Annotated in this window: 34 protein-coding genes (2 of these 34 only partly in view); 20 read left to right on the top strand and 14 right to left on the bottom strand. The window is 58.1% G+C overall.

Translation table 11 applies throughout. From position 1 onward, the window contains the following. The 5 genes from G8764_RS05800 to G8764_RS05780 all read left to right on the top strand — a co-directional run. Positions 1-1,276: the 3' portion of a TonB-dependent receptor gene (locus G8764_RS05800; protein WP_166162750.1), read on the top strand. Its footprint begins 1,478 nt before the window's first position; only the last 1,276 of its 2,754 coding nucleotides appear in the window; its start codon lies beyond the left edge, outside the window; the stop codon is at positions 1,274-1,276. Positions 1,277-1,395: 119 nt separating this feature from the next. Continuing rightward, a complete protein-coding gene (locus G8764_RS05795) occupies positions 1,396-3,873 on the top strand; it encodes a glycoside hydrolase family 88 protein (protein ID WP_207951678.1) in 2,478 nt (825 codons plus the stop codon). Positions 3,874-3,910: 37 nt separating this feature from the next. After that, on the top strand, positions 3,911-4,753 hold the full coding sequence (gene kduI, locus G8764_RS05790; protein WP_166162748.1) for a 5-dehydro-4-deoxy-D-glucuronate isomerase: 843 nt from the start codon (positions 3,911-3,913) through the stop codon (positions 4,751-4,753). Positions 4,754-4,755: 2 nt separating this feature from the next. Further along, positions 4,756-5,547, top strand: a complete 792-nt coding sequence (locus G8764_RS05785; protein WP_166163113.1) for a gluconate 5-dehydrogenase — start codon at positions 4,756-4,758, stop codon at positions 5,545-5,547. 20 nt (positions 5,548-5,567) lie between these two features. Then, positions 5,568-7,091, top strand: a complete 1,524-nt coding sequence (locus G8764_RS05780; RefSeq protein ID WP_166162746.1) for a tagaturonate reductase — start codon at positions 5,568-5,570, stop codon at positions 7,089-7,091. Positions 7,092-7,993: 902 nt separating this feature from the next. Here G8764_RS05780 and G8764_RS05775 read toward each other — a convergent pair. Both G8764_RS05775 and G8764_RS05770 read right to left on the bottom strand, forming a co-directional pair. Then, positions 7,994-8,752: a rhamnogalacturonan acetylesterase gene (locus G8764_RS05775; RefSeq protein WP_166162744.1), complete on the bottom strand. Its 759-nt coding sequence runs from the start codon at positions 8,750-8,752 to the stop codon at positions 7,994-7,996. Beyond that, on the bottom strand, positions 8,749-9,549 hold the full coding sequence (locus tag G8764_RS05770; protein WP_166162742.1) for a rhamnogalacturonan acetylesterase: 801 nt from the start codon (positions 9,547-9,549) through the stop codon (positions 8,749-8,751). Before G8764_RS05770 ends, G8764_RS05775 begins: the two co-directional genes overlap by 4 nt. Before the next feature lie 269 nt (positions 9,550-9,818). On the opposite strand from G8764_RS05770, the gene G8764_RS05765 reads away from it, so the two are divergent. Beyond that, entirely contained in the window at positions 9,819-10,334 is a 516-nt protein-coding gene (locus G8764_RS05765; RefSeq protein ID WP_166162740.1) for a cupin domain-containing protein, read from the top strand. A gap of 54 nt (positions 10,335-10,388) precedes the next feature. Here the strand turns inward: G8764_RS05765 and G8764_RS05760 are convergent, their stop codons facing one another. The 3 genes from G8764_RS05760 to G8764_RS05750 form a co-directional block, all read right to left on the bottom strand. Beyond that, entirely contained in the window at positions 10,389-11,891 is a 1,503-nt protein-coding gene (locus tag G8764_RS05760; protein ID WP_166162738.1) for an aldehyde dehydrogenase (NADP(+)), read from the bottom strand. 91 nt (positions 11,892-11,982) lie between these two features. Beyond that, positions 11,983-13,359, bottom strand: a complete 1,377-nt coding sequence (locus G8764_RS05755; RefSeq protein WP_166162736.1) for a glycoside hydrolase family 28 protein — start codon at positions 13,357-13,359, stop codon at positions 11,983-11,985. Positions 13,360-13,524: 165 nt separating this feature from the next. After that, entirely contained in the window at positions 13,525-16,329 is a 2,805-nt protein-coding gene (locus tag G8764_RS05750) for a TonB-dependent receptor (protein ID WP_166162734.1), read from the bottom strand. Between the two features lie 549 nt (positions 16,330-16,878). On the opposite strand from G8764_RS05750, the gene G8764_RS05745 reads away from it, so the two are divergent. The 6 genes from G8764_RS05745 to G8764_RS05720 all read left to right on the top strand — a co-directional run bounded on the left by G8764_RS05745 (position 16,879) and on the right by G8764_RS05720 (position 24,580). Then, positions 16,879-17,625 carry a FadR/GntR family transcriptional regulator gene (locus G8764_RS05745; protein WP_166162732.1) on the top strand — a complete coding sequence of 249 codons (747 nt, stop codon included), beginning with the start codon at positions 16,879-16,881 and terminating at the stop codon, positions 17,623-17,625. Between the two features lie 359 nt (positions 17,626-17,984). After that, the gene (gene kdgD / locus G8764_RS05740) at positions 17,985-18,896 is read left to right on the top strand and encodes a 5-dehydro-4-deoxyglucarate dehydratase (protein WP_166162730.1); all 912 of its coding nucleotides are present in this window, start codon (positions 17,985-17,987) and stop codon (positions 18,894-18,896) included. Positions 18,897-18,923: 27 nt separating this feature from the next. Next, a complete protein-coding gene (locus tag G8764_RS05735) occupies positions 18,924-20,309 on the top strand; it encodes an MFS transporter (protein WP_166162728.1) in 1,386 nt (461 codons plus the stop codon). Next, positions 20,300-21,853: a galactarate dehydratase gene (garD, locus tag G8764_RS05730; RefSeq protein ID WP_166162726.1), complete on the top strand. Its 1,554-nt coding sequence runs from the start codon at positions 20,300-20,302 to the stop codon at positions 21,851-21,853. The genes G8764_RS05735 and garD overlap by 10 nt, the downstream gene beginning before the upstream one ends. A gap of 50 nt (positions 21,854-21,903) precedes the next feature. Continuing rightward, positions 21,904-23,148, top strand: coding sequence for a glycoside hydrolase family 88/105 protein (locus G8764_RS05725; RefSeq protein ID WP_243748552.1), 1,245 nt, complete (start codon positions 21,904-21,906; stop codon positions 23,146-23,148). Positions 23,149-23,677: 529 nt separating this feature from the next. Next, positions 23,678-24,580 carry a pectinesterase family protein gene (locus G8764_RS05720; RefSeq protein WP_207951676.1) on the top strand — a complete coding sequence of 301 codons (903 nt, stop codon included), beginning with the start codon at positions 23,678-23,680 and terminating at the stop codon, positions 24,578-24,580. A 200-nt stretch (positions 24,581-24,780) separates the two neighbouring features. Here G8764_RS05720 and G8764_RS05715 read toward each other — a convergent pair whose 3' ends face one another. The 3 genes from G8764_RS05715 to G8764_RS05705 form a co-directional block, all read right to left on the bottom strand. Beyond that, on the bottom strand, positions 24,781-27,480 hold the full coding sequence (locus G8764_RS05715) for a TonB-dependent receptor (protein WP_166162722.1): 2,700 nt from the start codon (positions 27,478-27,480) through the stop codon (positions 24,781-24,783). A 265-nt stretch (positions 27,481-27,745) separates the two neighbouring features. Further along, on the bottom strand, positions 27,746-28,795 hold the full coding sequence (locus G8764_RS05710; protein WP_166162720.1) for a DUF4382 domain-containing protein: 1,050 nt from the start codon (positions 28,793-28,795) through the stop codon (positions 27,746-27,748). A gap of 222 nt (positions 28,796-29,017) precedes the next feature. Continuing rightward, positions 29,018-30,265, bottom strand: coding sequence for an ROK family transcriptional regulator (locus G8764_RS05705; protein ID WP_207951675.1), 1,248 nt, complete (start codon positions 30,263-30,265; stop codon positions 29,018-29,020). A 404-nt stretch (positions 30,266-30,669) separates the two neighbouring features. Between G8764_RS05705 and fucP the strand changes: the two genes are divergently transcribed. The 5 genes from fucP (at position 30,670) to G8764_RS05680 (ending at position 39,491) form a co-directional block, all read left to right on the top strand. Next, on the top strand, positions 30,670-31,965 hold the full coding sequence (gene fucP / locus G8764_RS05700; RefSeq protein WP_166162718.1) for an L-fucose:H+ symporter permease: 1,296 nt from the start codon (positions 30,670-30,672) through the stop codon (positions 31,963-31,965). 72 nt (positions 31,966-32,037) lie between these two features. Beyond that, a complete protein-coding gene (gene aroE, locus G8764_RS05695) occupies positions 32,038-32,880 on the top strand; it encodes a shikimate dehydrogenase (RefSeq protein ID WP_166162716.1) in 843 nt (280 codons plus the stop codon). A gap of 345 nt (positions 32,881-33,225) precedes the next feature. Beyond that, positions 33,226-35,826, top strand: a complete 2,601-nt coding sequence (locus G8764_RS05690) for a TonB-dependent receptor (RefSeq protein ID WP_166162714.1) — start codon at positions 33,226-33,228, stop codon at positions 35,824-35,826. A gap of 244 nt (positions 35,827-36,070) precedes the next feature. After that, entirely contained in the window at positions 36,071-36,664 is a 594-nt protein-coding gene (locus tag G8764_RS05685; protein WP_166162712.1) for a cupin domain-containing protein, read from the top strand. Positions 36,665-37,166: 502 nt separating this feature from the next. Beyond that, a complete protein-coding gene (locus G8764_RS05680) occupies positions 37,167-39,491 on the top strand; it encodes an SPOR domain-containing protein (protein WP_166162710.1) in 2,325 nt (774 codons plus the stop codon). A gap of 8 nt (positions 39,492-39,499) precedes the next feature. On the opposite strand, the gene pelA is transcribed toward G8764_RS05680, so the two are convergent. The 6 genes from pelA to G8764_RS05650 all read right to left on the bottom strand — a co-directional run bounded on the left by pelA (position 39,500) and on the right by G8764_RS05650 (position 52,499). Continuing rightward, positions 39,500-41,767, bottom strand: coding sequence for a pectate lyase (gene pelA, locus G8764_RS05675; protein ID WP_166162708.1), 2,268 nt, complete (start codon positions 41,765-41,767; stop codon positions 39,500-39,502). A gap of 371 nt (positions 41,768-42,138) precedes the next feature. Further along, positions 42,139-43,554, bottom strand: a complete 1,416-nt coding sequence (gene uxaC, locus G8764_RS05670) for a glucuronate isomerase (RefSeq protein ID WP_166162706.1) — start codon at positions 43,552-43,554, stop codon at positions 42,139-42,141. 505 nt (positions 43,555-44,059) lie between these two features. Further along, the gene (locus tag G8764_RS05665) at positions 44,060-45,418 is read right to left on the bottom strand and encodes a serine hydrolase (RefSeq protein WP_166162704.1); all 1,359 of its coding nucleotides are present in this window, start codon (positions 45,416-45,418) and stop codon (positions 44,060-44,062) included. An 84-nt stretch (positions 45,419-45,502) separates the two neighbouring features. Continuing rightward, entirely contained in the window at positions 45,503-48,367 is a 2,865-nt protein-coding gene (locus G8764_RS22905; protein WP_166162702.1) for a PEP/pyruvate-binding domain-containing protein, read from the bottom strand. A gap of 1,589 nt (positions 48,368-49,956) precedes the next feature. Continuing rightward, positions 49,957-50,868 carry a serine hydrolase gene (locus tag G8764_RS05655; RefSeq protein ID WP_166162700.1) on the bottom strand — a complete coding sequence of 304 codons (912 nt, stop codon included), beginning with the start codon at positions 50,866-50,868 and terminating at the stop codon, positions 49,957-49,959. 230 nt (positions 50,869-51,098) lie between these two features. Further along, a complete protein-coding gene (locus tag G8764_RS05650) occupies positions 51,099-52,499 on the bottom strand; it encodes an NTP/NDP exchange transporter (protein WP_166162698.1) in 1,401 nt (466 codons plus the stop codon). 779 nt (positions 52,500-53,278) lie between these two features. On the opposite strand from G8764_RS05650, the gene G8764_RS05645 reads away from it, so the two are divergent. The 3 genes in view from G8764_RS05645 to hrpA are tightly spaced (at most 38 nt apart) and all read left to right on the top strand, a layout consistent with a single transcriptional unit that may run on beyond the window. Continuing rightward, complete coding sequence (locus G8764_RS05645) at positions 53,279-53,968, top strand: tRNA-uridine aminocarboxypropyltransferase (protein ID WP_166162696.1); 690 nt, start codon at positions 53,279-53,281, stop codon at positions 53,966-53,968. Continuing rightward, positions 53,956-54,414: a GNAT family N-acetyltransferase gene (locus G8764_RS05640; RefSeq protein ID WP_166162694.1), complete on the top strand. Its 459-nt coding sequence runs from the start codon at positions 53,956-53,958 to the stop codon at positions 54,412-54,414. The genes G8764_RS05645 and G8764_RS05640 overlap by 13 nt, the downstream gene beginning before the upstream one ends. Positions 54,415-54,452: 38 nt before the next feature. Further along, positions 54,453-57,671 carry the 5' portion of an ATP-dependent RNA helicase HrpA gene (gene hrpA / locus G8764_RS05635; RefSeq protein WP_279538401.1) on the top strand. The gene runs 717 nt beyond the window's last position, so the window shows 3,219 of its 3,936 coding nt (coding positions 1-3,219); it begins with the start codon at positions 54,453-54,455; its stop codon lies off the right edge, out of view.

The raw sequence follows: 57,671 nt of genomic DNA, 5'->3' as shown, positions 1-57,671 counted from the left end.
GGTGTTAAAGGCCGGCATTTCCGAGCGAGAGTACAGCTACGATATCAAGGGTACTCGTGCCGACCGTTCCTTCAGCAGTGCCGATGGTCGCGATGGCGCAGTGGATAACGTCGCCTGTGGTATTACTGCCGCAGTTACCAGCGATATGGGCTCGGTCAAGAATTTCGGCAAGCAGTCATTTTTTATCGCCGATGAATCCCTGTTCGCCAACTTTGCCAATTCCGATTGCTGGCCGGCAAGCATTCGCGCTGGCGATACTCGCAACGTCGTAGAAGAAGCCACCGGCTACTATGTGCAGCTGGATTTTGATACCGACGTGGCCGGCTACCAGTTGCGCGGTAATGTGGGGGTGCGCGAGGTAGAGACCCGTTTGTCCGCTACCGGTATTAACAGTGGCCAGACGGTCACCGTGGATCACGAGTACAGCGATACCCTGCCGTCACTGAACCTGGCGCTGAACCTCAGCGAAGACGTTGTGGTGCGGGCCAGCTGGGCCGAAGTTATGTCCCGACCTAACCTTACCGATCTCAACCCCGGTGGCAGCGTAACTATTTTTGGGGTGCCCGCAGTCAGCTACGGCAACCCCTTCCTGGAGCCGTTCCGCGCCACCACCACGGACCTTTCGGTAGAATGGTATTTCGACGATGGTGCACTGCTGTCGCTGGCGTATTTCATCAAGGATATTGAATCCTTCCCGTCCAGCGAAACCACAGTGATCAACTGGCAAAATACCGGCCTGCCGGACTCGCTGCTCGGTTCGCAAATCAATGACCTGATCAATGCCGACTTCGAAGTTACCCGCAAGATAAATGGCGGCGGCGGTAAGCTGGATGGCTGGGAGCTGCAATACCAGCAGAATATGACTTTCCTGCCAGAAGGCTGGCTGCAAAACCTGGGTGTGATTGGCAACGTCACCCTGGTGGATTCAAAAGTGGATGCCACCGGTCTGGCGCTGGAGGGACAATCGGATCTGTCCTACAACTTCACCGTGTTTTATGAAGACGACAAGTTCAGTACTCGCCTGGCGTACAGCTATCGCGATGAGTACACCACGGACAACGATTCGAATCCCGACCGGATTCGCTATCGCGATGAAACCGGCAACCTGGATTTCTCCGCCAGCTACCAGATCAACGACAACTTCCGTGTGACCCTGGAAGGCCTCAACCTGACCGACGAACCGGCACGGGCCTACATGTCACCGTCGGTGGGGCGCCTGATCAACGAGGAGAACACCGGTACCCAGTGGCTGGTGGGAATGTCCTACAAGTACTAAGACCGTTTCCACGGCCTTGCCTTCACCCCCTCCCACAAGGAGACGGCGTGAAGGCAAGGGGTGGATTCCTCTTTTGATCTGCCCCAAACCTAATGCTCAACAGTCGGGACTCTAAGCCAATGAAGAAAACTACCAACAGGAATTCGATGCTGTTGCTCGCCGCCATGAGTGTGCTGGTGGCCGCGTGCGGCGAGCAGCAGGCCGACGCATCCAAGAGCGGGCAACCGGCAGCGCAGCTCGGCAATACGGCCCCGATCCGGGCGACGGTCGATATCGCCAACCCGGTTGATCACCTGCGCCGCGACCAGGCCATCTACCTGGATATGGCGCAATTGGGCTTGCGGGCTGACGCCGATACGGCGCAGTTGGGTTTTTATCGCGGCGACCAGGTCGTTGCCCATCAGTTTATTGACAGCGATGCCGATGGCCAGCGGGACCAGGCGCTGGTCATGCTGGATCTGCAGGCCGGTGAAAAACTGCAACTGGCCCTGCGCGACAAGTCGGCGGCCGATATGGCGCCCCAAGTGCAACGCAGCCACGCCGAGATCGGCGTTAAGGCCGGTGGCAATTGGCAGGGCAGCAAGTACGAGGGCGGGGTATTCCAGGATGTGGAAGCCGTCACCCTGCCACCGCAGTATACGGATCACTCCCAATTCCTGCGTTACGAAGGTCCCGGCATCGAGTCGGATGTGATTGGCTATCGAGTCTATCTCGACTGGCGCAATGGCTTCGATATTTTTGGCAAGCAGCAAGCCGGACTGCAGCTTGCGCAAGTGGGTTTGGATGGCTACCAGAGTTACCACGAGCCCGCCGACTGGGGCATGGACATTCTCAAGGTGGGTAAATCCGTCGGCATCGGTGGCTTTGGCTATTGGGAAAATGGCGCCCTGACTCGCGTCTCGGAGGTCAAGGGTTGGAGCGCGCGGATAGTGGAAGACGGCAGCCTCTACTCGGCCTTTGCCATCAATTACGACGACTGGACCGTGGCCGGTAAAACGGTTGATGTACGGGCCCAGTTGGCCATGGTGGCTGGCAGTCGGCTGGCCAGGGTCAACCTGAAAACCGACCCCGGCCTGGAGCAATTGGCGGTGGGCCTGGTCAAACACGCCGACACCGAAGTGCTCAAGGGCAGCCTCGATATTACCGGTGAAGCCTGGTCCTACCTGGCTACCCTCGGGCCGCAAGCACTGGACGGCCAGCCCCTGCTGATGTTCGTGTTGTTCAAGCGCGAGACCCTGGTGGAATTGACCGAAGATGAGCACAACCAGGTGGCGCTGTTGAAAGTCCGGGGCGGCGAACTGGAGTATTACTTTGGCGCCCAGTGGGCCGGTGAACCCGGTGCCGACCTGTCACCGGCAGCGGTGAACGCCACCCTGGCAGCGGAGGTCGAACGCCTCACCTACCCACCGCGGCTGGCGCTTGGCAATCGCGCCAGCGACAGCCTGAAGCAGGAACTGGGTGGTGCAGCCAATGCCTTGCAGTGGTCGAAACTGGCGGCCGTGTCGGAAATCGAGCGCCACGGTATGGAGTTGGCGCACGGGCAGTACGACACCATGCGCGAGCGCGAAGCCAATTGGGAATACACCATGGGCCTGCTGACCCAGGGTGTCTACCAGGTGGGCCAGGCTACCGGTGAAGCCCGCCTGACCCAGTGGGCACAGAGTATTGTCGACAGCTATGTGACCGATACCGGCGAGCTGCGCGGTTACGATCAATCCCAATACAACATCGACAGCATCAACTCCGGCAAGATGTTGCTGCAACTGTATCGTGATACCGGCGCCGAAAAGTATCGCATTGCCGCCGGTCATTTGCGCGAGCAGTTGCACCATCACCCGCGCCTCGACGCCGGCGCCTTCTGGCACAAGCAGCGCTACCCCTACCAACTGTGGCTGGACGGCGTCTATATGGGCATGCCATTTCTGGCGGAGTACTCGGTGCTGTTTGAAAACGGCGCCAGCCTCGACGAGGTGATGGAGGAATTTCGCGTTACCCGGGAACACCTGCGCGATCCGGCGACCGGATTGTACTGGCACGCCTGGGATGAAAAGCGACAGCAGGGTTGGGCTGACTCTGACACCGGTTTGTCCCATTACTTTTGGGCCCGGGGCATGGGCTGGCTGGCCATGGCCATTGTCGACACCTATGCCATTATTCCCGCCGAGCGAGCCGGGATGCGAGCGGAATTGGCGGCCATGGCCCAGGACCTTGCCGATAGCCTGTTGAAGTTCCAGGACGACAACGGCGTCTGGCACCAGATCGTGGATATGCCCGGCAAAACCGGCAATTACCCCGAGTCATCCGCCAGCGCCATGTTCACCTATATGCTGGTGAAAGGGGTACAGGTCGGTGCACTGCCCGACAGCTATCGCGGCGCCGCTCTCCGCGCCTACGACGCCCTGATCGAGCAGTTTGTGCTGGCCGACGCCAATGGCAGCGTGCACCTGACCCAGGCTTGCCAGGTGGGTGGCTTGGGGTTTGGGCGCGATGGCAGTTACGCTTACTATATGAGTGAGCCAGTGATCGATAACGACCCCAAGGGATTGGGCCCGTTCCTGATGCTGGGACCACTGGCGCAGCAGGTGTTGAATCCCTGATGGCTCGCCGTACCGACAAAATTTCCAGGAGAATGACATGAGCACGAACTATACCACCCGCTACGCGGTGCACGAAGATCACTACCGGGGCATGGACACGGCGCAATTGCGCCAGCACTTTCTGGTGGACAACCTGTTTGCCGATGACCAGGTGAATCTCACCTACACCCATTACGAGCGTTTCGTGGTGGGGGGAGCCAGGCCGGTGAGTGGCCCCTTGCAACTGGACACCATCGACGCGGTCAAGGCCGATTACTTTTTGGCGCGGCGCGAACTGGGGGTGATCAATGTTGGCGGCGCCGGCACCGTCAGCGTCGACGGTGAAGTGTTTGAGCTGGCCTGCAAGGAGGCCCTGTATGTGGGTGCCGGTGCCCGGGAGGTGATTTTTCACAGTGCCGATAGCGCGCAGCCGGCCCAGTACTATCTCAACTCTGCACCCGCGCACAAGTCGTTTCCGCACAAGAAAATCGGCCAGGCCGATGCCGATGTGGTGGAGTTGGGTTCGACCGAGACCAGCAACAAGCGGGTGATTCGCAAGCTGATGGTCAACTCGGTGGTAGAGACCTGCCAGTTGCAGATGGGCATGACCGAACTGCTGGAGGGCAGCGTCTGGAATACCATGCCGGCGCACGTGCACGACCGCCGCATGGAAGCCTATTTCTATTTCAACCTGCCGCAAGACCAGGCCGTGTGCCACTTTATGGGACCGCAGCAGGAAACCCGCCATATCTGGGTCAAGAATGAGCAGGCGGTAGTGTCGCCACCCTGGTCCATGCACTGCGGTGCCGGTACCGCCAGCTACATTTTTATTTGGGGTATGGCCGGGGAAAACCTGGACTACGACGATATGGACAAATTTCAAGCGAGCGAACTGAAATGACGATGCACCCCCTGTTTGACCTGACCGGCAAGGTGGCCCTGGTGACCGGTGCCACCCACGGCCTGGGCCTGGCCATGGCCGAAGGGCTGGCCAGTGCCGGCGCGACCCTGGTCATAAACGGCCATTCATCCCGGGAAAAAATCGATACCGCGGTGAGTTACCTGCGCGACAAGGGTTACAGTGCCCATGGCTATCGCTTCAATGTCTGCAATGAAGATGAAGTTGAACAGGCCATTGCCGGCATTGAAAGCGAAGTCGGCCCCATCGATGTGCTGGTCAATAACGCCGGTATCATCAAGCGCATTCCGATCCTGGAAATGGAATTGAGCGACTGGATGGATGTCATCGACACCGACCTGACCGGTGTGTTCGTGATGACCAAGCCGGTGGCCAAACGCATGGTGGCTCGCCGCCAGGGCAAAATCATCAACATCTGTTCCATGATGAGTGAACTGGGCCGCGACAGTGTCAGCGCCTACGCCGCTGCCAAGGGTGGCTTGAAAATGCTGACCCGCAACATGGCCACTGAATGGGCGCGGCACAATATCCAGGTCAACGGTATTGGCCCCGGGTATTTTGCCACCGAGCAAACCAAACCCATTCGCGTTGACGGCCACCCCTTCAATGACTTTATCGTCAGCCGCACTCCCGCTGGCAAATGGGGGGATCCCTCTGACTTGCAAGGTGCGGCCATTTATCTGGCGGCGCCGGCCAGTGACTTTGTCAGCGGCCAGATCATTTACGTCGACGGCGGTATTCTCGCCACCATCGGCAAGCCGTCGAACGAAGCCTGAGTGGCGCGAGGTAAGGGATTGTGAGCAACGAATTGGCACCGCTGACGCGGGCATTGGTCGCAGCGCCGCTGCGACCGGAAAAGATTGTCCAGTTTGGTACCGGCAATTTTCTCAAGGGCTTTATCGACTGGATCGTCCAGCGCCTGAACGATACTACGGACCTCGACGCCGGTATCGTCGCGGTCAAACTGCGCCGCGGCAACGAAGCCCAGATTGACGAGATCAACCAGCAGGATGGACTCTTCACGCTTAATATTCGCGGCCTGGACAAGGACCAGCTGGTCGACGACTTCGAGTTGGTCAGCAGCCAAAACCGCGCCCTGAGCCCGTACCAGGATTTTGCCGAATTTATGCGGCTGGCAGAATTACCCGAGCTGCAATGGGTCATCTCCAACACCACCGAAGCGGGCATTCAGTTTGCGCCGAATGATCGCTACAGCGATTCTCCACCGGACAGCTTTCCGGCCAAGCTGACCCTGCTGCTGCACCGTCGCTACACCCATTTCAACGCTGACAGCAGCAAAGGGCTGAGTGTTTTCTGCTGTGAATTGATCGACAATAACGCGGCAGTGTTACGCGGCATGGTATTGCGCTACGCAGAGCTGTGGCAATTGGAGCCGGGTTTCAACGAGTGGCTGCAGCAGAGCTGCCATTTCTACAACACCCTGGTAGACCGCATCGTCACCGGCAAACCCTCGGCCCAACGCAGTGATGAAATCCAGCAGCAACTGGGTTACCGCGACAGCGAGTTGATCGAAACCGAGCGCTACTACCAGTGGGTAATCGAGGCCAGTAGCGAGCAACAGGCGACATTGCAGTCCTTGTTTCCCACCAGCGCCGGTCTCAATATTGTACTTACAGACAACCTCAATCTGTTCCGGCAACGCAAGGTGCGCATCCTCAACGGTGCCCACACCGGTTGCGTCTCCCCGGCGCGCTTGCTGGGTGTGGAGACGGTCTACCAGGGTACCCGGGACGAGGATCTCAGTGCCTATATGCAGCACCTGGTGTTCGAGGAGATCTGCCCCACCATTAACCTCCCCGCGGACGACGTTATTGCCTACGCCGACGCCATCCTCGAACGCTTCCGCAACCCGTTCCTGCACCACGAGTGGACCAGCATCGGCCTCAACAGCCTGAGCAAATGGCGCGCGCGCTTGCTGCCCGTACTGCTGGATCTGCGCGCCAGCAGCGACCGCATGCCCCAGGCACTGGTCACGTCGCTCGCCTCCCTGTTGTTGCTTTACCGCGGTCAATACGAAGCGCAGTTATTCTCCCTGCAAGACGACCCCCGCGGCCTGGAGCTGCTGCAGCAAGCCTGGCAGCAAGCGCCAGATATACAGGCTGTCGCCCGCGCCGCCTTATCCGCCACCGAACTGTGGGGCGCGAACCTGGCCGATGACGCGCAGCTGTTGGCCGCAGTCGCGGATACCATGCAATCGATCCGCAAGCTGGGCCTGCGCAAGCACTTAAGACAGTTGCTGGCCGGGGCAGTTGCAGTGAGTGATAAAGTTACCCGCCTTTGTGTCCCTGGACGAACATAGGACAAGTGTCATTTGGGGAGATTTGGACCTGGTCGCCGTCAGCGGTGGGGGGGCCCATTGCGGATCGGCCATATCCCCCCGACCACATTTGGCGGCTGCGGAACTCAACCATTTTTTGCGCAAAAAGACGCGCAAAAAATTGGGATTCAGACAGTCCTTGCCGACTACCCCAAATGTGGTCGGGGGGATAAGCATGGCCTGATTGATCCGCAACGGGCTCCCCCCACCGCTGACTACATTGTGCTATCTAACAGCAGTGTAATTTTAGTTCCAGCTTAAAGAATCGAGGTCTGCTCAAGGCTTGATCGGTACGCCACGGCAGGCCTACAAGAAATCACAGAGAATCCCGGAGTTTTTTTCTCGCGAGGACTCCATCATTCTTTTTCAAAATCTCGCTCGATGCCTGGTCAAGGCTCGGTGGGTGTGCCCTGCCAGACCAATCAGGTCGCGTTTAGGCTCTCCGCGCTTTTCGGGTTTTCGCGGACGGATGTTTGAGCGCCAGCGAGTTTCCGGGAGCGCGAAAAGTGCGGAGAGCCTGCGGCCGGTCTGGCAGGGCACACCCACCGGGCCGCCGCGCTAAACCATGTTTTGCTACAAACAAAAATCCAAGCGGAACACAGAGAAACGACAATTAAGAAGTTCACAAGACGCCGGGAGCAGGAAAAGCACAGAGAGCAAGCGACCAGTCTGGCAGGGCACACCCACCGGGCCGCCGCGCCAAACCAAGTTTTTTACTAACCGGATACTTGCGCGAAACTTCTTTTCAGCAGTTATCAAGAGCCGGGCGCGCGAAAAGCGCGGAGAGCCTGCCGCCGGCCTGGCAGGGCACCACCTTCTGTCCTCCACGTCAGATGGTTACTTTCACCTAACATCGTGCCGGGAAAGGGAAAATACGGATACTCTCAGTCGCAACTTGAAAAATAGACTCGCAAAGCATGCCGCCTTTGACATAACTCTTTCGCCACCAGCCCGGCGATGGCGTCGGCGCCGGCGGGGTTCAGGTGGGTGTTATCCGCCACGCCCTCGGGGTAATTGGGGTGGGTGGCAGCGGGCAGGTGCAAAAACAAATCCCGAGAGCGCTCGACCCCCGATTTGCTCACCAATTGTTCACTCAGGGTGTGCAGATCGATAAACTCCACTTCCAGGTCGCGCGCCAGTTGGCGCATAACCGCGGGGTAGGGGCCGTGGGTGTCCACCAACGTGCCCGCGGCGTTGAAATTACGGCGCACGATCGAGGACAACAGCAGCGGCGTGGCTTTGGCCGCGCGCACCTCTTCTACGTAGCGGCGCAAGTTGGCGCGGTAGCTGCTGTAGGGATTGGTAAAGCGGGTTGGGTCATTCACCTTCTGGTCGTTGTGACCGAACTGGATAAAGACAAAATCACCGGGTTGCAACGCGTCCAGTACCACTTGCCAGAGGCCTTCTTCGCGAAAGCTCTTGCTGCTGCGACCATTGCGGGCGTGGTTGTGGATTTGCAGCGGCGGTCGCACATACTCCACCAGCTTTTCGCCCCAGCCGGTTTCCGGTCGCTTGTCGGCGCTCTTGATCGAGAGCGTTGAGTCGCCCACCAAAAACAGGCGCGGTGTTGCCGCCGCGGCCACTAACTGGGGGTGGCTAAGGCAGGTGAGCGTGAGGGTGATCAGTGCGGCAAAGCCCTTCATTCCGTGTCCTTCCCGGTGGCCATTGTGTGGTTGGTACTGCTACTTTTAGCAGCCTTATTGTCAAGCCTGGCACCGGTGCTGGTATCTGTGCGCAGGCAAGCGGCCAGCGCTAGCGGGCCATTGCGCTGAATATCATCCACTACCAGTGCGGCCATGGCGCGCGCACCGGAGCGGGTAAAGTGGGTATTATCCATGCGACCCTCGGGGCAACAGGGGTGCTCCCCGGGGCCAATGTGCACGTACAATTTGATGGATTCCAATTGACCCAATTGCAACAACAGCTTACTGCTGCTGGCAAACAGGTCAATGAGCGGCACTTGCATCTCGCGGCTGACCCTGTGCACCAGCGAAGGGTAGATGCCGTGCATATCGCGCAGCTTGCCTTCGCTATCGAAATGACGTCGTGCCACCGGCGTAATCAGCACCGGGTTGGCCTGGCGGGCCCGCACATCGCGCACAAAGCGGCGCAGGTTGGCTTCGTAATCCACCGGTGCGGTGTAGCGCTCGGGCTTGTTGTAGGAGGCATCGTTGTGGCCAAACTGGATCAGTACCCAGTCGCCGGCAGCGGTATCGTCGAGCAGGTTTTGCCAGCGCTGTTCGGCTAAAAATGTCTTGCTGCTGCGTCCGCCCTTGGCGTAGTTAACGACGCGAGTCTGTGGCTGCGCCAGTTCGGGTAACAGCTGGCCCCAGCCGAAATCCGGATTTTTTTGCGGATCCACATCCTGCATGGTGGAGTCGCCAGCCAGGCGCAACACACACTGCTCGGTGCCATGAGCGGGCAGAGATCCAAGAGGCATTAGCAAGAGCAGCACATAAATTAGCGCTGCGTATCGCTGCGCGGTTGACAGTCGCGTGGTGGATGGCAAAGCGCTGTATGGCGTCTCTGAAAAAAGCCGGGTTCTGCCAAGCTTTGTCATGAAAGGCCGGGTTGCGGGATGAACCATTGTTATTTTCTCTGTGTTGCGTCGGCAATTGGCTTTACTGTACTATGTGTTGCCACCGGTGGCAACACAGTGGGCCGTATAATAACCCTTATAAACTGATTACCCCAGGAGATCGCCCACAGATGAATAACCAGCGCCTCACTACCAACCCCGGTCGATGTGTTTTCACCGTCTTGCTTGCCCTGGCCGCAGTATTCCAGGTCATCGGATCGGCACCAGCGTTCTCTGCCTCCGTCGCAGAACCTCATGCACATCCACATTCATCCACGCAGTCAGGTTTCGAGTTTAAAATCTGGAACCTCGATAACACGGTGAAGCCCTTCAATCGGGAGCAAGTGGAAGCCACCAACGCCGGCGGCCAGTTCTGGTTTGTGAACAAACAGGAGTTGGATGGTCGCACATTGAAAATGAGCATTGTGCGGCCGGGTAACGCGACCCACCCGCCCCATACCCACGCCGAAGACGAATTCTTTTTCGTCCTCGAAGGCACGGCGGAATTTCACCTCAACGGCGAGGTTCGTCGAGTGGGCCCCTACACCAGTCTCTACTGTCCACCCCACGCATTGCACGGCATTCGCAATGTAGGTGAGGTGGATTTGAAGTATCTGGTGATCAAAAAATATCAGGACGTTCAATAGTAGGTGCCAGTTTGGCAGCAACCGCTAATATCAAACATCACCGGTCTACAGGCATCAACAGTCCGCAGGCAGTAGTTCCTGCGGTATGTCCTGGTAACACACCGGCCGCAAGAATCGTCTAATGGCCATGGTGCCCACCGAGGTCGCACCAAAATTGGTAGAGGCCGGATAGGGACCGCCGTGGACCATGCTGTCGCACACTTCAACTCCGGTGGGGAAGCCATTGGCGAGCAGGCGACCGGCCTTGCGCTCCAATATGGGTAATAATTGCCGGGCCTGCTCGGCATCCGCCGGTTCGAGCTGCAGGGTACAGGTCAACTGCCCGTGCAGTGCCTTGGCGATGGCCAGCATCTCGCTAAAGTCGGCCGCCTTCACTATCAATCCAAATGGACCAAATACTTCTTCGCTCAATTCAGGGTTGGCCAGCCACTGCCTGGCAGTGGTGATATGGATGGCGGGGGATACGGCGCGGCGGGAACAGTTAGCCGCCAACAGTTGTTGCACACCGGCAGCCTGGGCAAATTTCTCCACCCCCTGGCGATAGGCGCTGGCGATAGCCTCGGTGAGCATGGCCTGCTCCGCTGCTGTCTGGAGTGATGCAAGGGCCGCGGCGGTAAAGATATCGGTGTCCGGCCCCTCCATGACCACCGCAACGCCCGGGTTGGTGCAGAACTGGCCCACACCCATGGTCAGCGACGCGGCCCAGCCTTTACCGATATTTGCGGCGCGGGCACTCATAGCGGCCGGCAGCAGGAACATGGGGTTGACGGAGCCCAGTTCACCGAAGAAGGGGATTGGCTCCGGACGCTGGGCACAGAGGTCAAACAGGGCCCGACCACCGCTGAGGCTGCCGGTAAAGCCAACGGCCTTGATCAAGGGGTGTTGTACCAGGGCAGCGCCTACCTCGCGATTGCCACCCTGGACAAAGGAGAACACCCCCGGGTGCAGATTACAGGCCCGGCGTGCGGCGTCGATGGCCTGGGCGACCAGCTCACCCGTGCCCGGGTGGGCGCTGTGACCTTTGACTACAACCGGGCAGCCTGCAGCCAGGGCCGCGGCAGTATCGCCGCCGGCAACGGAGAATGCCAGGGGAAAATTGGAGGCGCCAAATACGGCCACTGGTCCGAGCGGCCGTTGCAGCAGGCGCAGGTCGGAGCGGGGTAGAGGCTGGCGGTCGGGCAGGGCGGGGTCATGGCGGCGGTCCAGGTAGTCACCGGCCTCAATGTGGCGGGCAAACAGTTCTAGCTGCCCCACGGTACGGCCCCGCTCATTGATCAGCCGGGCCTCAGGCAGGCCGGTTTCGCGACTGCCAATGGCGGTAATGGCGTCGCCGCGGGCATCGATTTCAGCGGCGATGCGATTGAGAAAAGCAGCTCGCTGGGTGCGGCTGCTGTCGCTGTAACTGGGGAAGGCGGCCTCAGCGCCGGCGGCGGCGTCAGCCACGTGGTCATTGGTGCCCACGGCGAATGTGTCGGGGGAGCCACTTACAGGTGATGATTGAAAGATGGCTGGCCCTGCAACCCACTGGCCAGCGATCAGGTGTTTGCCGGTTAACATGATAAAGCTCCTTGCAAGATTGCTACTGGTGTATTTTTCGGGGCGTAACTGTGCGGTGAAAATGCACCCTGGCGGTTGCGCCGCCGGGGGCTTAGCGCCAGTCCAGTCGGCCGTCGATGCGCTCGCCGTTGATTTTCAAATTCTCAAACACCAGGTTTTCGGCATTTTCCAATACGAATGTGGTGTCCGCATGTTTGATATCGATATTCCTGAAGGTCACATTTTGTAATGGAAAGCCTTCCGGTGCGTGAACCTCCAGCGCGGTACTGGCTTTTTCAACGCCAATGTTTTCAAACAGAATATCGCGATAGAGCGGTGGAAAATTGCCCCCGAGTTCTCCGGGGTAATTCAATTGAAACCAGAACAAATGCTGAAACGACTCCACCTGCATATTGCACACTCGGATTTGCTCCACAACGCCGCCGCGATCGAGATTGGATTTGAATCGAATGGCGGCGCTGCCTGTCCTGAGTATGTTGTCGGTAAAGTAGACGTGGCGTATGTCGCCGGACATCTCACTGCCCAGTGCCACACCATCCTCGCCGCCCATGTCATTGTGCCGGATAACCACGTACTCACTGGGGCGGGCCCTTTTGCGGCCATCCAAATCACGCCCGGACTTCACCACCACAGCGTCGTCACCGGTACGGAAATGATTGTGCTCTACCAGGACATAGCGACTGGAGTCTACATCGACACCGTCATTGTTGGCATGATGGCTGTCTACCCGCACGCCGCGGATAATGGCGTGCTCGGTAAAGACCAGGTGGTTAACCCAAAACGGTGAGTTTCTGGCGGTATAGTCTGTGAGCAAAACGCGTTCAGCGGAAAAAAACTGGATCAAACTGGGGCGCAGCAAATGACCTTCACCAAATTGTCGCTGCGCGACCGGCACATCGCTAAAACCCATTTTGCGCAGCGCCAATTGATCGGGCTTCTCCCGCGGGTGCCAGCCGAAAAACTCGCTGTCCTGATTGCCATCAATGATGCCCTTGCCCGTGATGGCGACATCGTGCACATCCCTGGCGTAGATCAAGGGCGAGTGGCTATAGACTTCGGTGCCCTCCCAGCGATTGAGCACGGCGGGTAAATAATCCGCCGGGTTGGGGCTGAATAACAGGCGGGCACCGTCGGCAATATGCAGTTCTATATTGCTTTGCAGCACAATAGGGCCGTTGCTCAGCCACAATCCCGGTGGCAATATGACTTTGCCCCCGCCTTGGGTGGCGGCATGCTTTATGGTGTTGAGTATGGCTGGGCGGGCGTCCTCGCTGCCGCCGCTGAGTGCTCCAAAGTCGACAATGTTGAATTGTTGGTCGGGTATACGGGGGGGCTCGATCGCCGCAACAATGTCCTCCGCCCCAGCCGCACAACTGCCGGAGGTCAAGCCTGGGTCGGCGCCAAAAGCAGCAGCGCTCAGGCCGACATTGATAAGCACACAAAGAAAGGTCTTTATGCCGGTTTTCATTTAATGTAATCCTCGAAGAGTTCTATTTGAATAGAGTGCTAACGCTAAGGTATGTCGCAAATGGTTTTTGAAGGACCGCTGATATAGCAGTGCAGATCGACGCAGCAATGTTCGAAATGGAAAAAAAAGGGGCGATAAATTCGCCCCTAAAACCTGCCGCAAGGACTAGAAATTTGCTCGAATACCAAACAGGACTTCGGTACCTGTAGCATTAATTTCCCGCACCAGGTCCTGGTTTCCGAGTGGGCCGGTGGTGTAGAGGCGTTCCTCTTCATTGGTCAGGTTAATGACTTCCAGCGTGGCCTTAACGTCTTCGCTGATGTTGTAGAAAAATGACATATCGATACGCGTTGGACCAGTAGTTGCGTGGGAAGCGTTACCGTTGTCACCTGTTTGATCAGTCACGTAGTCATCGCGATCGTTGAGCACGATGCGCGCACCAAAGGTGTCGTTTTCATAGTAGACGCCGGCATTGTAGCTATTCTCCGACAGCCCCTCCAGGGAGCCTATGACACCGTTGCCGAATACGGCTTCGGATTCCACGTGGGTAAAGTTTGCAAATACCCCAACTCCGGGTAGCAGAAAGTCCAGCGCGTGCTGGTAGCCTATCTCGTAGCCGTCGAGGTCTGCACCTTCACCATTGATGCTGGTGGTGATGTTCCAGTCGGAGCTACCGGGGGAGAGCAAGCTGGGATCGTACAGCGGGCTGTTGGGGTTGTACTGGGGCAGTCCGGCGACGATTGCCTGAATGTTGCCTGGCAATGGCTGGTTTTCAATGGTCTGGCCGGTGATAAAACTTTCAATCTGTTTGCGGAAGAAGGTCACGCTTAACAGGGATTCTTCGGCGAAATACCACTCCACCCCGACATCTATGGAATCGGCGCGAATGGGTTCCAGATCCGGGTTGCCGACGCTGACGTTACCATTGATGGGGGTGACATCCACTGAGCCAGCCAGTGAACCGAGACCGGGCCGGGTCAGGTTGCGGCCCATACTCATGCGCAGAATGACATCCTCATAGAATTCCCACACCAGGTTGGTAGAGGGTAAGTACTCGGTGTAGTCCTGTTGGAAGTTGGTGGCTATAAAACCACCCATGCCGTCGCTGGTGACGCCGTTGGAGGATACTTCGGTATTGACAACGCGAACCCCGGCGTTGAAGGTAAAGGGCCTACCCAAGAGAGTGGTTTCGACTTCCGCCTCGACGTAACCGCCCAGTGTTTCTTCCTCGATATCAAAGGTGTTGGAGTCGGCAGGATCAATAACAAAGGTGCCGGCATTATAGGCGTTGATGGAGGCGTTGAAATCGGACACCAGCCAGTCTACCGGGAAACCACCGGGGGCATCGATAATATCGCCGTAGTTGTCGACCACCTGGCTGAGGCGGCGGGTATTGCTGGCGCTGACCGCGGGCAGGTTACTCGAACTGGTAATGCCGACCGGATTGCCCTGTTTGGAATCGATGGTGCGGCTGTTCCAGATTATCCCGGTGCGCACCACGGAATTGTCACCGCGGGCTTCGAGGTCCAGTTTAAAGGTGTCATTTTCCCGCTCAACTTCATCCAGCCTGAAAGTGGGGCCGGACCACACGTATTCGGACGGGTCGAGAATATCGAAACCGTAGGACATCTCGGCGATATCGCCGTCGTCGGCAAAGGAGTAATTGAACTGCTGGCCCTGGCTGGCGGTGATATTAAATCGATATTGCTCTTCCTTGTGCTCCGAAGTGGCCCGACCGTACATGCCTTTTAAGGTGATGTTTTCGGTCAGGTCGATTTCGCCACTGAATACGGTCTGCAGGAAATCGGTCTCGCTGAACTGGCCGCGACTCTCGGAGCGAGGCTGGACGCCGGTGAAAGTACCGCCGGTGATGAGGCGACCGCTGGGGTCTATGGTGACTTCTACCGGGGTGATATTTTGCTGCAGGTTTCGGTACTGGGCAAAGTAGTTGTAGGATTCAACGTCGGCTTTCAGCTGTGAGCCCACTACGTCGAAGCCGAACAGCATGTTGTCCTGCGGGCGGAACTGTAGCGACAAGGTATAGCCGGTGCGATCCTGTTCGCGATTGAACGAGTCCATCCGCGGCAAACGCGGATGCCACATATAATCCAGTTGCTGGTTGGGGTCTATGGTGGCATTGGGGTAGTTGGCGGCGGGATTGGGGGTGCCATTGATGATCACATCCGCGTCGGTACCTGCCCAGGAGCGGCCGCCGTTGTCAAACGGTGAGGTCCAGCGTACGGTGCCGAAGCCTTCCTGGTGCACGGTGCGCTCGGAGTGGGTTATGGAGGCCAGGATACCGAATTTTTCGTCGTTGAATGTCTGGCTGTACAGGGCGGTGACCCTCGGGTCCAGCTCCTCTGAGTCCATATTGTAGGAACCCTGGGCGCTGAGGCTGATGGACCTGCCCGGCACATCAAAAGGTTTGCGGGAATAGAGCTCTACGGTGGATGCCAGGCCGCCTTCTTCAATGTGGGCGACACCGCTTTTGTTGATGGTGATGCGGTTAAACAGCTCGGCGCCAAACACATTGAAGTCGAAATCCCGGCCGCGATTGACGCCACCGGATGAGTCCAGCCCGCCGGTGCTGGCTGGTACTTCCATGCCGTTGAGGGTGGTTCTGGTAAAACCGGGGCCTAGGCCACGCACTGTGATGTTGCGCCCTTCACCGCCCTCACGGGTGATCGCTACACCGGGTACCCGCTGCAGGGATTCCGCCAGGTTCAGGTCGGGCATTTTGCCGATATCTTCCGCAACAATGCTGTCGGACTGGTGCACCATATTGCGCTTCAGCTCCCGCGCCCGCTCCAGTGACTTGCGATAGCTGGTGACCGTCACCTCTTCGAGAACACCTTTTTTGGCTTGTGGTGAATCCTCGGCGGCAATTGCAATGGCAGAGCCCGCCAGCGCCAGGTTGGCGGCCAGGATGCTCTTGGCCAGTAGATTCTTGCTCGGTATTTTTATCATCATTTCAGTCTCCCGGAAGCGACCAGCCACAGTCGGTTGGGCCCCTTCGTTATATTGTTGTCAAAGTACTGATGTTCACTAATTGCTCTGGTGCCTGTCTGCAAGCGTCGCCCTGTGCCGCTGTGAGTGCCCGGCATATTGGCGCGCTGAACCAGTGTGACCACTGCTGCAGCGCATCGCTGGCCCCCGCTAACGTACCGTCTCAGCTTGTCAGACATAAGACATCGTATAACTAGTGTGTTCAAATGGCAAGATTTCATTGTCTCTCTAGCTGCGGGCGCTTGGCCCGAGGCTTCGATTCTGTGCCCCGCCGCTACCGGCAGCAGGCTAGTTGTTGCTCCAGGTGCTGTTGGACTGTGTTTGCCACCGGTGGCATAGATATTACACATTCTCGCAGCCCCTGGCAATCGAGTTTTGTATCTGTGCAACCTGCTGGTGGTCGGGGAGGGGCCATGCCTAGGTGTTGTCGTACAACTGTGCTATTGTGCTATGCTGTCGGCGAATAGCCCACAGGCTAACGGATAACCCTCTACCTAATGGATAACTTAAGCGATGAACCCTGATGCTCACCCGCGCAAACGCTCTCGCAGCTTGGTGGATGGCTTGCTCGAGGTGTTTGAAAAACAAATTCAGCACGGGCAGCTAGAGCCTGGTGACAAGTTGCCGACCGAGGCCGTTATTATGGCGGAGCAGGGCGTTAGCCGGACGGTGGTGCGCGAGGCCATCTCCCGTTTACAAGCCGCTGGCCTGGTGAAAACCCGGCACGGTATCGGCACATTTGTGCTGCCTCCGCAGCAGCAACAGAATCGTGCCCAGCTGGATCCCGCAACGATTACTACCCTGCGTGACGTGCTGGATATATTGGAGTTGCGCACCAGTCTGGAAGTAGAGGCTGCCGGACTCGCAGCCCAGCGCCGCACACCCTCGCAGTTGGAGGCAATAACAGCTGCTTTGGAGCGGATGCGCAACAACAGCGGTGACGAAAGCGGCGCTGTCGATGCGGATTTTCAATTTCATCTGCGCATTGCCGAGGCAACCAATAATCGCTATTTCGGCGAGAACATGAATTATCTCGGCGCGGTAATGATTCCGCGCACACGGGTTAACTTTGCCAAGTTATCGGGTGGCAGCCAATCTGAATACCTCAGCAGTATAAACCGCGAGCACGACGACATCTGCGCGGCGATTGCCCGCCAGGACTCTGACGCGGCCCGTGCGGCTATGCGCATGCACCTGACCAACAGTCGCGAGCGCTTGCGTAAGTTGCACCAGCAATCAGGCGGCGCTAAAGCGGACTGAGTAACACGCTGTAGCGGGCGCCGCCTACCCGCCCAGAACACCCAAAAAATTCACTTCGTGCATAGCCGGAGCGGTAGTGCGGCGTGTGTTTTGGGCGCTTCCATGTACCGCAGCAATGTCGCGATCAGCCGGGTTCCCTGGAATTAACTTGGCCAAAGAGGGCGGATTTTATGGGTCGGGCGGATTTGGTGGCCCGTTCGAAGCGCAGCGGCCTCTGCGCGGTTGCCTGGAGTGTTGTGTTTGATTTTATAGTGTTGTACGATGACTGACATCTTATCCAGAGCGATAACTTGCGTTTCTATAGCGCCAACACAATCCCGACCACACAATCCTGACCACACAATAAAGGTGCATGCCCGATGGATCCCCAGGCTCTAAAAATTACTCTCTCTTCCGGATTGCTGTCTTTCCCGGTAACCGATTTCGACCATGAATTGAATTTTTGCCCCAGCGGCTACGCCGAGCGGCTGGAATGGTTGGCGCCGTATGGTGCCAGCGCGCTATTTGCCGCGGGTGGCACCGGTGAATTTTTTTCCCTGGAACCCAGCGAGTTCTCCCAAATTATCCGTACCGCCGTGGATACCTGCAAAAACCAGGTGCCTATACTGGCCGGTGCTGGTGGTCCGACGCGTGCGGCTATGGCTTATGCCTGTGAAGCCGAGCGCCTCGGCGCAGCTGGCGTGCTGCTGTTGCCTCACTACCTGACCGAAGCCAGCCAGGAGGGGCTCATTGCCCATGTAGAAGCCGTCTGTGGGGCCACCAACCTTGGGGTCGTGGTGTACAATCGCAACGTCTGCCGGTTGAGCGCCCAGAGTCTTGAAATCCTCGCTGATCGCTGCCCCAACCTGATCGGGTTCAAGGACGGTATCGGAGAGATTGAAACCATGGTCGGTATCCGTCGCCGTTTGGGTGAGCGCCTCACCTATCTCGGTGGGTTGCCCACAGCAGAAGTCTATGCCGCGGCCTATAAAGCTCTGGGGGTGCCGGTGTATTCGTCGGCGGTGTTCAATTTTATCCCTAAAACCGCCATGGCTTTCTACCGGGCCGTGGCCGCGGATGATCAGCACACCGTAAACCAATTGCTGGACGATTTTTTCCTGCCGCTGCTAGAGATTCGCAACCGGTCCGCGGGTTACGCCGTCAGTATCGTCAAGGCGGGGGTAAAATTGGTCGGGCGTGACGCCGGTCCCGTGCGCCCGCCGCTGACCGACCTCAAAGGCGAAGAGATGGAGCAGTTGCAAGCCTTGATTGCTTCACTGGGTGCACAATAATAATCAATGACCGGGGTAGACGTTGCTATGCCAGCTACCAGACAGACTCATGTTCGCTATCTAATCCTGTTGATGTTGTTTTTGGTGACCACCATCAACTATGCCGACCGAGCCACCATATCCATCGTTGGCGCAGAGTTGCAAAATGACCTGGGCATTGATGCCATCAGCCTGGGGTATATCTTTTCCGCGTTTGGCTGGGCCTATGTGCTGGGGCAGATACCCGGAGGCTGGTTGCTGGATCGCTTTGGGTCGAAGCGAGTTTACGCGGCCAGTATTTTTACCTGGTCCGTATTCACCCTGCTGCAAAGTTTTGTCGGCCACATCAGCACCGGTATTGGTATGGCGGTGATGACGCTGTTTCTTCTGAGAATGATGGTGGGCCTGGCGGAAGCGCCTTCATTTCCCGGTAATGCGCGTATTGTCGCGGCCTGGTTCCCCACTGCCGAGCGCGGCACCGCTTCCGCTATTTTCAATTCAGCGCAGTACTTTGCCACGGTGCTGTTCGCACCCCTTATGGGCTGGATAACCTACAGTTTTGGCTGGGAATATGTGTTTGTGGTCATGGGCACTATCGGCATCGTCTTTTCCCTGATCTGGTTGCAAGTGATCTACAACCCAAGTGACCACCCGCGTATCAACCGGGCTGAGCTGGAGCATATCAAATCGAATGGCGGTCTGGTGGATATGGATCAGGCGCGCAGTCAGGGTGGCGGGGGAGCGCCAGGCGGCGGTCCCAAGTGGGCGTACATCAAGCAACTGTTGACCAATCGAATGCTGTTGGGGGTATACCTCGGCCAATACTGTATCAATGCCATTACCTATTTTTTCCTGACCTGGTTTCCGGTATACCTGGTGCAGGAGCGCGGCATGTCAATTCTAAAGGCCGGACTTATCGCGTCCTTGCCCGCCATCTGTGGTTTTATCGGTGGCATCCTCGGTGGCGTTCTCTCCGATGCATTACTGCGCCGGGGCAATTCCCTCAGCATGGCCCGTAAAACCCCCATCGTGATCGGCCTCTGCCTGTCGACCAGCATGATTATCTGCAATTACGTCGATACCGAGTGGTTAGTGGTGGCTATTATGGCGCTGGCTTTCTTTGGCAAGGGTCTGGGGGCGCTGGGTTGGGCGGTGGTGGCAGATACATCCCCGAAACAGATCTCCGGCCTCTCCGGTGGTTTGTTCAATACCTTTGGCAATATCGCCTCAATCACCACGCCCATTGTTATCGGCTATATTATTGCCGCTACCGGTTCCTTTAAGTGGGCCCTGGTGTATGTGGCCCTCAATGCCGTGGTCGCGGTATTCAGCTATTTGGTTATTGTCGGCCCCATTCAACGGGTTGAACTTAGAGACGTCCGTGAATTGGGCGATCAGCCCAAGGGCCAACAGGAGCTTAAATCGTGCAATTGATTCAGCACCGCGATTCACCGCGCTATATTCGAATCCACCCGGATGACAACGTGGCGGTGGTGGTTAACGACCAGGGGGTTAAAAAGGGGAGCCGTTTTATCGATGGGCTGCAGGCCACCGAATTTATTCCCCAGTGTCACAAGATTGCCTTGCAGGATATAGCCGCAGGCGCCCCGATCAAGCGTTACGGCCATGTCATCGGCAGCGCCCGGCAAGCGCTGCCCAGAGGCAGTTGGGTGCAGGAGTCTCACTTGCAGATGCCCTCAGCACCACCACTGGATCAATTGCCGCTGGCCAATGCCGTCCCGGCTCAGCAACCACCTTTGGCGGGCTATACCTTCGAGGGATATCGCAACGCTGACGGGACTGTGGGAACACGCAATATTCTCGGCATCACCACTACGGTCCAGTGTGTTACCGGGGTGCTCAACCACGCAGTCAAGCGTATTCGCCAGCAGCTGTTACCCAAATACCCCAATGTGGATGACGTTATTGCCTTGACCCACAGTTACGGCTGCGGGGTGGCGATCAATGCCCGGGATGCGTTTATCCCGATTCGCACGGTACGCAATCTGGCCCGCAACCCCAACCTGGGGGGAGAGGCGCTGGTCATCGGGCTCGGTTGTGAAAAGTTGCAGGCCGAACAAGTCATGCACGAGGGGGACCCGTCGGTGGATTTGCGCGAGCCCTGGCTCTACCGGCTGCAGGACTCCGGCAGTGGATTTAATGAAATGATCGAGCAGATTATGGCCCTGGCTGAGGCCAGGCTTGAAAAGCTCAATCGCCGCCGCCGTGAAACTTGCCCGGCCGCGGAGTTGGTACTGGGCATGCAGTGCGGGGGCAGTGACGCCTTTTCTGGTATCACCGCCAATCCCGCCTTGGGTTATGCGTCAGATCTGCTGGTTCGGGCCGGCGCCACGGTCATGTTTTCCGAGGTCACCGAGGTGCGAGACGCGGTGTATATGCTGACGTCGCGGGCCAAGTCTGTTGAAGTGGCCCAACAGTTGATTGGAGAAATGCAGTGGTACGACGAATACCTGCAGCGCGGTGCGGCGGACCGCAGCGCCAATACCACGCCCGGCAACAAGCAGGGAGGGTTGTCCAATATCGTGGAGAAATCCCTGGGTTCGATCATAAAATCCGGCAGCAGTGCTATCAGTGGCGTGCTCGGTCCCGGTGAGCGGTTTACGCAAAAAGGCTTGCTCTACTGTGCCACGCCGGCCAGTGATTTCGTCTGCGGCACCCTGCAATTGGCCGCGGGCATGAACTTGCACGTATTTACCACCGGCCGCGGCACCCCCTACGGGCTGGCCATGGCCCCGGTAGTCAAAGTGTCCACCCGCACGGAGCTGGCACAACGTTGGCCGGACCTGATCGATGTGGACGCCGGGCGAATTGCCAGCGGCGCAATCAGTCTGGAGGCATTGGGTTGGGAGTTGTTTCATTATTACCTCGATGTCGCCAGCGGCAGGCAGAAAACCTGGGCGGAGCAACATCAGCTCCACAATGATCTTACTTTATTCAATCCGGCGCCAATAACCTGAGAGCCCCGGCTCAATCAGGGGATTGAACATTTACAGCAGGAGTCTTCGCATTGAACAGGTTACACCCTATAAATATTCATACATTGGCCGTGCAGCTGTTAACTCTGTTTGCGCTTGCTTTGGCGCTACCCGTTAACGCCGCGGCGCCCAGTGAGTCGGAGGAGCGGCGGGTTGAGTTGAGTTGGCCGGAGAGAATTGCAATTTCGACGATGCAGCGCAGCCCCGAAGCCTGGGCGATGCGGGAGCATAAAAACCTCAGTCAGCCGGAGTGGGGTTATACCTATGGCCTTATCCTGATGGCTTTCGAGCGATTGTACCAGCGCACGGGCAAGCCGGAGTACCTGGATTATGCCAAAACTTATGTGGACCAGCTGATCGATGTGGACGGCCAGATCAAGGATTACATCCTGTGGGAATACAATATCGATTCCATCAACGCGGGTAAGTTACTATTTTTTCTTTACCAAAAGTTTGATGACGAGCGTTACCTGAAAGCCATGCGTACACTGCGGGAGCAGTTGCGCTGGCATCCGCGCACCCACGCCGGTGGTTTCTGGCACAAGCGCATCTATCCTTGGCAAATATGGCTGGATGGACTTTATATGGGCGCCACTTATTGGGCCCAGTACGCGGCGAGGTTTGATGAACCCTTGGCGAGTTTCGATGACATTGCCAACCAGTTTAAGCTGATTGAAAGAAAAACCCGCGATGCAAAAACCGGGTTGTTGTATCACGCCTGGGATGAAAGCAAAAAGCAGCATTGGGCCGACCCGAAAACCGGGCTCTCCCCTCACTTTTGGTCGCGCGCTATGGGTTGGTACGCCATGGCCCTGGTGGATACGCTGGAGTATATGCCGCGGGCGCACCCCGACCGGGATGAGCTGATCGCGATCTTTAACCGTCTGGTTACAGCGCTGCAACCCTACCAGGACTCGACCGGCCTTTGGTACCAGGTGGTGGATCAGGGGCAGCGAGAGGGGAATTACCTTGAGGCGTCGGGGTCGGCTATGTTTGCCTACAGTATTGCCCGTGGTGTCAAACGCGGTTACCTCGGTCAGGACTTTCTCCCCATGGCAGAGCGAGCGTACCAGGGGTTGGTTGATAATCTGGTCAAAGTCGATGCCGATGACGGTGAGGTGCATTTGACCAATATTTGCGGTAGCGCGGGGCTCGGTGGTGATCCGTATCGACCCGGGACTTATGAGTATTATATCAGCGAGCCGCGCCGGGATAATGATCCACACGGTGTGGGGCCGTTTATTCTCGCTGGCCTGGAGCTTGAGGAGTTGGAGTGATGCTTGGCGTTTGAGAGACATTTGGGGTTGAGTATCTTGACCGGGCATCAGCGCAAGATTTTGGAAAAGAGAAAATAGGGATAATAAGAATACTAAAGCCCTTGAAAAAAATTGGCTTCGAACATCTGAACTTATAGTAGCATGACAGGGTGTGTCAATCCGCAACAGGCCCCTCCCAGCGCTGAGCGGCGGTATACACAAACGCTGTTTTTTACGCTATTTGACTGGCTGTGCACGAGAATACACCTAAGGTTTATTTACGTGAGAGCGCCATCGATTACAACAGTGTAGTACTCACCAAATTAAAGCTATAAACTGGCCTCTCCCGCTATAAACCAGAATGATTTTTCCACAATAAATTCTCACACTATAAATAGGCCAAGTCTGAAAGGCTTGGCCATTTTCCGGTTTGGAGTCGTATTCGCTTATGAAATCAATTTCCCCAAAACTATTTCCTTTCAAGTCCTTTCGCTATCTGTTTTCCAGGTTGTCGTTGTTGACACTGCTATGCCTATTGCCTGGTGCGGTAATGGCGCAGGATTACATCACGGAAATGACCGTTGCCCTCGATGGATCCGGCGACTTTACCAGCATTCAGGCGGCGATCAATGCCAGCAAGTGTTATCCCTACGAGCGCATCACTATTCGAGTGAAAGATGGTGTGTACAAAGAGAAAGTGGATGTTTATTCCTGGAATACACAGCTATCGCTGATTGGCGAAAGCCGCGAAGGTACGATTATTACTTTTGACGATCATTTTGACCGGATCGACAAAGGGCGCAACAGTACTTTTCACACTTATACCATGCGTGTGGGCGGCAATGATTTCCATGCCGAGAACCTCACCATCATCAATTCTGCCGGGCCGGTTGGCCAGGCGGTGGCATTGCATATCGAGGCGGACCGGGTCTCCATTGTCAACAGCAATATCAAGGGCCACCAGGATACCCTGTATGTGGCGGGGGAGGGGTTTCGCTCTTATTTCAAGGACAGTTACATTGAGGGTTCGATTGATTTTATCTTTGGCCAGGGCACGGCGTTGTTCGAGGATTGTGAAATCAAGTCGTTGTCAGACTCTTATATAACTGCCGCCTCGACGCCGGCGGACACCAGATTCGGGCTGGTTTTCAACCGCTGCAAGTTTACCGCGGCTGAGGATGTGGCTGCGGTCTATCTCGGGCGGCCCTGGCGGCAGCATGCCAGTACGGTCATTATGAATAGCAGTCTTGGCGCTCATATCCTGCCCCGGGGGTGGCACAACTGGGATCGCAAGGCCAATGAGGCCACTGCGTTTTATGCCGAGTTTGGAAATCAGGGGCCGGGAGCAGGGCGCAGCCAGAGGGTGGCTTGGGCAAGGCAGTTGTCCGCAGACAGTGCGGCACAATACACGCTGGAAAATATCTTTCGCGGTTGGCAGCCTGATCAATTATGAATGTTGGCCATAAATGAAGACGAAACAGGGGGCTTTTGCAAGGTAGGCAGACGGAAAAAAAGGAGGCAAGCGGGCCTCCTGTCAAGCACCGAGAAAGTAGTCAGAATTTGTCGTGGTGTCCTCGCGCAGGCTATGCCCATTCGGCCGCTGTTATTACAAAAGGCCGATGGGTATAGCGTGGTAGTACTCGCTCGAGGAGATTAGTAAGTGTAGCGTGCGCCGATAAAGTATTGCACACCGGTATGGCTGTATTCGCGGGTCAGATCCAGCGTGCCATCGCCGGTGCCGTAGATGCGTTCTTCTTCATCGGTCAGGTTGATCACTTCAAAAGAGAAGGTCAGGTTGTCGTTGAAGTTATAAAACGATGAAAAGTCGACATGGGTTGGTCCATATTTTCTTTCCTGGGCATGACCATTTCCACCGGGTTCATCCAGCAGGTAATCATCCCGGGTATTCATTGACAGCCGTGCGCCATAATGTTCCTGCTCATAGTAGAAGGTAAAATTATAGGAGTCCGGAGACAGGCCGCGAGAGTCTTCGGCAGACACATGGGTATAGTTTGCGGACACGCCGAAGTTTGACATCCAGCCTGACAGGAAGGTAAAGGGCTGCTGGTAGGTTAGTTCGTAACCTTTGACCGTGAAGCCTTCATTGCTGTTAACCGGCAGGTTGTGGGCGTAAATCGTTGTAGCCGGGTCGCCCAGTGGCGCAGAGGCGATATATTGCGGATCTGCGTAAATGGCGGGCCAGAATTCCGAGTCAATGAATTTCTCCACGATTTCGGTGGTCAGCGAGGTTCGAATGTCTTTGTGGAACCAGGCCAGTGCGAGCAACCCTTCGTCGCCGAAGTACCACTCAACACCCAGGTCGAGGTCGTTGGACTCGTAGGGGTCCAGCGCCGGGTTACCCAGGTTGCTCACAGTTTGGGTCGTGTAGCCAAATCTCGGTCCGGCGATATTCAGTGAGCTGAGGCTGGGACGGGTCATGCTGCGTCCGTAGGACAGCCGGGTCACCACGTCCTCGGTTATTTCCAGCGCCAGGTTCATCGACGGCAAATAGTTTTTGTAGCTTCTCTCCACATCGACGGCCGTGCCACCTACAAGCGCTTTTGAAGTCACGGTAGTGTCTACATAGCGCATGCCGAGATTGGTTCTGAGAACCATATTGCCGATGTCATAGCTGCCGTTGTATTCGAAATAGGCGGCCAGGGTTTCTTCCGTGACTGTCCAGCCTCGGCCTGGGTCCAGCGTGTAGCCATCGGTCAGCAAGCCATCCCGGCCAAGGGCGGCAAAGTCTGCTACCAGGAAGGGCTCCAGGTTGGGGCCATCCAGGCCGTCACCGAAATCAGAGTGGGGGAAAGGTCTGGTGTACTGTGCCGGATCAAAATCCGTGTGTGTGCCAACGCCTTCAGCGTAGGTCACTTCGCGGTCGTTGTAAGCCAACCCGGTCTTAATTGAGTAGGAATCCTCCTCAAAGGTCAGATTGAATTTGGAGGTGAGGTTTTCTTTCTTGACCTGGTTGTTGCGATTGGCGCCGTTGACGACGTTGACGAAATTACTGGGGTCGGTCATGTCATAGTCGCCGTAACTTACGGCGGCTACATCACCATTGCTGTAATCGTAGGAGTAGAAGTGGGGTACAGAGCGATAGTAGTAACGGGTTTCTTCACGGTCGGCGTCGTTTTTGGCAAAGCCGACCATACCGTCCAGCGCCACTCGATCTGATAACTGGTATTCGCCAGACAGAACGTATTGGTCAAACTTGGACTCGGAGGTCTGCATCCGGCTCTCATACCAGGAGCTAACGTCATCGAAACTTGCCGCGACCAGATACTTGCCGCTGGGATCGAGGGTAAATTCCAGCGGGGTTTGCCCAGTGAAATTGCCCGGGTCACCGTGGGTCAGTAACCACTCCATGGAATTATAGTTGACCCGGTTGTTCTTGAGTTCGGAGTGCAGCGCGTCCAGGGTGAGCAGAAATTTATCGGATGGCTGGTACTGGAACGACGCGGTAAAGCCGGTTCGCTCTTGGTCGTTGCCAAAGAAGTCCGCACGGGGCAAACGGGGTGCCCACAAACAGTCCAACGGATCCGCTGCGGGGCAGTCACCCGCCGGCGTACCGTTTACGATGGGGTTGCTGTCAGCCCAGGAGTCACCCTGGATATAGGGGGTAGTCCAGCGAACGCTGCCAAAACCTTCCTGGCGAACGGTTCGGTCGGAGGTGGCAATTGAGACCAGTGCGCCAATGGTTTCGTCGGCAAAGGTGTTGCTCAGCAGGAGGGCGACGCGAGGGTCATTTTCTTCGGTGAGGTCGTTATAGCCGTTTTGCAGGGATACGGACGCATTGAAACCTTCGAAGTCGAAGGGCTTGGCTGAATACATATCCACGGTACCGGCGATGCCACCTTCCTCGATGGACGCAGTCTGGGTTTTTTGTATGTCGACGCGGTTAAACAATTCAGACGCAAATACATGGAAGTCAAACGCGCGGCCGCTATTGAGGGTCACGCCGCCGGAATCCAACCCGTCACTGCCTGCCGGTACCTCCATGCCGTTCAATGTGGTGCGGGTAAAGCCCGGACTAAATCCCCGCAGGGTAATATTGCGCCCTTCACCGCCCTCCCGTGAAATGGCGACACCGGGTACCCGTTGTATGGATTCGGCTATGTTCAAATCGGGAAACTTGCCTATGTCCTCCGCCATAATCGATTCACGTACGTTGACGGCCGCTCGCTTTTGATCGAGTGCTTTGAGCAGAGAACCGCGGTAGCCGGTGACTTGAATTTCTTCAACCGATTTTTGCTGGCTTTCTGCGGCCAGAGCCGCGCCAATGGGAAGTGTGGCCATAATACAGGTGATGGCGCCTATGCTTTTGCACAGGATCTGTTGTTTGAATTGCATGATTGAGCCCTTCCTATAATAGTAGTTAGTAGTGACTTTTTTAGAAGACTTAATTTGTTTTTATGCGCATTGGATGGTTGTTGCCACCGGTAGCAATTTCCATATTACAGCAATTGCCACCGGTAGCAAAGCAGGGAGAGCAGGCGCTTTATACTTTTAAGTTGTAAATGCTGGTCTTGCAATAACTACGGCGGGCAGGTGGAGCTGGCTGGTGTCCACCCAAACCTGCGGTTTATGGATGGACACGAGCTATGGGCAAAGTGGGTTAGGGGTTAGCGCAAGCACCGCCCTGTAATGGCAGGTCACATTGCAAGTCTTGTTCGACGCCCAGGCTCAGTTCGATAACCTCGGTTTGCGGAGCGGGGATATTCAGGCCGTCCCACAGCACCGGGTCATCGCCTTCCGCTTCACAGGATATCGCCAGGGTGTAGTCCCCCGGCAGCAAGTAGGAGAACAGATAGCTGCCATCGGTCGCATCGATAACTGTGACGACCTCCGGGCTGACAATATCGGCCGGTACATTGGGGTCAAACTCCGGCTCAGTACCTGTGTCCTCCCGAACGAAGGTGTCGCCCAGCTTGGTCGGGTCAAGGCCGTGACCGGCGTATAAATAGGCCACATTGCCAACGGTGTTATCGACTTTTGCGATGCAAGGTTCCAGCATATGCAGGGCGTCGAGATCGACAGTGCCCGAGATGGTTGCGGCGTCTTCAAGTTTCACCACGCGCACGCCGCGCGGCTTGAGGATGTAGCGCTGTGGCCCCGGGTTGTAGGTCATGGATTGGCGCAGGCCGAATTCCACCACGAAGGTTTGGGTGCTGGTGGCCGCGACAGTGAAGCTGCCCAGCTTGAGTTCATCGCTGGGTACCTTGATGGGCTTTAACAAGCCACTGCTGGTCTCCTCCACATAGGAGAAGTTGATGTCCTCATCCACAATGCCGATCCGCAGATCCTGGTAATCGCCCACGGGCAGTTCTACCGAATCCAGTACAAGGCGGCTGTCATTGCCCTGTATTTCCAGCAGGTCGACGCTGAAGGTCTCCGCATCGGTTATCCCCAGTTCGCTGCTGGTAAAACTGTCGACGGTGATGGTCTCGCCATCGCTAGTGCGAAATTCCAGGTAATCAACCGTGATCACGACTCGGGCTGCGTCCTCCACCGGTGCATCTGAAAAACCGATGCTGACGTTGGACACACTTGGGGCTGTGTCGCCACCGGAGGAGCTTCCCCCGCCACAGGCCGCCAGCCCCAAACACAGTAACGCTGGCGCGAAAAAATTGACGTGGCGACGGCTAGCCATTGGTGGTGATTGCATAAATTGGGTACTCCAGTGAAATCTGCTTATTGAGCCGAGCAGTATATAGGGGCACGTGGCACGAGGTGCTAACCAGTTCTCAAGTTGGCTTGGCAGATCGCTGCGCACTGGAGGTTATCGACCAGGTTGGTTGATATCTGCGACGAAGTTGATTGGGCGGCAGTGCTTTAGGCTTTAAAAAATTGCGTCGCCTCCGAGTTCCGATAATTTTCCGACCTCGCATCAAATGCGGTTCTTGAACTCCAGCCTGTTGTCAGTGCTAAAGAAATTGACTAATAAAGGCAAGCTGGCGCTGCCGATGGATTGGGCGCGGCTGCCGATGGTTCCTTCGATGACCTCGAAGGGCGATAGGCCGCGCAAATCCGCCTTGTTCACTTTTTCCCGTATTCGCGCGACGATTTGTTCGCGCACGGCACCGGGCAGCGAGCCGTCAATGATCACGGCTTGTGCATCGATCAGCGCAACGCCGCAAACCGCGGCATAAGCCAGCTGTTCGCCCAGCTGTTCCAGCCATTTCTCCAGTGGCGGGCCGAGGTCCCCCCAGTGTTCGATGGAATTCCACAGGATCGAGGCATCTTTACCTGCGGCGATAAGCATCTTCTCCAGGGTGGTGATCGAAGCTCCCTTGATCAGTTGCTGGATTGCGGTTGTGCCGTCGGGTTGCCGGACCGGCACGGGCAAGGAACCCAGCGCCCCCGCGTTGGCGCGGGAGCCGAGAATTGGTGTGTGATTCATTACCACACCACCGCCAATGAACGAGCCGATAAAGATGTACAGGAAATCGTCGTAATTACCCGGGTTGCCAAAAATCAGTTCCGCGACACAGGCAGCTGTATCGTCATTGCAGACATAAACCGGGTAATCAGTGAGCGCTGACATTTCCTTTTCGAAATCAAAGTCGTTCCACTGTTCCAGAGTTGCCTCCGGGGCGCCCATCTCCTGGGCCCATTTCCACAATTCAAAGGGGGTGGCGACCCCAATCCCGCGAATACGCTCGGCGCACTCCTCATCAATGCTGCCTTTCAAAAATTCCACGCCCCGGCGCAGGAAGCTGAGCATCTCGTCGACAGTGGGGTAGTCACAAGGTGCATGCAGGGCGCCCCGGACCTTGCCGGTAAAATCTTCCAGGGTGAGATCAAAGCTGCGCCGCCCGACCTTGAGGCCGTAGGCGAAGGCGCCTTCAGGGTTTAGTGAGTAGGGCACGGACGGTTGGCCCACGCGGCCCCGTTGCGGCTTGCCTTTTAACAGCAGCTTTTCCGATTCCAGTTGATTGATGATGACCGTGATAGCCTGGGCGGAGAGACCAGTCTGGGTGGCTATTTCCGCTTTTGCCAGTGCGCCCTGTCGGCGTATCAGGGACAGTATCTGGCGCTCGTTGAAGGCGCGCAGCCCTGACTGGCTTCTGCCGGAAGAGGTTTCCTTAGGTGTAGGGCCGTTTCCCGGCGCTTCTGTTGGTCGCTTTTTGCTCAATGTCCACCTGCCTGTCTGAGGGAAATATTCGTCAATATGTATAAATCATAATAATTGAATTATTGACGGGCTAACGCCTCTGTGGTTCAATGCTTATCAAATCGGCGAGTAAGATGTGCCATTAAGTTTACCCAAACAGGGTCAAATAAACTAACGAATAAATAAAGTATCCGGAATTATAGCGCCATTCGAGCGAGGTGCCCCGCGGGGATGTCTTGCTGGCGCCTGAGGTCCCGGCGCGAGCGCTGCAGGCGCAAAGTGTCAATTGCAAGGTGTCAATTGCAAGGTATCGATTGCAAAGCCAACACTGAAAGATGTTCCAAAACCGATCAGTTCCCGCGTGAATTGCCCGGTTTGTGCAGAGTTATAACTTAAAAAAATAAACACCCACACAGGGGAAATCTATGAAAAGTAATACGCCCATGGTCTATCGGGACATGTTGATCCCATTCATACTCGTGACGGTTTGCTTTGCGGCCTGGGGAACGGCGGCCAATATGACCGATCCGCTGGTGAAGGTGTTTAGTAAAATATTCACCATGTCCACGCTGCAATCGGCGCTGGTGCAGTTCTGCTATTACGGCGCCTACTTTTGCCTGGCGTTGCCCGCTGCCTTTATTAACAAGCGCTATTCCTACAAGGTTGGGGTTCTCACCGGGTTGGGGTGCGCGATAATCGGTGCTTTCCTCTTCTACCCGGCCAGTCAGTTTATGACCTATGGCTATTTCCTGGCTGCCTTGTTTATTATGGCGGGAGGGCTTTCCATCCTGGAAACCTCTGCTAACCCCTATGTGATGAATATGGGGCCGCAAGTCAATGCCACGCGGCGTTTGAACTTTGCCCAGGCGTTTAATCCGGTTGGCACCAATCTCGGCGTATTTCTCGCCGCCACCCTTATCCTGCCGCAACTCAATACAGCGACGGCGCTGGAGCGGGGCGCCATGGCGGCAGAGCAGCTGCGCTCGATCCAGGCCGCTGAGTTGGCGGCGGTTATGACACCCTACGTGGGTATGGCCTGTGTATTAGCGCTGCTTTGGGTAGCGATTGCCTATACCAAAGCTCCTGTCGAACACGAACAGCAAGAGAGTAGTCACGAGCTGCATTTTGGCGCCGCGCTGCGTCGCTTGCTGGCTAATCCGCACTATCGTTACGGGGTCATTGCACAGTTCTTTAACGTGGCGGCCCAGACCTGTGTCTGGACCTTTACCATTCAGTACGTCATGGAGGCGCTGGGGGTGGATGAAGTAGCGGGAGGCAACTACTTGCAGTACAGCATGATAGTATTTTTGATCTCGCGCTTCCTGATGACCTGGGTTATGGGGTTTGTACGCCCCGCGGCACTGCTGGGAGTGATGGCGGTGTTGGCGGCTTCGTTGAGCCTGTTTCTGGCACTCAGCCCCAATGTTGCCGGTGTTTGGGCGCTGGTTGCGATTTCAGCCTGTTTGTCACTGATGTTCCCGACCATTTATGGCATTGCCTTGCACGGTTTGGGTGAGGACACAAAATTTGGCGCCGCCGGCCTGGTTATGGCGATTCTGGGTGGTGCACTGATGCCGCTGGTGCACGGGGCCATGATTGATGCTTACGGTGCCGCTCTCTCTTATATTGTGCCGGCCCTGTGTTTTCTGATGGTGGCGGGCTACGCGTGGTTTGACCTTGCCAGCAAGTCCCGCTTTGCGGATACCGCAGAGGCGGCTTGATTCACTGTAGCCCACGGGCTATTGCAGCTTAGAGTTGTGTTGTTGAAAGGCAAAAAAATAGTGGAGTAAAACATGGATTTTTTACCGGGATTGACGGGTTCATTCGCTATGAAGGCGGCTGAAAACCCTACGGTCGAGATGATCGAGGCCGCTTATCAGCAGCGCGGTTTGCCTTATCGATATATCAATTGCGAGGTGTCGCCGGCGCAACTCGAGGACGCTGTAAAAGGCGCCCGGGCCATGGGGTGGGTGGGCTTTAACTGTTCCATCCCCAATAAAGTCGAGGTTATCCGATACCTCGACGGGCTCGGGGAGTCGGCGCGTATTATCGGCGCGGTCAATTGCGTCGTCCGCCGCGACGGCCAGTACATTGGCGAAAATACCGACGGGCGTGGCTTTCTCGCATCATTGAAGGAGAAGATCGACCCGGCCGGAAAATCCATGGTATTGCTGGGCGCCGGTGGTGCGGCCCGCGCAATTGCTGTCGAAGCCGCGCTCGCAGGTGTTAGCCGTATCTGTGTAGTCAATCGTGACTCTGGGCGTGGAGAGGGCCTGGTGGCCCTGTTGCAGGAGCACACGGCGGCGGACGCGTCCTTGCTTGAGTGGTGTGGGGACCTGGTTGTGCCTGCGACCACTGACATACTGGTTAACGCCACGTCCATTGGCCTGCACCCCGATGTCAAAGCTCGGGTGCCGGTCGATGTCTCGTCGTTGCGCCCATCCATGGTAGTGGCGGATGTGATTCCCAATCCGCCACTCACTCGCCTGCTGCGAGATGCCGAGGCGGCCGGTTGTACTACCCTGGATGGCCTCGGGATGCTGGTAAACCAGGGTGTATTGAGTATTCGCTACTGGACCGGCACCGACGTGGATGCCGCCGTTATGCGCCGGCGACTGCAGCAGTTGTTCGGTTAGCTGCCTGTCTGCAGCGGCTGCGGTGGCCGCTGCTGCTTAAATATCGATTGTTGAAATATTCCGCTGAGCTGTGACTCCAGCTTCAGTCTTGGTCTGTGCGCGAGTGCCAACGGCGTAAGAAAATCCTCTATAAATATATATAACCTATTGAAATATAAACGTAATTTTATGTGAAAAAGCAATTAATAATAAAAGTTGATTTAAATGAGTTGGCTGCGTAATATCACCAGCAAGTATCTAGTTCAGGTACTACGAAGGGCCTGAGGGGTGAGCTTTTCACCGGCTTCCCGGGATCGCGCCCAGGTAGATAAAAATAAACTGAAATCTCCGAAACGAGGAAACACTATGAAGACTTTCACTATGTCAAGTTGGGTCTGTGCCTCAGCGCTGCTCGCTGCTGCGCCAATGAACGCGCTGGCACAAGACATTCAGTCCAGCGGTCTGTCCATGGAAGAGGTGATCACCATTGGTACCGCGAAACCAAAGCAAAAAATCGAGTCCACCAACGCCACCACAACCTTTAACAGTGAATCCATGGAGCGCCTGGCGCCCATGAGTGTCGGTGAACTGGTGCGCAGTATTCCCGGCCTCCACGCCGAGGACACCGGTGGTGAGACCGGTAACAATATAGCGCCCCGCGGCTTTCCACTAACTACCCAAATGGAGTTTACCGCGCTGCACAAAAATGGCATGGCAGTGTTCTATGACCAGGATATCCTGTTTACCCAGGCCGATCGCTTTACCCGGGTGTCGAGCTTTATCGGTAACGTCGAGGCGATTCGCGGCGGTGCATCATCTGTGTATGCCGGCAGTGCGCCGGCGGGCTATATCAACTTTATCTCGCGCGAGGGCAGTGATGAAGTTGAGGGCGATATCACACTCGAAACCAACAGCAACAATCGATTGGGTTTTAAGGGTTGGGTAAGTGGCCCCATTAATGACCAGACCACTTATGCTATTGGCGGCTGGTGGCGGCAGGACGATTCCGGTCGCGATCCGGGCTATGTGGCCAACCAGGGCGGAGAGATCGATGCCAACGTCAAATACGAATTCCGTGACGGCAGTGGCTTCACCAAGTTCGAGTACAACGCCCAGAACGATAAATCTTTCTTCTTTATCCCGCAGCCGCTGACCGGTTCAACCAAGAACCCGAAAACCATTCCGGGCGGTATGGATATTCGCGATGGAACCACCGGTAACTCCGTGCACGCCCGTACGCTCAACCTGAACAATACCCCCAGCGGCGATATTAATCTCGATGTCACCGACGGCAACTTTGCCGATGTTATGTATTTTGGCAACACCACCGAGTGGGATTTTGGCAACGACTGGACAGTGAAGAACCAGTTCCGCTATACCGACCTGTACGCGACTTTTACCGGTATCATCAATGTGGGTAATGCCTCCCTGCTGTCGGGCCGGGCGCAGGATATTTTTGACAACAACAGTGCAGCTCTGGCCGGCGCTATGGTCGGTAGTGACCTGACTTACCAGATTCGCGAGGCAGGCAGCGGTATCGCGCTGGCGGACAATACCAATGTCGACAGCTGGAACACCAATGGTATGGGCATTGATGCCGGCTTCTGGCATCGCCGCTTTGACGGGGATAACTTCCAGAATGACTTGAGATTCCAGAACGCCTTTAACGACAGCCTGTATACCACCTTTGGCCTGTTTTTCTCCAATCTCAATGGCCATGTCACGGATTATCGGATCAATACCTTGCAGTCCATTGAGCGCTTGCCCCAGCGGCTGGATATTGTCTACATGGATGGAGCCGGTAATGATATTGCCAGTGGTACCTATAACGGTATCCAGGCGGGCTCCCACGGCTTTGCCAACGCCACTTTCACTGAGCGCACCTTTGCACCCTACGTCGACTTTGAATACGAAGTGGGTGATTTGACCCTGAACTTTGGCGCTCGTTATGAAAAACTGGAAGCCACTGGCGACGTGGAAAACGGCGCTGATTACGCCATCAGTTCCTTCGCCAGTGACACCGATGCCGTCAATGGCAATATTGAGTTGCCCTTCGGCACTGGCAGTTTTCGCAGCTTCGATCTTGAGTACAGCGAGTTTGCCTGGACGGCGGCCGCCAACTACAAGGTCAGCGATACAGTTGCCGTGTTTGGCCGTTACGCTAAGGGCTTCCGCATGCCCGACGTCGACAAGTACATGCAAATCTCTGGCTTGAAAGCGGAAAGTGACCCGACCCGTGATCCGGACGCCTGTTCGATCCAGGATTTCCGCTCATCCAACTGTCCGTTGACCGAGCCCACTTCAACGGTTATGGCCGAACTCGGGGTGAAGTATTCCGACGGTGGTATCTCTGCGTTCGTCACCGCCTACTTTGCTGCAGCCGACGATCTGTCGTTCAACGTCCCCACGGTGGTTAACGGCGTTATTACCAACCGCGATGCATTCCGCAGCACCGAAACCCTGGGCTTGGAGATGGAGCTCGCTGCCAATATCATTGGTGGCTGGCACGTTGGCGTCTCGGCGACCTACCAGGATCCGGAGTTTGTCGATACCCCTGCAGCAGAGTTTATCGATGGCAGTGGCAATGTGGGATCGGTCGATATCAACGGCAAGATTCCGGTGCGGGTACCCGAGCACTTCGGTCAACTCACCACGCGCTACGATTTTGAAGAAACTCCCTGGGGCTACGCGTCGATCAACGCCAGCTACACCTGGAGCGGCCGTCGCTATGCGGATGACGCCAATACCGCCGAGCTGCCTGGTTACGGCATGTTGAACCTGGGTGCATCCCTGGAAACCGATAGTGGCTTCTATATCCGCGGTGACGTGAAGAACCTGAACAACTCGGAAGGCCTGTCAGAGGGTGACCCGCGTGCAGGGGAAACGGTAGCTGGCCAGACTGCCACCTTCAATGCGCGGGTGTTATTACCACGGACATTCTCCCTGAGCGTCGGCAAGCGCTTCTAATGTCAGGATAGTATCGCCCACCTCAATCTATTGATCGGGGTGGGCGCTGCTTGGCAATCAATATCACCAGCCAAACAACAACACTGATTCATACTTCCAAAGAGGGCATGGCCGAGAGCCAGCTCCCTTTTTATTTTCCGAACATCTGACTTTTTATATTTTTCCGGTTAGCGAAAGTTTGCAGCCATGGGGGCCCTTTGCGCTCATATTGCAGCAATTGCGCAGAGCCCGGGCAGGAGACATTATGATAAAAGCCAGCGGTATCCGATTTGAGCTGGATTACAGTCTGTTGCAGGAAGACCCCGCTCTGGCGGGAATTGCCGCTGATCTGCACGCGCTGCCCGCCATTGACTCGCCGCAAAGCTTCAACGACTTTTGCCAGGCGGCCTGTAGACTTTGGCAGCAGCATTTTCCCAATGGACGCGGAGCAACGGCCAATGGTTTTCAAGAGATGTCGGCCAGGCTTGCGCTGGCGAACCCGGCTGAAGAGATAGTGACTACCGCCTGGGGCGGAGTGGTGATCACCCGGCGCGACGAGCCTTTGGTGGAAAAGTATCTGGTTATTAACCAGGGCCACTACCTGGCGCTGGAGAAACATGACGAAAAGATGGAGAGCCTGTTTGTCATCGAAGGGCGGGGGCTGATCTTAAGGCGCGAGCGCACCGAAGCCTCATTGCTGGTCGAGGAGCTGCAAACCGGCAAGAAGTTTTATTTTACCCCCGGTGTGGAGCACTGCGTCATCGGCACCGAGAATTTACTCATCTTTGAGCGCTCACTCGACCCCAAGGGTATGGACCAGGACCTGCTATTTCTCTATAACCCGGATTCTTCTGTATAACGATAGTTGTCGCGCCACCACATTGCAGCTCATAATGGCCCATACTTTGGGCCACCCTTATAGACTTACCTATTTACCACCGAAGCCAAACATCTTGCAGCTGGCACTATTGCAGGTCTGGCTCCGGGGGATTGTTTTCAAGACCCTCGACAGCAGGGATGCTGTCGTGGAGCCTCGAGCCCGCCCCGCGAGCGCAGCGAGTGCTTTGGGTGCATGGATGGAAGCTGAGCCTGCCCCGCGAGCGCAGCGAGTGCTTTGGGCACGGCGAGTCTTGAAAGCAAGCTCCCGGAGCCAGGCCGGGTTAAAAGCAAGCCCCCATGATGAGCTACAAGATATATGCCTGCTATCTCCGCGAGCTTGCTTATCCACAGGGGGCTGGGCAGGCTTATCAAACCAGGTATAGACTGCATGCTACTGGTGCTGGTGCAACTGCCGCACCACCAGAGGGGCGCCCATTGATACTTAGCCTAAATCCGATAGTTATAAGGATACCGCCGCCGCGATGTCGCGTTTTTTCTTGCCAATAAAGCGCCGCAAGCTGTTGCTCCTGATGGCGCTTGCGGCGCTGTCCCTGCTGCTTACACTGCTGAATCCGGCGGCCCGAGCCGAGGTTGTCAGCGTCAAAGTGCCCCTGTATTTCGACTTCCCGCTGTTGCAGCACCTGCTGGTAAAACAATTGTTCAACGGCGCAGACTCCAGCCGGGAAATTCTCGACGACCCCCATGACTGTAGCCGGATCCTGCTCTCTAACCCCTTTGTGAGCCCCCAGGGCGAAAACCTCGAGATTGTCGCGGCCGCCAATGCCAGGATCGGCGTTGCCCTGCTAGGCAATTGCCGGGAAATTATCCGCTGGCAGGGCCGCGTGCGCTTGCAGGGGGCGCCGGTGGTGGAGCCCGGTGGTCGTGCCGTGCGCCTGCACCCGCAGCAGACCTGGTTGATTGACCATAACGGTGAGAAACTGTTTTCCGGCCCCCTGTGGGACCTTGCCAATCGGGGTTTGCGGATATTGTTTAAAGGGTTTGTGCTGGACCTGTCCCGTTCGATTGAAGCGCTCGGCGCCTTTTTGCCGGAAGTGCTGCCCCGGCACACGGCGCAACAATTGCAGACCACCATCGACAGTCTCAGCCTGAGTGGCATCCAGGTTACTCCCGAGAGCCTGAACGTGACCCTTGAATTCGCGGTCGAGGTGCCCGAGCAGCGGGCGACCGAGTTATCACCGGAACAGCAGATGGAGCTGGCAGCGGAACTGGCTCCGTCGCCAGCCGCAGAAGCGCGTGAGTTGGCGCCGGAACTGCAAGCGGAAATGGCATCCGAGTTGGGTATTGAGCTGGCCGCTGAGCCGGCGCCTGGCGCGGCAGCTGCAATACCGCCGCCCCCTGTAGCCGGTGACGAGGCGGCAGTGGCAGCCCTCAGTGCAGAGGAGTTGGAGCAATTCGAAAATCGCTGGCAGATGATGGATGCGTTACTGGTGAGCGCGGTCAAGCACTATGCCTCGGCCACTCATTTATTACCATTGCGGGCGGCGCTGCTGGAAGTGTTGCTGGACAGTCGTTATCGCCTGCGCGAGGCCCTTGCCGAGGGTGATGGCCACGCCGAGGATGCCGTGCGCTATTGGTTTATCGACAGCTGGCAACTGCTCAGTCCCGTCATCCGGCGCATCAGCATGGAGAACCCCGATGAGGGGGATTGGCTCTGGCTGAGTGTGTTGACCGCCACCGACGCACTGCGAGCGATCGATCACCTGGGCCCCGCAGTCGGGCTGGATATTTCTACCGCCGGCTTGCGACGCCTGGCGCGTATGATCAATGCCGAATCCGGCGAGGAGCTGTTGCGTTATGGCGAGGGTGTCGATCCGCAATTGCAGCAATTGTGGCAGGAGCAGTTGCAGTTGACTGAACCGGTACCCCTGTCCTGGCGGTTTAATTTTTCCCTGTTTCCGATGGCCGAAGCCGCCGAGTCAGCGGTCAGCCTCAACCAATGGGTGCCCACCGTTCGCGAGCTCGATGCTTATTTGCCGCTGGTGGCCAGCCTGTTGCAGGAGACCAGCAAAAGGGTGGTGGCAAAGCATCCACTGGCGCAGAACCAGCGGGCGCTGTTCACGCACCTGGTGCAGGCCACGGCCTGGCAGGAGAGCTGTTGGCGTCAATATGTGGTGGTTAACCAGCGCATCGAGCCGCTGCGCTCCAGCGCCAACGCCATTGGCCTGATGCAAGTCAGTGAACACGTATGGCGCGGTATTTACGACCTGCAGAAACTGCGCTGGGACATCGAGTACAACGCCAACGCCGGCACTGAAATCCTGCTCAATTATATGGTGAATCACGCCCTGCGCCGGGATGAGCACAATCAACCGGGCGGCCTGCCCAATCTCGCCCGCGCGACCTACTCGGCTTACAACGGTGGCCCGAGCCAGGTGGCACGCTACCGGCGCAACAATGTGTCGACCCTGGCGCGCAGAATCGACCGCGACTTTTGGGACAAGTACCAGCAGGTAGAAGCGGGCAATGCGCTGAATGTGGGCGTTTGCCTGGGGCAGAGCAAAGTGGCGCCAGGGCCGGGGGACAGCGACGTCGCCTGGGTGCGGGAACAGCCGGGCAATCACCTCACCCTGCAATTGGCGGCGTTCGGCAGCCGGGCAGCGGCGGATGAATTTATTCGCAAGCACGACGCGGGGGCGAAAGCGCATGTTTATCCCCGCCGCCTCGAAGGTCAGATTCGCTATGTAGTGCTTTACGGCAGCTACGCCAATTCCCGCGAGGCGATTGCCGAGCTGCGCAAGTTCGAGAAGCTGCAACCCTGGATGCGCCAGTTCCAGGAGATTCGTTAACGCCTTGCCTAACGACTGTTGTTTGCCTGCCAGCGGCTGTAGTCGTCCAGCGCTTTGGCCGGGCTGCTGTGATACCAGGCGTATTCCAGCTGCCGCTCAATAGAGATTGCACCCACCTGGGTGTGAATACTGCCGTCGCGATCACCAAACAGGGCCGCACCGCTGGTGGCGTCGATCATGCGCGGCCAGAGTGGCGCCGCGCCGGGGTCGGCAACCAGGCTGCTGGCCCGGTCGGGGTAGCGCTGCCAGCGCCGGCCGTCGAGCCGGGTTTGTTGCAGCCAGAGGATGCCGCGGCGGATGGCGGTTTGCAGGGCGTCGGAGGGCTGCTCGATGCGCATCAGCGCGCGCAACAAGTCGGCGCTTTCCATGGTCGCCAGCGCGGCCATCTCAAAGGCGCGCGCGGGGCGTAATTGGTGTGTGAGGGGGTCGTGTTGCTGGCCCCAACCTGCGCTGTCGGCGGACACCGTGCGCTGGTCGGCCAGCACATTCTCAACCCCGGCCTCGAGGCTGGCTCGCACCCGGGCTTGCAGTTGGTCGTCGGCGGCGAAGCGGTCCGGGTCGGCGAGGATATCCTGGTACAGATTCAGCATATTGGCGATGACGCCATCGTTGTAGGTCGTCCAGTCGTGATAGCTGCCGGCGAGGGGAAAGGTCTGCGGCCAGCCGCCGTTGGGAAACTGGGCGTCGAGCAGCAGTTGCAGCGCGCGCTGCAGGCCTTGGGCCACTGCCGCAGTGGGGGTGTCCCGGTAGGCCTCCGCCAGCAGCCGAATCTGGGTAAAGGTGGCGTTGTTGTCGAAGGTCGGCACGTAATGGGTTTCCACGCCATAGTGTTGCCCCGGCTGGCGTGTTTGGCTGTAGATGTCGGTACCCTTGGACCAGCCGCCGCTGGGGGTCTGCCAGCTGAGGATATTGGCGACGACGCGCTGGTCAAGCCAGCCTGTTCGCGCACTGCGGCAGTGAGTCTGTTCCCGGTTTGCTCGGTCAGGGTGGGATAGCTTCGGGTTGGATTGCCCAGAGTTGGATGGCCCAGGACTTGATTGTTCAACTGTGCATTGCTCAGGGTCGTACTGGTAGGGGTTGTGCTTATCCAGTATGGGAGCATCCAGGGCAGCGCTGCGCCCCTGCGCGATCACTTCCGCAGCCAGCCGGGCGGCATCCTGGGCCTGGATGCGACGGCTGTTGTGCAGGTAGTCGCGCCACTGTTGACGCTGCCCGGGCGCCAGCGCCTCGATACGCTCCTCACTGAAACTCTCACCGCGGTAACCCTGCAGTTGGGGCTGCCCGCGAAAGACCCGATTGAGAAAGCCGACCACCAGGTCGCGGGTATTATCGAACCAGGGGTGAAAGAGCCAGAAGGTGTGCGGTGTGTCCGCCAGGGTGTGAACTTCCGTGTAGATGCCGTGTTGTGCCAGGGTTGCCACAAACTGGTCGCGGCCGACGTGAAAGCGCGGCTGGGCCGAGTTGATAAACAGGGTGGGTGGGGTCTGTGGGCCCGCATAGCGCGAGGGCGAGGCCTCGTGCCAGCGGGCGGGCTGCTCGGCATAGCGGCCGCCGAGCCAGAGGCCGGCGTAGGATACTTTGCCGGGCTTGTCTTCAAAGACCCGCGCCTCCGCTGAGGCGAGATCGACGACCCCATCGAGATTGATAATGGCCTGTACCTGGCTGTCTTTGTGCTGGCCATTGTGCTGTTGTTCGGGCAGGTGGCCACGGCTGCCGAGCAGGGTGGCCATATGGGCCCCGGAGGAGGCGCCGAGCACGGCAATCCTGGTCGGGTCTATGCCGTACTGCTGGCTGTGCTGGCGCAACCAGCGGATCGCCGCCTGAATGTCGTCCAGCCCGGCCGGGTAGAGTGCCTCGCGGGACAGCCGGTATTCTACCGCCACGCCGACAAAGCCCGCCGTCGCCAGCGCCTGGGCCATGGGTACCTGGTGGGAGCGATCACCGCTGCGCCAGCCACCGCCATGCACCAGCACCACCGCCGGAGCCAGCGTGGGCGTTGCATGCGGCTGAAACAGGTCCAGCCGCAGGGCGCGCTGGCCGAGACGGCGATACACCAGGTTCGGGTGGCTGCTAAAGGCGTCCGACGGGCTGCTGGCGATGGGGCGAATAAAGGGGTATTGAGCCCGATATTTGTCGAACTCCCGGGCGATGGTGTACTCGGGCAGTTCATCGGCCATTGTCGCCATCAGCTGGTGTTCGGTGGGGGCGGCGCTGAGCGCCGCGCTCAGGCTGCAGCTCAGGCTGCAACTCAGGAAGGTACGCAACAATTGGTGCATGGTTTAATTATCCTCAGGCCACTGTCAACCGACTGCTGCTGGTTGACGGTGGCAAGTGCACTTTTATGCAAGCTGGTAAAGCTTGTGACGACTAAAACCTACCTAATTACGACTATGAATAAGCCAGCTATCGGCGATAGCAAACATATACCCTGTAGCCCTTGGGACAGCAGCTTTGCTCCCGGCCTGGCTCCAGGGGCTTGCTTTCAAGACTCGCCGAGGTTCCATCCATGGAGGCTCCACGACAGCATCCCTGCTGTCGAGGGTCTTGAAAGCAAGCCCCCGAAGCCAGACCTAACATAGTGCCGGCTGCACGATGCTTAGCTTAGGTGGTAATTAGGAAAACCTAAGATGACTAAAACCTGGGACGACTAAAGCTTGTAAGCCGCCTTGACCAGGTTGTAGGTCAGGTCTGCCGCCAGCTCTTCCGCTTCGTTTTCATCGATGCGGTGATCGCTCACCAGCTCGGCCAGGAATCCGCAATCCATACGTCGGGCCACATCGTGGCGGGCCGGAATGGAAAGGAACGCGCGGGTGTCGTCGTTAAAGCCGACGGTGTTGTAGAAACCGGCCGTTTCCGTGGTCTGCTGGCGGAAGCGGCGCATCCCTTCGGGGCTGTCGTGGAACCACCAGGAAGGGCCCAGTTTCAGGCTCGGGTAGTGGCCGGCCAGCGGTGCCAGTTCGCGGCTGTAGACGGTTTCATCCAGGGTAAAGAGGATGATGCTCAGGCGCGGATTGGTGCCGTGCTTGTCCAGCAGCGGTTTGAGCGAGCGCACGTACTCGGTCTGGCTGGGAATGTCGGCCCCCTTGTCGCGGCCAAAGTGCTGGAACACATACTCGTTGTGGTTGCGAAAGCTGCCCGGGTGGATCTGCATCACCAGGCCATCGTCTATGCTCATGCCGGCCATTTCGGTCAGTACCTGGCCGCGGAAGGTTTCTGCCTCGGCGGCGCTGCACTGCCCGTTGCGTGCCTTTTGATAGAGGGCCTCGCACTCGGCCGGGCTGAGGTTGGCGGTACAGGCGCTGGGGTGTCCGTGGTCGGTGGAGGTGGCGCCCAGCTCCTGGAAGTAGCGCCGGCGCGCGCGGTGGGCGTCCAGGTAACCGGCCCAGGTGGATACATCGACAGCGCTGATTTCGGCAAAACGCTGCAGGTTATCCCGGAAGCCCTCGAATTCGGGGTCTACCACATTGTCGGGGCGGTAGGCGGTGATCACTTTGCCCTGCCAGCCGCTGGCGCGAATGGCCCGGTGGTGGCGCAGGTCATCCAGCGGCGATTCGGTGGTGGCGATGCACTCGATATTAAAGCGCTCAAACAGGTTGCGCGGCAGGAACTCCGGGCGGGCCAACTGCTCGTTGATGCGGTCGTAATAGTGGTCGGCGGTAGCGCTGCTCAGGGCAACCTCGAAACCGAACACGCTGCTGAACACATGGTCGAGCCACATGCGCGACGGTGTGCCGCGGAACAGGTGATAGTTGGCGGCCAGCAGGTGCCAGATCTTGCGGTTGTCGGTGGCCACATCGCGCTGGTCCACGGGGCGAATGCCGAGGGTTTCCAGGCTGATGCCCTGGCTGTAGAGCATGCGAAACACATAGTGATCGGGCTTGATCAGCAGCTCGGTGGCATCACTGAAGGGCTGGTTGTCGGCAAACCAGGCCGGGTCGGTGTGACCGTGGGGGCTGACAATGGGCAGGTCTTTTACCTGGGCGTAGAGGCGGCGGGCAATGGCACGGGTTTCCTGGTTGGCGGGAAACAGCCGGTCGGGGTGCAGGTTGAGTGGTTTGTTCATAGCAGTTCGAGGACCCTGATGGTTTAACGTTGCAGAGCAGTTTATGTTATTGTGCCACCGGTGGCAATAGGTTCGGGACGAATTTTTATGGCGCTTGGCTCAGGCGGAGGTGCCAAGTGATGTCAGGAATTGTCTGGCAAACGCAAACGGCGCCAATAGTTGGCCGGGCGCCAATAACCGGCTGGTCTACCAACCGGCTAAGCTAGCAACGGGCTAAGCTATCAACGGGCTAAGCTATCATCGGGCTCAGCTATCATCGGGCTAAGCTATCAACTGGCAGTGGCAACAAATGGCCGGATAAATATTGGGTAGGCCCGGCCACTGGCTGGGTAACAATTGGTAAGGCCAACAACTGGCCGAGTTCGGAGCTGGCTGGGGTAACAACGGGTAGGGCCAACAACTGGCAGTTGCAGCAACGGAAAGGGCCGCGAGGGCTTGCCGCTGCCTGTTGACCGGGTTGCCCCGGTCGACCTGGACCGGGGCAAGAGTCGGCCACAGGCGTGAACTAGTCCTGGCCGCCGGCGCCGCGGATGGCTTCGGCGCTGCCTTCTTCGACAATGGTGGCGGCGGCCCGGGTCTGGATCATGGCCTCAACCGCGGCGCCAATGCGGGCGTGGTCCCAGGCGGAGTTCTTGCGCAGTACATTGGACATCAGGGCGACGATGTAACGTTTTTGCTGTTCCCCCGCCTGGGCAGGGGATTCGACAATGGCGATGGAGTTCATCAGGTTGTCGACGTTGCCGGCGTACTTGGCGCAGGCAAAGCCGGGCTCCGGCCGGCATTTATAGAACGAACCGCTCTTGAAAAACACCGCGGCATTGCGCAGCTCCCCTGGGTAGACATAGCGGTAGCGGCGCGAGGTGGTGTAGAGGTATTTCTTGATCTCCACGCTGGTCCACTCATCCACCAGTCGACCCTGTTCCAGCCGCAGCAGGTAGCGGGCCATGGCCACTGGTGTGGCGCGACTGTTGCCGTTGCCGGGGATCAGGTTCTTGGCGCTGCGGGTCCAGAAGCTGCCGACCCAAAACCGGTCGGGGTCGAGGCCGGCGGCCAGCATGGGCTCGCTGACGGCTTGCGAGGCCAGTTGCCACAGCTTGTTGCGCGGTGTGTCGCGGAAAAATTGTTCTTCCTGCTCCGCGGATGGCGGGTAGTCGCTGCCAAAATGGCGCAGCAGCACTGTTTCCTTCCAGACCGTGGCGGCGGCGGAATTGGCGGAGGCTGCGACCATATGATCGATCCATTCGGCCAGGGTAAAGCGGTCGCCGGGAGCGATACTGGCCTTGTGAATGGTGTTGCTCTCGGCGTCATAGCGCGGCACCTTGTGCTCATCCCACTTGACCCACTCGCCGGCGACTACCGTGTGTTCCCGCAACAGCCGGCGGCGCTCATCGGGCTCGGGAAACGCCCGCGCCAGCTCGGATAAGAAGCCCAGCATGGTGAGGATCTTGCCGACGCTGCCGGGCATCTGGGAGAAGTTTTCCCGCACCGCAGCCCAGGCAATGGCCTCCGGATCGGTGATGTCGACCACCACCACACCATAGGACGGGTCGCGCTCTTTAAACATGGCTTCGAGGGCCCGCTGCAACTGCGGCGAGCGGTTGCCATCGCGGATATCCCAGTCTGCCCCGGCGGTGCCCTGCAAGTGCAGCTGAATGTCGGCGCTGGAGAGCAGTGCTCCCGGCGGTTGTCGCACGCCGCCTTTGGCGGCAACTTCCGGTTTGTGGCCTTGCAGCCGGCTGATGCCCGCGGTGTCGGCATCCAGCGGGTAGGTGGTGCCCGGCTGGGCGTAAAACAGGGCTGTGCCGAGAGCCAATGCGGCCACACTGGCCCTGGCAGAAAAGCGGAATGCGGTGGTATTTTTCATTGAAGTGCCCTGGTTAATGTGGTGCCCTGATTATCGCGGTGCCCCGGTTATTGTAGAGGACTGACTGTCGGCCAGCGCAGCAACCTATTCCGCCAGCTTGTCCGACAGTCGCAATATACCGTCGGGGCTGCGCTGCGGAATAATGGCGGAGACAATCTTGTCGGCGGCTTGCGCCCCGCGCTGCACCAGCGGTCGGATCTGCAGCAGCATCAACTTGCCCCCGGCGAAAGCGAATTCAATGTCCCAGGGCAGGGCTTGTCCTTCAGCGTCGTAGCTCGGTGGGTATTTGTCGATCACTTCCCGGGCCAGGGCGCGCAGCTCTGCCGTTTCTTGCGGGTTGAGAATGCCGCCGCTGGCAGCCGCGCGCCAGCCCACACCACCTTCCGCTTTCAGGTAACGCTGATAGGGCGCTTTGGCTTCGGCCAGCAGCAGGTCCTGGCCATCCGCTTTGAGCAGGTAGGAGGCGGCGCTCTCGTTATCCACCGCCCCGCCGATGCCCCAGGACAGGGACACGGTAAATCCGGAACCGCCGTCATTGGTTAAGTCGGTGGTGACCAGCACGCCAGACTTATCCGAGGGCACGCTTTGCATCAATAACACCGACGAGAACACATCGTCCGGGTTTTTCAAGATGCGCGAGCGCCAGGCCATGGCGCGACGGGAATACACCGACGACCACACCTGGCTGATGGCCGCCATCTGCTGCTCAAAGCCGATGACATTGGGAACGGTTTCGTTCAGTCCGGCCCCGGTAAATTGCGGCAAGTCCTCCATATTGGTGTCGGAACGCACGAACACACCGACCCCGCCGGCAGAACCGAATTCCTTTTCCATCGCCTCAGCCAGCTGCTGCCGGGTGGTCGGTTGCAGGGTTATGGCGGCGGTCTCGGCCCGGGCCTTGTCCAGTTCTGCCAGGAACTCGGCCTCGCTCAGGCTGCCGCTATCAAATCTGGCGAAGGCCTGTTTTACTCGCAGGCGCGGCGACGTAGCAGCGCCGCCCGTGTGTTCGGCAAACACCCCAAACGGCAGTGCGACGGCCGGGGCAATGCGGTCGGGAAAGAGCCGTGCCAGTTCGCCCACATTGGCCGCCTTGGGGCCCACCACGCGACCGGAGAGACCGGCGTTGAGCTGCGCCAGCGGCAGGGGCTTGTTGACGCGCAGGTCCGGTACCGGTGCCAGTACTTTTTCCGCGTCCCGCTGCTGGGCGACGGCCCGCTCCAGATTTGTGTCACTGGGCGCGGCCAGGCGCAGCAGCACACGGCCGTCGGCTGCCGCCGCCAGTTCAACCCTGGCACCGTCGTGCTGCTGCAACAGTGGCAGCAGCGATTCGCCGATAACGATATTGGGAATGCCCAGGTTGCGGGCCAGAATCTGGATATGGGACAGGGGGTTGCCTTCACCGATGGTGACGATGCCGGCGGCCGGGAACAGGCTCGAGGTGGTATTGGGTATCACCACGATATCGGCGGGATCAAAGTTGTGCCCATCCAGGTCTTCTGCCACAGCCAGCACCCGCAGCTTGCCCTGGGCAACGCCGGGATTCAGCCCCCAGACGCTTTCCTGGGCCTGGCCGAACAGGGATGAGGTTTTACCGGTGATGCGGCCGCTGTCGAGCAGCAGGCGATGGGTCACCTCCGCCAGCGGCATTAGCGCCGAGCCGCGCAGCAGGTCGTCGACAAACTGGGCCGCCCTCGGGTCCAGCGCCGAGTAGGCTGCCAGCGCCTCGGCAAAGGTGTGGCGGATGCTGGCCTGGGCCCAGGCAGGAGCCAGTTGCAGGCGGCGAATCAGTTTGCGGTAGTCTTCCGCCCCGAGGTTGTCGCCCTGGCTCAGGGTGGTGTTGAGGGGCTCGACCAGGGCCAGCAATTCGTTGTCGGACAGCCAGCCCAAATCCCGGGTAGCTTGTAACAATTGGGCAGCGCGCCGCAACGCGTCCCCGCGGGTAACCGGTGCCGCGGCGACGCGGCTGACCGCCAGCAGTTCAGCCTCCAGCTCGGTCATCAGGTTGAGGCGCCGCAGGTTGATTCTGGCACTGTCGGATGCCTGTATGGCACTGCGCAGGGCGGTGACGGCCTCGGCCAAGAGCGACAGGCGCTGGACACTGTTACCGGTTTGCGAGGCTGCGGTGATGGTCTCGGAAACCCCCGGGTCGTGTTTGCGCAGGGTATCGGCCAGGGTCTGCAGACGCCGGGCACTGCCCTTGACGCTGTACAGGTCTTCCATCTCCACGGCCAGCTCCTCCGCCAGGCCCATAATCTGGGCACTGGAGTCGGATTTTTCACTCATCCACAGGCGGATGCGCTTGGCCGTGGCCCTGGTGGGGTGGCCGTGAATCTCGGCGCGCAGCGGCTCGAAGGATCGCTCCAGTTCCGCCAGTAATTGCGACTGGCGGCGGATATTACGCGTCGGGTCGACGGAGTCCTGGTTGTGGGGAATGGTTCTGGTCAGCTCCCGCGCGAGGATAAAGTGCTCACTTTTCCAGTCGTTCTGCTTGAGCAGGTTGAGCAGTATTTCCAGCCCGGCCCGCTGCTCGTCCTCGATCTGCACGCGACCGCGATACCCCCGCGCCTTGTGCAATACCCAGCCGTCATCGATATCAACCAGATAGCGCTCCAGCGGCAGTTCGCGCAGGCGCAAGTGGGGCCTGGCTACAGCGATGCTTTCCGGGGCCAGTTCATCGAAGGAAGCGAAAATAGTGCCCACTCGCCAGCCCAGTTGCGCCAGTCGCTCGCGCTGGGCGGAGAACAGGGCGTGCTGTTTGCCACCGCCGAGTTCGGCACAACCGTAGGGTCTGGCGGGCAGGATGGAGCCGTCATTGCAAAACCAGCGGATGGAGTCATAGGGGCCGCGCGGATTGGCGCGCATGGCGGCAACGATCTTGCGCGCTTCAGCGATACTGCTGGGCGGCGGCGGATTCAGCACGCTGGGTTTGGCGCTGGCAAATTGCGCCACTGTAAATAGGCCGACAGCGAGCAGCGCTGTAGACAGGAGACCGGGAAGAGCAAGGGTTTTAGGTTTCATATTGTTGGTATAGCAAATAATTTGGTTTGGCGTGTGGCACTTTCGGGCCTTAACCACAAGGACTATGGTTTAAGGATTATGGCACAAGCACAATGCCCCAAGGAGAGCCGCGTTCGTCGGGTACTTCATCATACCCATGCCTATATGCGTTGTCGTTCACAATATCATCCAAGTATGTCCTCTTATATGGACACCCGCACTTGTAGCGGGAACTGATATGGGGAGCGGTGCTGACTTTATAGTAGTGCACATTCGAGATTTGAGTGGACTGCCCGTCATCGGTGGGGGGAGCCCATTGCGGATCGGCCATATCCCCCCGACCACATTTGGCGGCTGTGAAACTCAACCATTTTTTGCGCAAAAAGACGCGCAAAAAATTGGGATTCGAACAGTCCTCGCCGACTACCCCAAATGTGGTCGGGGGGATAAGCATGGCCTGATTGATCCGCAACGGGCTCCCCCCACCGCTGACTACATTGTGGTATCTAACAGCAGTGTAAAGTCATTTCCAGCTTAAGAAATTGTGATCTGGTCAAGACCTGATCGGTACGCCACGGCGAGCTCTTACATGGAAACCGAGCTCTTACATGGACACCAGCTCTTACATGGACACCCACATCTGTAATAGGAACCAATATGGTTCGCGGTGCTGATTTAATAGAAATGGACCCTTACGTAGACACCCATATTTGCAGTGGGAATCGATATGGGCGCGGTGCTGATTTTATAGAATTGCTTGTTTGAGATATGAGTGGACTGCCCGTCAGCGATGGGGGGAGCCCATTGCGGATCGGCCATATCCCCCCGACCACATTTGGCGGCTGCGAAACTCAACCATTTTTTGCGCAAAAAGACGCGCAAAAAATTGGGATTCAGACAGTCCTTGCCGACTACCCCAAATGTGGTCGGGGGGATAAGCATGGCCTGATTGATCCGCAACGGGCTCCCCCCACCGCTGACTACATTGTGCTTTCTAAGAACAGTGTGATTTTACTTCCAACTTAAAGAACTGAAATCTGGTCAAGACCTGATCGCTGCGCCACGGTTGGCCAACCAAAAAATCTCAGACAATCGATATATTTTTTCTCGTGAGGACCTCAATATCTTTTTTTGTCTTTTCCCAGAATCTCGCTCGATGCCTGGTCAAGGCTCGGTGGGTGTGCCCTGCCAGACCAATCAGGTCGCGTTTAGGCTCTCCGCGCTTTTCGGGTTTTCGCGGACGGATGTTTGAGCGCTAGCGAGTTTCCGGGAGCGCGAAAAGCGCGGAGAGCCTGCGGCCGGTCTGGCAGGGCTCACCCACCGGGCCGCCGCGCTAAACCATATATTCTTACGAACAAATACTTAAGCAGAACACAGCGACTATTAAGGCTCAGGCAAAAGACCGGGAGCGCGAAAAGTGCGGAGAGCCTGCGGCCGGTCTGGCAGGGCATACCCACCGGGCCGCCGCCTACGCAGGGATAACAGAAATCTGAGTTTCTGGACCGAAACTACGTAGCCAAATGCTACCCCCAATTATGCTGTCACGAATGTGGCAGTACGCTTTCGATCGCTGCTACCAGGTCTTTCAGTATCTCGCCGCCGTCTTCGGATTCAACCACCCCGACCAGGATATAGCGACGCCATACGGGGCCCCAAACCAGGGCGGAATCGGCGTGCCAGATTTTCCAGGTGCCCGACTTGCGGTAGATCCTGGCGTCCGGGGCGGTCTGTTGCAGAGCGGCCACAAATTTGTGCTTGATGCCCGGGTCCACCAGGGTGTCGAGCATCTCCGCGGAACGCTGCGGGCTCACCAGCCGCCCGGTGGCCAGCAAGTAATAGAAGCGGGCCACCTGCATCACGCTGGCACCGTGGCTGACGCCGTAGATTGGATCGGGAACGCGGCGTCCGCTCTTGGCGTAGCGTTTACCCACCCAGAGTCCGCCGCCCAGGCTTTTGTCGTACAGCTTATAGCGCGGGTCGCTGAGGACCGCGTTGACACTGTCGAGCCCGCCCACCCTGTCGATGACCCTCGTGGCGGCCGTGTTGCTGGACTTGCGGATCATGATGTTCAGGTCTTTTTTCAGCTCCGGGGTCAGTTCAAGCTTGCCGTCCTCGATTTGCTGAAAGGCGGCCAGCAGGATGGCAATTTTGGGCATGCTGGCGGAATACATGGTTTGGCGGCCGTTGACGCGGGCAAAGTGCGGGTTGTCAGGGTCGGATAAATCCACCAGCGCCACCGCCATCTTTTTTTGGCGTATCAGCTTCTTCCAGGCGGGGTTGGCATCCAGCCGTTTTTCCAGCGCCTTTTGCAGGGTGGGATCCACCTGCTTGTAGAGCGGCAACCAGTCGTTGCCCTCCAGCTGCAGCGGCAGTTGCGGCCGGGTATCGCCGTGCAGCGTCAGCGGCAACAGCACCAGTGAGCAAAGCAGCAGTACAAACGCCATGTTTTTCATAAATGAGGGCACCTGTTATTAGTTACACCAATTCTCAGTCTTGGCTAATAGTCATGAGTTGTTCATTGCTCGTAGCCTCTGTGTAACCCGGGCGGCTTCAGTACCGGGCGCCGGGGCAGGGCAAAGGCTGCGAGGAATGCATAGATGTCGGTGCTTCTTATGCCAGTGTCGTGCCTTATATAAAGTGTTCATTCGGCAAGCCGCTAAAGCGCCGGCTACGAGGCGCCAGGCTAAGTTGCTACTGTGTTCCATTGTCGCCGTTCCCGCAAGATTAATATAGCGATCAGCAGCCAGAGCAGGATAAGGACTATGTTGACGATAAAGAAGTCGCGCAGGCTGGCGTCGAAAAAACGGGTGCCGACAATGACCGTAATGGCCGCCAGCCCATCGGCAAAGCGCACACACATGGTGTCGATGGCCGCCTTGGCTTTGTAGAGGGATTCCCGCGCTACGGGCAGCCAGAGGATATGGCGGGCGGTATTGGTGACTGAATAGTTGGTGGCGTTTTCCGCGGTTTTGGCCACGGTCAGCATGCCGATATTGCCCACCGTCGACATCACCCCGTAACCGGCCAGTGACACGAACGGCGGTATCAGCAGCACCCCGGCAACACCGCCGTACAGCAGCAGCCGCGATACCACAAAGGCCTGCAGCAGCATGCCGATCAGGTTGACCCAGAAATAAATGCGGCTGTAAAAGGTGGTGGTGGATTGTTGCGTTACCCGTTTAATCTCCTCCGCGCTCATAACCGAAAAGTCATAGCTGCTGGCGATGGATTCCTGTACCGCGGCAAAGAGGATATTTTCACCGTTGGAGGTCACCCAGTTGAGCAGGAAGACAAACAGGGCGATGGCCAGCAGGTAGCGGTTGCCGAGGATGATGCGCAAGGCGCTGCGCGAGTCTTCGCCCGGCGGATCATCGTTGAGCACGGGCTGGCGCTGCGCCGCGCTTTCCTGGCGATCGATACGGTAGATCAGGGCGGTGGCGAGCAGCATGGGGAGGGGAGCGAGCAGCAGCATGGTGTAACTGTTCATGCCCATATCCTTGACCAGGAAATTGGCGATGCTGCTGCCAATCACGGCACCGGATGAGGCACCGAGGGCGATCAGCGGGAACAGGCGCTTGCCGTCCATCTCATTGTAGAGATCAGCGGCGAAGGCCCAAAACTGGGCCACCACCGAGACGGCAAAGATACCGATCCAGATATAAAAGATAACGCCGGAGTAGGGAATCTGGTTGACCAGGTAGTCGGGGCGCAGCACCCAGAATACGGGAAACAGGCAGATAAAAAACAGGTTTACCCCGACCAGCAACTTGCCGCGTGGCAGTCGATCAAAGAGAAAACTGTACAGCGGGATCAGTGCCATCAGCACCACGGATTGCAGAAATCCGGAGTAGGCTTTCACTTCGATCTTGGACAAGTCCGCAATCACCGACACGGCCAGCCAGCTCTCGCGCACCGGTTTGGCCAGGTAGTAGGCGGTCAGCAGTAAAAATACAGTGGCGAACAGGCTGATGGTGAGCTTGATCTCGCCCGGGTAGATTTTGGTGAAGAACGACAGTACACGAGCGCTGGCGTTTTGCAGGTTACTGCTATCCTGGGGGGTATCCACTCTGTCTTGTCTGTCCAATGGTAAACCTGCCTGGCGAAAACCTGGGTGCGGCCAGGATGAGGGGGCGCGGCATTGTTAATGGTTGCCTGTATTGGGTGCTTGTATTGTTTGCCGGTATTGGTCGCCGTTGCACTGGCCTGTGTTTATTGCCAGCCGGTTGGCCGCAGCAGTGTAATCCGCGCGCCGGCAACGGGTGTGCGAAGTAGAATACACGGCCCGTTTCGCCGGCACAAACGGATATTGCGCCTGCCCCAGTGGCGGTGCTCGGCGGTAATGTTATCGGATTACCGAATTACGCCAATGAATGAGCCAGCTATCGGCGATAGCAAACATATACCCTGTAGCCCTTGGGACAGCAGCTTTGCTCCCGGCCTGGCTCCAGGGGCTTGCTTTCAAGACTCGCCGAGGCCCATATATGGTTCAAGTCGGACTGGATTGAAGTTTAGAGAATTAGGGCTGGCCGGATCGCTGGCTCCAGAGCTGAGATCGCCCTGTAGATTCGGCCGGACCAGCGGTCGCAGCCAAGTTGTATATACAACCATGGCTGTTGGTTGCCTAACCCGCTAGCTGCTATGCTGCCCTTTTCACCGGGGAAGGGGCCGTTTTGGCGGCGGGCGAGCAATCCAGCATGACGACACCTGCGCTAATGACATTATTGACAGTACCTTTGTTGGCAGTACCTTTGTTGACAGTGCCTTTAATGGCAGTAGCTTTATTGAAAGTCGCTTTATTGAAAGTATCTCTCCTCACAGTAGTTCGAGTGACAGTTGCTCCCCCAGCACTGGAGCCCCGGTAGCATGGCGAGCAGTACTTGTGGGCGCTGTCACCTGCGCCGCGACCTCTGTATTTGCCAGCGGGCACCGCGCCTGTCGGCGCCCCTGAACCTGCTGCTGCTGACCCACCCCAACGAGCCGGCCAAGGCCAGCAACAGCGGTCGCCTGCTGCTCAATGCCCTGCCCGGTTGTCGCAGCGTTGTTTGGCAGCGGCGCCAGAGCGGCCCCTGGTTGCAGGCGCTGGCGTCCGGTGAGGGCTTGCAATTGCTGCTGATTTTCCCAGCTGCTGACGCAACCACCGCAGCACCGCCAGACCCCGCTACATCGCTCAATCCCGCAGCGCAGCTAGCCCCCGCAGCGCCGCTAAACCCCGCCGAGCTCGCCGGTCGGGCCGCTGACTATAGTTTTATTCTGCTCGACGCTACCTGGCAGCAGGCGCGCAAAATGCTGCGCCAGACCCCGGAATTGCAATGTTTACCGCGGCTGCAATTGTCTACCGGGCAAAGCAGCCGCTACGGTTTGCGCAAGCACCAGCCGGCGGGGCACTTGTCCACTGTGGAAGCCGGTATCCTGTTGCTGCGGGAGCTGGGACGTGAGGGTGACGCGGATCAACTGGACGGGTATTTTCAGCGCTTTTTGCAGTGCTACGAGGCCCATCGCAGCAATCATCCGGACAGCAGCGATAACGGCGGAGCCCCTCCATGCAACCGGTAGGCCGCCAGGATGACGGCGAGTACCGGGTGGAACTGCTGGCGGAGATCCAGCTGCCGCTGGTGAACAAGTTTTATAAAAGCTGCCGCGAGTCCGCCCGGGCGGGCCGCGGGGAGCAGGTTTACGTGGTCCGGGCGCGCGAGGGCATCGTGGCCGCGGTGAGACTGCAGCCGGCAGCGGAGGGTTGGCACTTCCTGCGCAGCATGTGTGTGGCGCCGCAATTGCGCGGCCAGGGTGTGGGGCGTTTGCTGCTGCAGGGGCTGGCGGAGTTTTTAGGTGCGCACCCCAGCTACTGCTTTCCCTTTGACCACCTGCACGATTTTTACGCGCGGGCCGGTTTTCGCGAGGCTGCACCGGGGGATGTGCCCGACTTTATGGCGGCGGCCTGGCAGAGATATGTGCGCCAGGGCCGCAAGATTATCCTGATGACGTATAATGCCGGCCTTTAACAGTCTCAACTTTAATGGTTTTAACCAAGGGTGATTTTTTGACCGGCAGTTCCACAGGCAGTGCGACAGGTGACGAAGCGGGCAATAGGGATGTAACGGAGCAGACCCTGCAGCAGCTGCAGCAAGGGCTGGGCGCGGTCATGGGCCGCGATCAATTTCGTCTCGAGCGGGCGCTGGGGGAGATTAAAAAGCGCTTTGCCAGCGGCAAGCCCACCGGCAAGGCCGTGGACAAGTTGCTGGCGGATATCACCCGCTCCGCCGAGTTGCTGCAGCGGCGCAAAGCGGCGCTGCCGGAGATCCATTTTCCCGAGGCGCTGCCGGTGTCGGCGCGGCGGGAGGAAATTGCCGAGCTGATCAGCAAGCACCAGGTAGTAGTGCTGGCCGGGGAAACCGGATCCGGCAAAACCACCCAGCTGCCAAAGATATGCTTGGAGTTGGGGCGCGGTATCCGGGGCATGATTGGTCATACCCAGCCGCGCAGGCTGGCGGCCAGTACCGTGGCCAGTCGCATCGCCGAGGAGCTCAATACCCCGCTGGGGGAAACCGTGGGTTACCAGGTGCGCTTTAGCGACCAGACCCGGGACACCAGCCTGGTGAAATTGATGACCGACGGCATCCTGCTGGCGGAAATCCAGGGTGATCGCTACCTCAGCCAGTACGATACCCTGATCATCGACGAGGCCCACGAGCGCAGCCTCAATATCGATTTCCTGTTGGGCTACCTGAAACGACTTTTGCCCCAGCGCCCCGACCTGAAAGTCATCATCACCTCGGCCACCATCGACCTGCAGCGCTTCTCCGAGCACTTCGACAACGCGCCCATAATCGAGGTGTCCGGCCGTACCTACCCCGTGGAAGTGAAATATCGGCCCAGCCTCGACAGCGATGAGGACCTCTATACCGCCATCACCTCGACGGTGGAGGAAATCCTGCAGACTGAGAAGAGCGGCGGCCACAAGGGCGGCGATATCCTCGTGTTTCTCAGTGGCGAGGCGGAAATTCGCGAGGCGGCGCTGACCCTGCGCAAGGCGGAATTTCCCCATCTGGAAGTGCTGCCGCTTTACGCCCGCTTGAGCCTGGCGGAGCAGAAAAAAGTCTTTAGCGGCCACCGCGGGCGGCGGGTGGTGCTGGCGACCAACGTGGCGGAGACCAGTATTACCGTGCCCGGTATTCGCTACGTGATCGACCCGGGCTTCGCCCGCATCAGCCGCTACAGTTTTCGCTCCAAGATCCAGCGCCTGCCCATCGAGCCCATCTCCCAGGCCAGTGCTAACCAGCGCATGGGGCGCTGCGGACGGGTCAGTGAGGGGGTGTGCTACCGCCTCTATGAAGAACAGGATTTTCTCAGTCGCCCCGAGTTTACCGACGCGGAAATCCTGCGCACCAACCTGGCGGCGGTGATCCTGCAGATGTTGAACCTGCGCATGGGGGATGTGCGCCACTTCCCGTTTGTCGACCGGCCCGACAAGCGCCTGCTCAACGACGGTTTCAAATTGCTGGAGGAGTTGCAGGCACTGGACCCGCGCGGCAAGGTCACGGCGCTGGGCCGGCAATTGATGACCCTGCCGGTGGACCCTCGCCTCGGGCGCATGGTGCTGGCCGGGGCCCGGCAGGGGTGCCTGCGCGAATTGCTGATTATCGTCAGCGGCCTGTCGATCCAGGACCCGCGGGAGCGGCCCGCCGACAAGCGCCAGGCGGCGGATGAGAAGCACCGCCGCTTCAAGCACGATCACTCCGACTTCCTGGCCTGGATCAACCTCTGGGACTATGTCGAAACTCAGCGCCAGGAGTTGTCCCAGAACCAGTTCAGCAAACTCTGCAAGCGGGAGTTCCTGTCGTTTATGCGCCTGCGCGAGTGGCGGGAAATTCACCGCCAGCTGCTGCTGGCGCTGAAGCCGTTGCACCTGAAATTAAACCCTGAGCCGGCCAGTTATGACTCGGTACACCTGGCGTTGCTGACCGGGCTGTTGGGCAATATCGGCAACCTGGGGGAAGACAAGGAGTACCTGGGGGCGCGCAACCGCCGCTTCCACATCTTCCCCGGCTCCTCCCAGTTCAAGAAGTCGCCCAAGTGGATCATGGCGGAGCAGCTGCTGGAGACCTCCCGGGTCTATGCCCACCAGGTGGCGAAAATCGAGCCGGACTGGGTGCTGGCCAACGCCGAGCACCTGGTCAAGCGGCAACAGTACGAGCCCCACTACGATGTCAAAAGCGGCCAGGTCATGGCCTACGAACGGATTACCCTGTACGGTCTGGTGCTGGTGGAAAAGCGCCGGGTCAGCTTCGGTCGCATCGACCCGGTCACCGCGCGGGAGGTGTTTATCCGCGCCGCCCTGGTGGAGGAGCGCTACCGCGGCAAGGGCAAGTTTTTCCGCCACAACCAGGCCCTGATCGCCGAGCTGCACGAGCTGGAAGCCAAGTCGCGGCGGCGGGATATCCTGGTGGACGAAGAGGCCATCTATCGCTTTTACGACGAGCGGGTGCCCGCTGATATCGTCAACCTGGCCGGGTTTGAGCACTGGCGTAAAACCGTGGAGCAGGAGCAACCGCGCCTGCTCTGTCTCGAGCGCCACTATTTGATGCAGCACGACGCCAGCAGTATCACCGAGGCGCAGTTTCCGGCCGAGCTCAACTGGCAGGGACTGACCTTTCCCCTGGTCTATCACTTTGAGCCGGGCCACCCGGAAGACGGGGTGAGTATCCGGGTGCCGGTGGCGGCACTGCACCTGGTACCGGAAAAGCGCCTCGAGTGGCTGATCCCCGGAATCTTGCGGGAGAAGTGCGTGCAACTGGTCAAGAGCTTGCCGAAGCAGTGGCGCAAGCATTTTGTGCCGGTGCCCAACTACGTCGACCAGTGCCTGGCGGCCATGAGCCCGGCCGATGTGGCCCTGACCGAGGCGCTGGGGTTCCAGCTCAAGCGCCAGACCGGGGTGGAGATTCCTGCGGAGCAGTGGCAGGGGGTGGCGCTGGAGGATTACTATCGCTTCAATATCCAGGTGATCGACGACAGTGGCAAGGTGTTGGCCCAGGGGCGCGACCTGGCGCGCCTGCGGGAGCGCTATCGGGACCAGCTGCAGCAGACGCTGCAGAGCAGTGATGACTCCATTGAGCGGGAGCAGATCGTCGAGTGGGATTTCGACGAGTTGCCGGCGGAAGTGACGTTGCAGCGCGCCGGTATGAGCATTACCGCCTACCCGGCGCTGCTGGATGAAGGGACGTCGGTGGCCCTGCGCCTGCAGGACAACCCGGTGGAAGCG

Origin of the sequence: Pseudomaricurvus alcaniphilus, from assembly GCF_011440395.1 — a bacterium.
Taxonomy (GTDB): domain Bacteria; phylum Pseudomonadota; class Gammaproteobacteria; order Pseudomonadales; family Cellvibrionaceae; genus Pseudomaricurvus; species Pseudomaricurvus alcaniphilus.
Note: the sequence above shows the minus strand (reverse complement) of the source record. Positions and strands in the feature narration are given on the sequence as shown.

Excerpts from the sequence above, each read along its gene's own strand:
- G8764_RS05795 (WP_207951678.1), top strand. The coding sequence starts at position 1,396 with ATGAAGAAAACTACCAACAGGAATTCGATGCTGTTGCTCGCCGCCATG.
- kduI (WP_166162748.1), top strand. The coding sequence starts at position 3,911 with ATGAGCACGAACTATACCACCCGCTACGCGGTGCACGAAGATCACTAC.
- G8764_RS05785 (WP_166163113.1), top strand. The coding sequence starts at position 4,756 with ATGCACCCCCTGTTTGACCTGACCGGCAAGGTGGCCCTGGTGACCGGT.
- G8764_RS05775 (WP_166162744.1), bottom strand. The coding sequence starts at position 8,752 with ATGAAGGGCTTTGCCGCACTGATCACCCTCACGCTCACCTGCCTTAGC.
- G8764_RS05770 (WP_166162742.1), bottom strand. The coding sequence starts at position 9,549 with ATGCCTCTTGGATCTCTGCCCGCTCATGGCACCGAGCAGTGTGTGTTG.
- G8764_RS05765 (WP_166162740.1), top strand. The coding sequence starts at position 9,819 with ATGAATAACCAGCGCCTCACTACCAACCCCGGTCGATGTGTTTTCACC.
- G8764_RS05760 (WP_166162738.1), bottom strand. The coding sequence starts at position 11,891 with ATGTTAACCGGCAAACACCTGATCGCTGGCCAGTGGGTTGCAGGGCCA.
- G8764_RS05755 (WP_166162736.1), bottom strand. The coding sequence starts at position 13,359 with ATGAAAACCGGCATAAAGACCTTTCTTTGTGTGCTTATCAATGTCGGC.
- G8764_RS05750 (WP_166162734.1), bottom strand. The coding sequence starts at position 16,329 with ATGATGATAAAAATACCGAGCAAGAATCTACTGGCCAAGAGCATCCTG.
- G8764_RS05745 (WP_166162732.1), top strand. The coding sequence starts at position 16,879 with ATGAACCCTGATGCTCACCCGCGCAAACGCTCTCGCAGCTTGGTGGAT.
- kdgD (WP_166162730.1), top strand. The coding sequence starts at position 17,985 with ATGGATCCCCAGGCTCTAAAAATTACTCTCTCTTCCGGATTGCTGTCT.
- G8764_RS05735 (WP_166162728.1), top strand. The coding sequence starts at position 18,924 with ATGCCAGCTACCAGACAGACTCATGTTCGCTATCTAATCCTGTTGATG.
- G8764_RS05720 (WP_207951676.1), top strand. The coding sequence starts at position 23,678 with ATGGCGCAGGATTACATCACGGAAATGACCGTTGCCCTCGATGGATCC.
- G8764_RS05715 (WP_166162722.1), bottom strand. The coding sequence starts at position 27,480 with ATGCAATTCAAACAACAGATCCTGTGCAAAAGCATAGGCGCCATCACC.
- G8764_RS05710 (WP_166162720.1), bottom strand. The coding sequence starts at position 28,795 with ATGCAATCACCACCAATGGCTAGCCGTCGCCACGTCAATTTTTTCGCG.
- fucP (WP_166162718.1), top strand. The coding sequence starts at position 30,670 with ATGAAAAGTAATACGCCCATGGTCTATCGGGACATGTTGATCCCATTC.
- aroE (WP_166162716.1), top strand. The coding sequence starts at position 32,038 with ATGGATTTTTTACCGGGATTGACGGGTTCATTCGCTATGAAGGCGGCT.
- G8764_RS05690 (WP_166162714.1), top strand. The coding sequence starts at position 33,226 with ATGAAGACTTTCACTATGTCAAGTTGGGTCTGTGCCTCAGCGCTGCTC.
- G8764_RS05685 (WP_166162712.1), top strand. The coding sequence starts at position 36,071 with ATGATAAAAGCCAGCGGTATCCGATTTGAGCTGGATTACAGTCTGTTG.
- G8764_RS05680 (WP_166162710.1), top strand. The coding sequence starts at position 37,167 with ATGTCGCGTTTTTTCTTGCCAATAAAGCGCCGCAAGCTGTTGCTCCTG.
- pelA (WP_166162708.1), bottom strand. The coding sequence starts at position 41,767 with ATGCACCAATTGTTGCGTACCTTCCTGAGTTGCAGCCTGAGCTGCAGC.
- uxaC (WP_166162706.1), bottom strand. The coding sequence starts at position 43,554 with ATGAACAAACCACTCAACCTGCACCCCGACCGGCTGTTTCCCGCCAAC.
- G8764_RS05665 (WP_166162704.1), bottom strand. The coding sequence starts at position 45,418 with ATGAAAAATACCACCGCATTCCGCTTTTCTGCCAGGGCCAGTGTGGCC.
- G8764_RS05655 (WP_166162700.1), bottom strand. The coding sequence starts at position 50,868 with ATGAAAAACATGGCGTTTGTACTGCTGCTTTGCTCACTGGTGCTGTTG.
- G8764_RS05645 (WP_166162696.1), top strand. The coding sequence starts at position 53,279 with ATGGCGAGCAGTACTTGTGGGCGCTGTCACCTGCGCCGCGACCTCTGT.
- G8764_RS05640 (WP_166162694.1), top strand. The coding sequence starts at position 53,956 with ATGCAACCGGTAGGCCGCCAGGATGACGGCGAGTACCGGGTGGAACTG.